54 protein-coding genes, 1 tRNA gene and 1 pseudogene (1 of these 56 running past the window's edge) are annotated in these 56716 nt (G+C 56.0%); 24 read left to right on the top strand and 32 right to left on the bottom strand.

The features are described from left to right. The 6 genes from HPC62_RS03775 to HPC62_RS03750 form a co-directional block, all read right to left on the bottom strand. On the bottom strand, positions 1 to 38 hold the beginning of the coding sequence (locus tag HPC62_RS03775; RefSeq protein WP_172353814.1) for an ABC transporter permease. It extends 1027 nt beyond the left edge of the window; 38 of the gene's 1065 nt are visible here — the first part of the coding sequence; its start codon is at positions 36 to 38; the stop codon falls past the left edge of the window. Positions 39 to 69: 31 nt separating this feature from the next. Beyond that, entirely contained in the window at positions 70 to 582 is a 513-nt protein-coding gene (locus HPC62_RS03770; protein WP_172353813.1) for an adenine phosphoribosyltransferase, read from the bottom strand. 157 nt (positions 583 to 739) lie between these two features. After that, positions 740 to 1981 carry a magnesium/cobalt transporter CorA gene (gene corA, locus HPC62_RS03765; protein ID WP_172353812.1) on the bottom strand — a complete coding sequence of 414 codons (1242 nt, stop codon included), beginning with the start codon at positions 1979 to 1981 and terminating at the stop codon, positions 740 to 742. 247 nt (positions 1982 to 2228) lie between these two features. After that, positions 2229 to 3497: a DHH family phosphoesterase gene (locus HPC62_RS03760; RefSeq protein WP_172353811.1), complete on the bottom strand. Its 1269-nt coding sequence runs from the start codon at positions 3495 to 3497 to the stop codon at positions 2229 to 2231. 257 nt (positions 3498 to 3754) lie between these two features. After that, positions 3755 to 3997 (bottom strand): hypothetical protein, encoded by a 243-nt coding sequence (locus HPC62_RS03755; RefSeq protein WP_172353810.1) that lies wholly within the window; start codon positions 3995 to 3997, stop codon positions 3755 to 3757. Next, positions 3994 to 4491, bottom strand: a complete 498-nt coding sequence (locus HPC62_RS03750) for an HNH endonuclease (protein WP_172353809.1) — start codon at positions 4489 to 4491, stop codon at positions 3994 to 3996. Before HPC62_RS03750 ends, HPC62_RS03755 begins: the two co-directional genes overlap by 4 nt. A gap of 91 nt (positions 4492 to 4582) precedes the next feature. On the opposite strand from HPC62_RS03750, the gene alr reads away from it, so the two are divergent. After that, complete coding sequence (alr, locus tag HPC62_RS03745; protein ID WP_172353808.1) at positions 4583 to 5797, top strand: alanine racemase; 1215 nt, start codon at positions 4583 to 4585, stop codon at positions 5795 to 5797. On the opposite strand, the gene hisB is transcribed toward alr, so the two are convergent. Together hisB and lipA (HPC62_RS03735) are read right to left on the bottom strand one after the other, a co-directional pair. Further along, positions 5775 to 6416, bottom strand: a complete 642-nt coding sequence (gene hisB, locus HPC62_RS03740; RefSeq protein ID WP_172353807.1) for an imidazoleglycerol-phosphate dehydratase HisB — start codon at positions 6414 to 6416, stop codon at positions 5775 to 5777. The two genes, alr and hisB, sit on opposite strands and share 23 nt — an antisense overlap. Before the next feature lie 108 nt (positions 6417 to 6524). Beyond that, positions 6525 to 7403 carry a lipoyl synthase gene (gene lipA / locus HPC62_RS03735; RefSeq protein ID WP_172353806.1) on the bottom strand — a complete coding sequence of 293 codons (879 nt, stop codon included), beginning with the start codon at positions 7401 to 7403 and terminating at the stop codon, positions 6525 to 6527. A gap of 107 nt (positions 7404 to 7510) precedes the next feature. On the opposite strand from lipA (HPC62_RS03735), the gene HPC62_RS03730 reads away from it, so the two are divergent. Further along, positions 7511 to 7584 (top strand) — tRNA-Pro (locus tag HPC62_RS03730). Between the two features lie 178 nt (positions 7585 to 7762). Here HPC62_RS03730 and psb29 read toward each other — a convergent pair. From psb29 to HPC62_RS03710, 4 genes are all read right to left on the bottom strand, one after another. Then, positions 7763 to 8491: a photosystem II biogenesis protein Psp29 gene (gene psb29 / locus HPC62_RS03725; protein ID WP_172353805.1), complete on the bottom strand. Its 729-nt coding sequence runs from the start codon at positions 8489 to 8491 to the stop codon at positions 7763 to 7765. Between the two features lie 122 nt (positions 8492 to 8613). Continuing rightward, positions 8614 to 8976, bottom strand: a complete 363-nt coding sequence (locus tag HPC62_RS03720; RefSeq protein WP_172353804.1) for an STAS domain-containing protein — start codon at positions 8974 to 8976, stop codon at positions 8614 to 8616. 386 nt (positions 8977 to 9362) lie between these two features. After that, on the bottom strand, positions 9363 to 10766 hold the full coding sequence (locus tag HPC62_RS03715; protein ID WP_172353803.1) for an IctB family putative bicarbonate transporter: 1404 nt from the start codon (positions 10764 to 10766) through the stop codon (positions 9363 to 9365). Positions 10767 to 11243: 477 nt separating this feature from the next. Next, positions 11244 to 11480: a DUF3134 domain-containing protein gene (locus HPC62_RS03710; RefSeq protein WP_068509204.1), complete on the bottom strand. Its 237-nt coding sequence runs from the start codon at positions 11478 to 11480 to the stop codon at positions 11244 to 11246. Positions 11481 to 11641: 161 nt separating this feature from the next. Here HPC62_RS03710 and HPC62_RS03705 point away from each other — a divergent pair, with 161 nt between their 5' ends. The 3 genes from HPC62_RS03705 (at position 11642) to HPC62_RS03695 (ending at position 13691) form a co-directional block, all read left to right on the top strand. Continuing rightward, on the top strand, positions 11642 to 12229 hold the full coding sequence (locus HPC62_RS03705; protein WP_172353802.1) for a PAP/fibrillin family protein: 588 nt from the start codon (positions 11642 to 11644) through the stop codon (positions 12227 to 12229). 45 nt (positions 12230 to 12274) lie between these two features. Next, entirely contained in the window at positions 12275 to 13087 is an 813-nt protein-coding gene (locus HPC62_RS03700) for a PD-(D/E)XK nuclease family protein (RefSeq protein ID WP_172353801.1), read from the top strand. Between the two features lie 229 nt (positions 13088 to 13316). Continuing rightward, positions 13317 to 13691 carry a rhodanese-like domain-containing protein gene (locus HPC62_RS03695; RefSeq protein ID WP_172353800.1) on the top strand — a complete coding sequence of 125 codons (375 nt, stop codon included), beginning with the start codon at positions 13317 to 13319 and terminating at the stop codon, positions 13689 to 13691. On the opposite strand, the gene HPC62_RS03690 is transcribed toward HPC62_RS03695, so the two are convergent. Next, positions 13672 to 16113 carry a GH116 family glycosyl hydrolase gene (locus HPC62_RS03690; RefSeq protein WP_172353799.1) on the bottom strand — a complete coding sequence of 814 codons (2442 nt, stop codon included), beginning with the start codon at positions 16111 to 16113 and terminating at the stop codon, positions 13672 to 13674. The genes HPC62_RS03695 and HPC62_RS03690 overlap by 20 nt on opposite strands. Beyond that, positions 16110 to 16280, bottom strand: coding sequence for a hypothetical protein (locus HPC62_RS03685; RefSeq protein ID WP_172353798.1), 171 nt, complete (start codon positions 16278 to 16280; stop codon positions 16110 to 16112). Before HPC62_RS03685 ends, HPC62_RS03690 begins: the two co-directional genes overlap by 4 nt. Here HPC62_RS03685 and HPC62_RS03680 point away from each other — a divergent pair. The 3 genes from HPC62_RS03680 to HPC62_RS03670 all read left to right on the top strand — a co-directional run bounded on the left by HPC62_RS03680 (position 16279) and on the right by HPC62_RS03670 (position 19510). Further along, positions 16279 to 17151 (top strand): lipid kinase, encoded by an 873-nt coding sequence (locus tag HPC62_RS03680; protein WP_172353797.1) that lies wholly within the window; start codon positions 16279 to 16281, stop codon positions 17149 to 17151. The genes HPC62_RS03685 and HPC62_RS03680 overlap by 2 nt on opposite strands. Before the next feature lie 212 nt (positions 17152 to 17363). After that, positions 17364 to 18053 carry a Uma2 family endonuclease gene (locus HPC62_RS03675; RefSeq protein WP_172353796.1) on the top strand — a complete coding sequence of 230 codons (690 nt, stop codon included), beginning with the start codon at positions 17364 to 17366 and terminating at the stop codon, positions 18051 to 18053. Between the two features lie 911 nt (positions 18054 to 18964). Then, on the top strand, positions 18965 to 19510 hold the full coding sequence (locus tag HPC62_RS03670) for a hypothetical protein (protein WP_172353795.1): 546 nt from the start codon (positions 18965 to 18967) through the stop codon (positions 19508 to 19510). A gap of 332 nt (positions 19511 to 19842) precedes the next feature. On the opposite strand, the gene HPC62_RS03665 is transcribed toward HPC62_RS03670, so the two are convergent. Beyond that, positions 19843 to 20903, bottom strand: a protein-coding gene (locus HPC62_RS03665) for an ISKra4 family transposase (RefSeq protein WP_172353248.1) whose coding sequence is annotated in 2 segments (ribosomal slippage) — positions 19843 to 20747 and positions 20747 to 20903 — 1062 coding nt in all. Because the reading frame shifts where the segments join, the coding sequence is not laid out codon by codon here. Positions 20904 to 20992: 89 nt separating this feature from the next. Between HPC62_RS03665 and HPC62_RS03660 the strand changes: the two genes are divergently transcribed. Further along, a complete protein-coding gene (locus HPC62_RS03660; protein WP_172353794.1) occupies positions 20993 to 21811 on the top strand; it encodes an HNH endonuclease in 819 nt (272 codons plus the stop codon). Here HPC62_RS03660 and HPC62_RS03655 read toward each other — a convergent pair. Then, positions 21808 to 22038, bottom strand: coding sequence for a helix-turn-helix domain-containing protein (locus HPC62_RS03655; protein WP_058882655.1), 231 nt, complete (start codon positions 22036 to 22038; stop codon positions 21808 to 21810). The two genes, HPC62_RS03660 and HPC62_RS03655, sit on opposite strands and share 4 nt — an antisense overlap. A 221-nt stretch (positions 22039 to 22259) precedes the next feature. Then, positions 22260 to 22508, bottom strand: a pseudogene (locus HPC62_RS03650) (NF041680 family putative transposase); the annotation flags it as partial. A 95-nt stretch (positions 22509 to 22603) separates the two neighbouring features. Between HPC62_RS03650 and HPC62_RS23650 the strand changes: the two are divergent. Beyond that, positions 22604 to 24844, top strand: a complete 2241-nt coding sequence (locus HPC62_RS23650; protein WP_228721698.1) for an MBL fold metallo-hydrolase — start codon at positions 22604 to 22606, stop codon at positions 24842 to 24844. A 120-nt stretch (positions 24845 to 24964) separates the two neighbouring features. Next, positions 24965 to 25201: a 50S ribosomal protein L28 gene (gene rpmB, locus HPC62_RS03640; RefSeq protein ID WP_068508289.1), complete on the top strand. Its 237-nt coding sequence runs from the start codon at positions 24965 to 24967 to the stop codon at positions 25199 to 25201. Between the two features lie 318 nt (positions 25202 to 25519). On the opposite strand, the gene HPC62_RS03635 is transcribed toward rpmB, so the two are convergent. Continuing rightward, positions 25520 to 26068, bottom strand: a complete 549-nt coding sequence (locus HPC62_RS03635) for a response regulator (RefSeq protein ID WP_172353793.1) — start codon at positions 26066 to 26068, stop codon at positions 25520 to 25522. Positions 26069 to 26482: 414 nt separating this feature from the next. On the opposite strand from HPC62_RS03635, the gene lipA (HPC62_RS03630) reads away from it, so the two are divergent. Beyond that, positions 26483 to 27439, top strand: a complete 957-nt coding sequence (gene lipA / locus HPC62_RS03630; protein ID WP_172353792.1) for a lipoyl synthase — start codon at positions 26483 to 26485, stop codon at positions 27437 to 27439. A 30-nt stretch (positions 27440 to 27469) separates the two neighbouring features. Here the strand turns inward: lipA (HPC62_RS03630) and HPC62_RS03625 are convergent, their stop codons facing one another. After that, the gene (locus HPC62_RS03625) at positions 27470 to 28222 is read right to left on the bottom strand and encodes a PspA/IM30 family protein (protein WP_172353791.1); all 753 of its coding nucleotides are present in this window, start codon (positions 28220 to 28222) and stop codon (positions 27470 to 27472) included. Positions 28223 to 28488: 266 nt separating this feature from the next. Between HPC62_RS03625 and HPC62_RS03620 the strand changes: the two genes are divergently transcribed. Continuing rightward, on the top strand, positions 28489 to 29232 hold the full coding sequence (locus tag HPC62_RS03620; protein WP_172353790.1) for an MOSC domain-containing protein: 744 nt from the start codon (positions 28489 to 28491) through the stop codon (positions 29230 to 29232). A gap of 183 nt (positions 29233 to 29415) precedes the next feature. Further along, positions 29416 to 31386 carry a molecular chaperone HtpG gene (gene htpG, locus HPC62_RS03615; RefSeq protein ID WP_172353789.1) on the top strand — a complete coding sequence of 657 codons (1971 nt, stop codon included), beginning with the start codon at positions 29416 to 29418 and terminating at the stop codon, positions 31384 to 31386. 115 nt (positions 31387 to 31501) lie between these two features. Here the strand turns inward: htpG and ffh are convergent, their stop codons facing one another. The 4 genes from ffh to HPC62_RS03595 all read right to left on the bottom strand — a co-directional run bounded on the left by ffh (position 31502) and on the right by HPC62_RS03595 (position 36228). Then, positions 31502 to 32974: a signal recognition particle protein gene (gene ffh / locus HPC62_RS03610; protein ID WP_172353788.1), complete on the bottom strand. Its 1473-nt coding sequence runs from the start codon at positions 32972 to 32974 to the stop codon at positions 31502 to 31504. Positions 32975 to 33284: 310 nt separating this feature from the next. After that, positions 33285 to 34451, bottom strand: a complete 1167-nt coding sequence (locus HPC62_RS03605; RefSeq protein WP_172353787.1) for a sugar phosphate nucleotidyltransferase — start codon at positions 34449 to 34451, stop codon at positions 33285 to 33287. 396 nt (positions 34452 to 34847) lie between these two features. After that, positions 34848 to 35693, bottom strand: a complete 846-nt coding sequence (locus HPC62_RS03600; protein WP_172353786.1) for a segregation/condensation protein A — start codon at positions 35691 to 35693, stop codon at positions 34848 to 34850. A 169-nt stretch (positions 35694 to 35862) separates the two neighbouring features. Then, positions 35863 to 36228, bottom strand: a complete 366-nt coding sequence (locus HPC62_RS03595; protein ID WP_172353785.1) for a lipopolysaccharide assembly protein LapA domain-containing protein — start codon at positions 36226 to 36228, stop codon at positions 35863 to 35865. A 1215-nt stretch (positions 36229 to 37443) separates the two neighbouring features. Here HPC62_RS03595 and HPC62_RS03590 point away from each other — a divergent pair. Beyond that, entirely contained in the window at positions 37444 to 38109 is a 666-nt protein-coding gene (locus HPC62_RS03590) for a sugar transferase (protein ID WP_172353784.1), read from the top strand. Between the two features lie 145 nt (positions 38110 to 38254). Here the strand turns inward: HPC62_RS03590 and HPC62_RS03585 are convergent, their stop codons facing one another. After that, on the bottom strand, positions 38255 to 38551 hold the full coding sequence (locus tag HPC62_RS03585) for a hypothetical protein (protein ID WP_172353783.1): 297 nt from the start codon (positions 38549 to 38551) through the stop codon (positions 38255 to 38257). Positions 38552 to 38597: 46 nt separating this feature from the next. Then, complete coding sequence (locus HPC62_RS03580) at positions 38598 to 39962, bottom strand: FAD-binding oxidoreductase (protein WP_172353782.1); 1365 nt, start codon at positions 39960 to 39962, stop codon at positions 38598 to 38600. 323 nt (positions 39963 to 40285) lie between these two features. On the opposite strand from HPC62_RS03580, the gene HPC62_RS03575 reads away from it, so the two are divergent. The 4 genes from HPC62_RS03575 (at position 40286) to psb32 (ending at position 44326) form a co-directional block, all read left to right on the top strand. After that, a complete protein-coding gene (locus HPC62_RS03575) occupies positions 40286 to 41761 on the top strand; it encodes a DUF2157 domain-containing protein (RefSeq protein ID WP_172353781.1) in 1476 nt (491 codons plus the stop codon). Between the two features lie 141 nt (positions 41762 to 41902). Next, positions 41903 to 42610 (top strand): GDYXXLXY domain-containing protein, encoded by a 708-nt coding sequence (locus HPC62_RS03570; RefSeq protein ID WP_172353780.1) that lies wholly within the window; start codon positions 41903 to 41905, stop codon positions 42608 to 42610. 208 nt (positions 42611 to 42818) lie between these two features. After that, the gene (locus HPC62_RS03565) at positions 42819 to 43454 is read left to right on the top strand and encodes a helix-turn-helix transcriptional regulator (RefSeq protein WP_172353779.1); all 636 of its coding nucleotides are present in this window, start codon (positions 42819 to 42821) and stop codon (positions 43452 to 43454) included. 173 nt (positions 43455 to 43627) lie between these two features. Further along, entirely contained in the window at positions 43628 to 44326 is a 699-nt protein-coding gene (psb32, locus tag HPC62_RS03560) for a photosystem II repair protein Psb32 (RefSeq protein ID WP_228721697.1), read from the top strand. Between the two features lie 498 nt (positions 44327 to 44824). Here the strand turns inward: psb32 and sbcD are convergent, their stop codons facing one another. After that, positions 44825 to 46144 carry an exonuclease subunit SbcD gene (sbcD, locus tag HPC62_RS03555; protein ID WP_172353778.1) on the bottom strand — a complete coding sequence of 440 codons (1320 nt, stop codon included), beginning with the start codon at positions 46142 to 46144 and terminating at the stop codon, positions 44825 to 44827. 51 nt (positions 46145 to 46195) lie between these two features. Next, positions 46196 to 46450, bottom strand: coding sequence for a hypothetical protein (locus HPC62_RS03550; protein ID WP_172353777.1), 255 nt, complete (start codon positions 46448 to 46450; stop codon positions 46196 to 46198). Between HPC62_RS03550 and HPC62_RS03545 the strand changes: the two genes are divergently transcribed. Then, complete coding sequence (locus HPC62_RS03545; protein WP_172353776.1) at positions 46449 to 47060, top strand: DUF3318 domain-containing protein; 612 nt, start codon at positions 46449 to 46451, stop codon at positions 47058 to 47060. The genes HPC62_RS03550 and HPC62_RS03545 overlap by 2 nt on opposite strands. Here HPC62_RS03545 and HPC62_RS03540 read toward each other — a convergent pair. After that, positions 46991 to 47194, bottom strand: coding sequence for a hypothetical protein (locus tag HPC62_RS03540; RefSeq protein ID WP_172353775.1), 204 nt, complete (start codon positions 47192 to 47194; stop codon positions 46991 to 46993). The genes HPC62_RS03545 and HPC62_RS03540 overlap by 70 nt on opposite strands. A gap of 920 nt (positions 47195 to 48114) precedes the next feature. Between HPC62_RS03540 and HPC62_RS23330 the strand changes: the two genes are divergently transcribed. Together HPC62_RS23330 and HPC62_RS23325 are read left to right on the top strand one after the other, a co-directional pair. Next, complete coding sequence (locus HPC62_RS23330; protein WP_225906731.1) at positions 48115 to 49479, top strand: hypothetical protein; 1365 nt, start codon at positions 48115 to 48117, stop codon at positions 49477 to 49479. Positions 49480 to 49852: 373 nt separating this feature from the next. Further along, entirely contained in the window at positions 49853 to 51019 is a 1167-nt protein-coding gene (locus HPC62_RS23325) for a S1C family serine protease (protein WP_225906907.1), read from the top strand. Positions 51020 to 51240: 221 nt separating this feature from the next. On the opposite strand, the gene HPC62_RS03530 is transcribed toward HPC62_RS23325, so the two are convergent. After that, complete coding sequence (locus HPC62_RS03530; protein WP_172353773.1) at positions 51241 to 52482, bottom strand: chromate transporter; 1242 nt, start codon at positions 52480 to 52482, stop codon at positions 51241 to 51243. Between the two features lie 281 nt (positions 52483 to 52763). Between HPC62_RS03530 and HPC62_RS03525 the strand changes: the two genes are divergently transcribed. Next, positions 52764 to 54059, top strand: coding sequence for a carbamoylphosphate synthase large subunit (locus HPC62_RS03525; RefSeq protein WP_172353772.1), 1296 nt, complete (start codon positions 52764 to 52766; stop codon positions 54057 to 54059). A gap of 122 nt (positions 54060 to 54181) precedes the next feature. On the opposite strand, the gene HPC62_RS03520 is transcribed toward HPC62_RS03525, so the two are convergent. The 3 genes from HPC62_RS03520 to HPC62_RS03510 all read right to left on the bottom strand — a co-directional run bounded on the left by HPC62_RS03520 (position 54182) and on the right by HPC62_RS03510 (position 55805). Further along, positions 54182 to 54436 (bottom strand): gas vesicle protein GvpG, encoded by a 255-nt coding sequence (locus HPC62_RS03520; RefSeq protein WP_172353771.1) that lies wholly within the window; start codon positions 54434 to 54436, stop codon positions 54182 to 54184. 42 nt (positions 54437 to 54478) lie between these two features. Then, positions 54479 to 55225: a gas vesicle protein GvpF gene (gene gvpF / locus HPC62_RS03515; protein ID WP_172353770.1), complete on the bottom strand. Its 747-nt coding sequence runs from the start codon at positions 55223 to 55225 to the stop codon at positions 54479 to 54481. Between the two features lie 157 nt (positions 55226 to 55382). Further along, a complete protein-coding gene (locus tag HPC62_RS03510; protein ID WP_172358762.1) occupies positions 55383 to 55805 on the bottom strand; it encodes a gas vesicle protein K in 423 nt (140 codons plus the stop codon). 335 nt (positions 55806 to 56140) lie between these two features. Here HPC62_RS03510 and HPC62_RS03505 point away from each other — a divergent pair, with 335 nt between their 5' ends. Then, a complete protein-coding gene (locus tag HPC62_RS03505; RefSeq protein WP_172353769.1) occupies positions 56141 to 56350 on the top strand; it encodes a hypothetical protein in 210 nt (69 codons plus the stop codon). Positions 56351 to 56716: the final 366 nt, after the last annotated feature.

The following is a 56716-nucleotide window of genomic DNA, read 5'->3' as shown; positions in this document are numbered from 1 at the left end:
AATCGCTGCTGTGCTGAAGCTGTCTCACGAGAAGTCATAGCCGCCCTACCCAATCTGAGCTGAAACCGCCTAGTATTCCACCAGGGTAACAACTGGAACGTCCGGCAGCTTCTTGCGCCCCTCTAGTCCTGTCAGTTCAATAATGAACCCAAACCCCGCCAGTTCACAGCCCGTTTGCTCCACCAGCTTAGCCGTTGCAGCGGCCGTGCCCCCCGTCGCAATCACGTCATCCACAATCAAGATCCGGGCAGGCGGTTCCGCTGCGTCGCGGTGAATCTCCAGCTTGTCAGTGCCATACTCCAGCTCATATTCAACACTGTGAACCGGAGCAGGTAGCTTTCCTGGCTTGCGAACGGGGATAAATCCTGCATCCAGCTTGTAGGCCAGCGGCGCACCAAAGATAAACCCGCGAGACTCCATGCCGATGATGTAATCTACCGACAGATCGGTGCAACGTTCGGCCATGCTGTCAATCGTATAGCGCAGTCCTTCAGGATCGCGCAGCAGGGTTGTAATATCTCGAAACAAGATCCCCGGCTGAGGGAAATCGGGAATGTCGCGAATCAGCGATTTCAAATCCATATTTTCAATCTACAAGGCAAATCTACGTTTCCAATCTACAAAGCAAATCTACAAAGTCTGTGGAGAGCCTCTAGCTCGAAGAACTGGACACGCAGAGATTGTAAACCGTTTGCCCAGCAGTTCAACCAGACGGATAAACGCATGAACCAATTCAGCGCTAGTCTTCCCGAATTCCCGAATAATTTTCAAACCAGCCGCGCTTCCAAAAATAAAACAGCAGCCCTGCCGAAGTCAGCAGCATCACTGCCCAACACAATGGATAGCCCCAATACCAGTTCAGTTCAGGCATATTCCAGGGGGATGCATCGGGGTTGAAGTTCATGCCATAGACTCCGGCAATAAACGTCAGCGGGATGAAGATGGAGGAAATCAGCGTGAGCTGCTTCATCAACTCGTTCATGCGGTTGCCCACAGAGGAGACATAGACATCCATCAGGCTAGAAGCCACCTCCCGGTAGGTTTCTACCATGTCCAGCACCTGCACCGCGTGGTCGTAGCAGTCCCGCAGATACATCCGCGCTTCGTCCTGAAGCAGGTCTTCGCCATCGCGGATGAGGGCGCTGATGGCATCCCGCATTGGCCAGATCGATCGCCGCAGGTTGAGCAGTTCTCGCTTGATGGTGTGGATTTTTTCGAGAGTGGTGCGGACAGGCTTCGCTACCACTTCATCTTCCAGTTCCTCTAGCTCCTCGCCGTAGGTTTCTAGTACCGGAAAGAAGCCGTCCACAATCGAGTCGAGCAAACAGTAGGCCAAATAGTCGGCTCCACGGCTGCGAATTGTGCCTTTGCCCAAGCGAATGCGCTCGCGCACGGGCCCAAAGGAGTCGTATTCGGGTTCTTCTTGCACCGTCAGCAGATAGTTTTTTCCCAGAATAAAGCTTACCTGCTCGGTGAAAAAGCCGCGGCCGCTGTCCTTCAGCGTCACCATGCGGGTGATGAGCAGCAGTTGGTCGCCGTATTCTTCGACTTTTGGGCGCTGGGGCACGTTGACGATATCTTCTAGAACCAGTGGATGCAGGTTAAAAATATTGCCCAAGCGCTTGAGTACGTCTTCGCTGCCGAGGCCTTTGACATCTACCCAGGAAACCGACTCGGCATCCAGGTAGGGAATGGCTTCTTCCGGCTCGTTGATAGGAATCCGAGTTGCACTGTCTTCGCAATAGTCAATCAGGGTAATGACGGGGGGCGGCGCGTCGTCCTCAATGGTGAGCGTTCCTGGCAGGGCACCCGGCTCATGGTAGGAATATTCTAGGTAGGGGTTATCGTCTTCTTCTTCGTCGGTTAACCCGTCTATGAAAAAGGCTTTGGAGAGCGCCTCGGAGGTGAACTGCTCTATTTTGTTATGAACCTGTTTGTTTTGGGCCTGCTTGGCGTTAGAACTGGAGGGTTTAGCTGCCATAGTCTAGTCCTGAGCGTTGAGATCTGGCGGGTATGGCTGAACGCGGGCGGAAACGAGACCCAGACCCAGTACCGCAAAGATTTGGGAGAAGGATGAGTCAAGCATACTCCAGGTCTGCCCTGGTGCCTAATTCAGGGCAGTTCCAGAATCTGTTGGTGCATAGGGGCCGGAGGCGATCGCCCTCGCCAGCCCTCTGCATGAAAACTTAAGCTCTCAGGGACAGACCCATAGCTAAGCTATGGGGTACCTATGAGGTGCGAATCACTTCGTCTTCGGGGTTGACCAGCCGCAGCAGTTTTTGCTTGAGTTGAGAGTCAAACACTTCCCATTTGAGGCGGGTGTAGTCGCTATTTTCGTTGAAACCAGAGAGAAAGCCCATCGGAATCTCGAAGCCACCTGCCATCGATCGCCCGCCGCCAAAGTATCGTCCCTGAGCATCTTGCCCGAAGGCTTCTTTGATGAATTCATCGGGGTCGAGGGTCAGCTTGTTGGTTCGCAGGGAGCCGATGACGATTTCCAAGTCTTCGTCTTCATCGTGGACGATGCCATAGACTACGGCCGTGTGGACGTTTTCTTCTGTAACCAGAAAATCGGCTGCTTGGGGAATGGCATCCCGGTCGTCGTAGCGCAGATAGCCGACCCCGGCGATAGAGAAGTTGTTGCGAATAATGCGGTTGCGGAGCGATCGCTCGATTACATCCATCACCCGCTTTGAGCGAGAGGATTGCAGCACTGCGTTGAGCAGTTGTGCGTCGGCGTAGCGGCTGAGGTAGGCGGCCGCCAGAAAGTCTTCTTCTTGAGCCTGCATCAGCCGATTGGTATCGCAGCGTAGCCCGTGCATCAGCGCCGTGGCACACTTCACATGCTCATTGTTGCTGCTGTCTAGCCGCACCATGCCTGCCTGGATATATTGCGTCAGGATGGTGGCTGTGGCGCGGCTTTGGGGGCGAATGTCGGAAAATTCGGCGTGCAGATCGCCCTGCAAGCTGTGGTGGTCAATGACAACCGCCACGGGAATCTTGAGTTGCTCGATCAGCGACAGCAGCTGGGTGGTCGTGCCTTGGTTATCGACAAACACCGCGCCACCATAGACGGACAGGTCTTTTTCCTTAGCGGCTTGATAGCTCCAGCGCTGCACCGGCAGCCCCGTCAGCCGCACCAAGGCAATGTTTTCCTGGTGGCTGAGGGTGCCTGCGTAGACAATATCGCAGCGAATGTTGAATTGGTCAGCGATTAGCTTGTAGACCCAGGCGCTAGAGAGGGCATCGGGGTCGGGAAAGTCTTGCAGAATGATCAGTTGGCGATCGCCCCGATGCTGTTCCAACAACTGTCGCAAAGCGGCAGTCTTTTGCTCCGTTAGCCGTCGTCCTTGGGGGGTCGAAAGCGTCCAGTCGGCTCGCCGTTGAAAGGGGTCGTCGCCGTCTGCGGGGGGGCGATCGCCCGCACCAAGGGCAACCGAACCAGACCCTATATCCGTCGGCAGTACATCTAGAGAAGGAACTGAATTCAATTGCATAGCGTTGGAAATTGATGTCAAAAACGGATACTAAGTTACGCTTGCACGTTGCGCTTACAGGCTGCTTCTAGGTTGCTTATAGGCTGCTTCTACTGCGTTGCGTTCACGGGTTGCGTTTACGAGTTGCATTCACGGGGTGCAACGATCACTTGCAAAGCTTAAATCCACCGTAGGGGAGGGCAGCATCCCCAGTCAACCGAGTGGGCGATCGCTCATCAATCCTTTTTCTTTTTACAGTCCCCGTTCCACACAGCCCTCTAAACTGTGCGCTCTGCCAAACCCGCTTTGTCTAGCAATTTCAAGGCGTTTTGCGTCCAAGTCGAGGTTCGCTGCATTCCCCTACTGCGATCATGACAAAAAAACAGCGCTTCGCAGTCCACCCAGGGGCCAGTTTCCCGACCCTTCGCCAGACGTAGCCCCAGAACCGAAAACCCTTGTGGAAAGGGAGTTGGGCGATCGCCCAAGCAAAAACCCCCGTGCGATCGCCGCACAGGGGTCATATGCCGATGACATACTTCTGCCACTCTTGATGCACACCGCTTTTTATGTGCTTGGTGACTTCAAAATATAGCCCGCTATGGGGGCGATGGGGTGGACGGCGTAAAATCATGTTGGCTTCTTTGGGCGTGCGGCTTCCTTTTTTAACGTTGCAGCGGACGCAGGCGGTCACAATGTTTTCCCAGGTGTCTTCGCCCCCGCGCGATCGGGGCAAGACGTGATCCAGCGTTAGCTCGTCGCCCGTATAGCCGCAGTATTGGCAGGAATGGCTGTCTCGGTGGAGGATATTGCGGCGAGTCAGCGGAATTTCTTTGTAGGGAACGCGGACGTAGTGGCGCAACCGAATCACCGTCGGCAGGGGAAATTTGTCATACACAAGCTTGCCGTTATGCTCGACTTGCTCCGCCTTTCCCTTAATCAGCAGGATCACTGCCCGTCGCCAACTAGTAATGTTGAGCGGTTCATACGAGGCGTTGAGAACCAGAACCTTGCCCATTGATGGCTGGATTTATAAAAAGGTTTAAAGGATGTTAACACGCATACTAGCATAGTTAGCACTTGACCAGAGAGTGTGTGAGGAGTGGGGTATGTTGAGCTGGGAACACACGCCAAGCCTGATCCCGATGCAGCGGGAGCGGGCCTGGGTGGAGATTGACCTATCGGCGCTGGCCCACAATGTCCAGCAGTTGCAGATGCGGCTGGCAGCAGGGACGGAACTGATGGCGGTGGTAAAGGCGGATGCCTATGGGCATGGGGCCGTGGCGATCGCCCAGTCTGCTTTACAAGCTGGGGCGACTTGGCTGGGCGTGGCGACGATTCCCGAAGGCATTGAGCTACGCGAGGCCGGCATTCAGGCTCCGATTCTGCTGCTGGGCGCGACGAATACAGCAGAGCAGGTGCAGGCGATCGCCCGCTGGCGGCTCCAGCCGACGCTCTGCACCCCCCGGCAAGCGCTGGTTTTTTCGGAAACGGCAGGCAAGCTAACCCTGCGGCAGCCGCTTCCGGTTCATCTGAAGCTGGATACGGGGATGTCTCGGCTGGGTGCGCCCTGGCAAGACGCGGCGGCGTTTGGGCAACTAGTGCAGGGGTTGCCGCACTTGCACATTGCCAGCGCCTATTCTCATCTGGCGACGGCGGATGAACCCGATGAAACCGTGATGCGGCTCCAGCAGCGACGGTTTGAAGCGGCGATCGCCCAAATGCGGCAGGCAGGGGTGAATCCACCGAAGCTGCACCTAGCAAATTCGGCGGCAACGCTGGCAGACTCGGCACTGCACTACGACCGGGTGCGTGTGGGGCTGGCAATGTACGGGCTATACCCTGCGCCCCACCTGGCCCAGGGAATTGACCTGCGCCCAGTGATGCAGATCAAGGCGCGAGTGACCCAGGTCAAGGCGATCGCCCCTGGTACGGGGGTCAGCTACGGCTATCGCTTCATCGCCGACCGAGACATGACCATTGCCACCGTGGCGATCGGCTACGCCGACGGCGTGCCGCGCAACCTGTCGAACCGGATGACGGGGCTGGTGCGGGGGCAGCATGTTCCCCAAATCGGCGCAATCACGATGGATCAAATGATGCTAGATGTCAGCACCATTCCCAACCTGCAAGAGGGCGAAGTGGTGACGCTATTGGGGCAAGACGGACAGGCGCGGATCTCCGCCGACGACTGGGCCGAGACGCTGGGCACGATTTCCTGGGAAATCCTGTGTAGCTTCAAGCATCGCCTGCCCCGGCTGACCATCAACCAACCGCAGCCCGCCCGCAGCGCCCAGCAGCCTACAGCACGCCCTTCGAGCTAGGAATCGCCCCGCCCCGGCGCGGGTCCACTTCCACCGCCATCCGCAGGGCACGGGCAAAAGCTTTGAACGTCGCCTCAATAATATGGTGAGAGTTGATGCCGTCAAGCTGGCGGATGTGCAGCGTGATCTGGGCGTGGTTCACCACGGCGACAAAAAACTCGCGCACCAGTTGGGTGTCGTAGGTGCCGACGCGCTGGGTGGGAATTTGCAGCCCATAGCTGAGGTGCGGCCGACCCGAAAAGTCCAGTGCTACCTGCACCAGCGCCTCATCCAGCGGCGCGACGAAGTGCCCAAAGCGATGAATCCCTTTGCGATCGCCCAGCGCTTTGGCCAGCGCCATGCCCAGCGTAATGCCCACGTCTTCATTCGTGTGGTGGTCGTCGATCTGCACATCGCCCGTCGCCCGCACGTCCAGGTCGATCAGCCCGTGAGAGGCAATCTGATCCAGCATGTGGTCGAGGAACGGCACGCCCGTTTGCGCCACGCAGCGCCCCTGCCCGTCTAGGTTCAGACTCACCTGCACGTCGGTTTCTTTGGTGGTGCGGCTGATGGCGGCAGTGCGATCGCTCGTGACACTGGAGGAATTCGGAGTAACCGTTACGGGTTCGCGGGTCTGCATGGGGAATCCTGTAAGACGAGACATCTGGCCATTATCCCAAATGCTGTGGCGCTGAATAAGCCTTGTCCAACCGTCTGCCTCAAGCCTCGCCCCACCCCTAACCCCCAATCAACGCGGATTCTGCTGCATCAACGCCCGCACCTGCTCGGCGTGATAAGAACTGCGCGTCAGCGGCGAAGACACGACCTGCAAAAAGCCCATCGCCTCGCCCGCCACGCGCCACGCATCGAACTGCTCCGGCGTGACAAATGCCTGCAATGGCAAGTGTTTGGGGCTGGGCTGGAGATATTGCCCGATGGTGAGGATGTCGCAATCCACCGAGCGCAAGTCCTGCATCACTTGGCGCACTTCCTCATCCGTCTCGCCCAGACCCACCATAATGCCCGACTTGGTGTAGACCGAGGGAGCGAGTTTGCGCGATCGCCTTAATAACTCCAGCGTGCGGGCATAATCGCCCTGCGGACGCACCCGCCGATACAGCCGGGGAACCGTTTCCGTATTGTGATTCAGCACTTCAGGACGAGCGTCGAGAATTTGCGCCAGCGCGTCCCAGTTGCCGCAGAGGTCAGGAATCAGCACCTCAATAGTCGTCTGAGGCGATACCCGCCGCACGGCTTCGATGCAGCGCACAAACTGGGCCGCGCCGCCATCGGGCAGGTCATCCCGGTTCACCGAGGTAATCACCACATGGTTCAGCGTCATGCGGCGCACAGCCTCTGCCAGGTTCTCTGGCTCTTGCGGGTCGAGCGCTTTTGGCTTTTTCTCGAAGTCGATATCGCAATAGGGACAGGCGCGGGTGCAGGCGGGGCCCATGATCAGAAACGTCGCTGTGCCCGCATTAAAACACTCGCCAATATTGGGGCAGGAGGCCTCCTCGCAGACCGTGTTTAGCCCCAAATCCCGCAGGATTTCTTTGACTGTTCCGACTCGCTCCCACTGCGGCGCTTTTACCCGCAGCCAGTCTGGTTTCGTTGGCTTGACCGTCACGCGCTGTTGCCCAAATCACACTGTTTGAATTATAAAGGCTAGGCTGATTGCAACGTGTGATAGGCTAGAATATCTGAGGTAGACTTCTAAGTCTTAGATTTCACCACCGGGATGTAGCGCAGCTTGGTAGCGCACCTCGTTCGGGACGAGGGGGCCGAAGGTTCAAATCCTTTCATCCCGATTTTTAGATTGATCCTAAGCATGTTGGCTGGATTAAGCCAAGATAGCGCCCAACTTGTCCCATTTAGGAGTGATGATCGAGCGCGATCGCCCCTTGGCATCAAGCCTCCAACTAAAAAGCGGCACTGGATTTGCAGGCCAGCACCGCCTTTCCAAAAATTTTACGACAACCCTCGGACTCAGCTAGGCTCAGACGGAGAACTGGGTGGAGTGGCGATCGCCCCATCTTCCACCTTTCCCTTTTTCGCCTTAGCGCGTTCCTCTTTTTTCTTGCGGTCTGCCTTCAGGATGTCCTCCAATACAGCCCGCGCTTGGGTCATCTTGTCCAAGTTGCTGCAATAGAGTTCTAGGTCTTTCTGCATTTTGTCGGCAGATAGGTTCAGCGCATCTCCGAGGGACTGGAGCGCTGCCGCTCGGCGAGCCTCGTCCTTCATCATGTCGCTGTCCATGTGCTCCAGCAGGGTATACAGCCCAATGGCAAACAGGCGGCTGTACTTAAAGTTTGGATTGCTCGCCACGCCGCGCAGCACGCCGACCAACCCATCCGTCGGTTCCGTTGATTCTCGCACCTTGGACACCACATCCTCTGGTGAGAGATGCGCCGCCTCTGCCAACAATCGTTCTGCATCCTGCCGATAGGCTTGGGGATCGCCGCCAACCGCCTGACACAGAGCGTTAAAAATCGACTCCTGATCTTTTTCAGGACGATACCCCTGCATAAAGCGATCGTAGGTCGTCACCACGCCCAAGGCATATACCGGGTCATAGCGAAAGTTAGCGTTGACCAGGAGCAAATGCGTTTCTACCATCAACTCCTCCACTACGCGCCGATAGATCGAGTTAATCGGGCGCGTGTGGAGGCTGTAGAAGGCACGCTTAGTATCTGAAACAGTGCGAACGTCGCTCACGGGAAGTCTTAAATTATTGTGATCCCATTATCCCACATCACGGAGGAATGGGGCGCGATGGGACATGAGGCGGCGGAATTCTTGGGGCGATCGCCCAGTTCCTGGCCGCGTTTCCCGGCTCATCAGCCCGTGGCCACACTCCGGGGCACGCCTTCTAGCGCCTCTTCCTCGGTCTCAAAAATTTCAAATACTGAATCCATCATTGTCACCTCAAACACCAGCTTGGCTTCGGGGTGGACATTGCAAATGCGGAAGCTGCCCTTTACTTTGTCGGCATCGCGCATCCCAGCCACCAACGACGTGAGGCCAGAACTGTCGATAAAGTTCACCTGCGACAAATTCACGACAATGTGGGGGCTGAGTCGGGAAATCGACTCTTGCAGCTTCAGGCGAAACTGCCAGGCCGTTGTGATATCCAAGCGTCCGGTGGGCATCAGGACGATGACCGTTTTCCCGTCTGGAGTGGTGTGTGTCCGCTGCTCCATAGTGTTGCTTCAGTCTCCCCTTTGTCCGAAAGGTTTGTAAAAGTTTCTACCAGTGTTCCCAAGAAGCGCCCCCCGCCAAACAATCTACGAGAAAACTCGACTCGGCCAGGAAACGCCACCAGGTTAACAATAGCCGACAGCGGATTTAGATTTCAGCAGAGTTTATTGCGCTGGAGCGGGAGGCTGGGTTGATTTTGGATTTTCGACCTTGGATTACTAAGGAGATAACCCAGATTAAAAAACAGATCCTGAACCCTGCGCGGGCGGCGCAGGATCTTTGAGTTTTATGTTTATTAATGTCCACCTACTCAGTCAAGCATCTGCGAAGCTTGCAGCAATTCCTTAAATCCCTCCCTTGCCTACCCTGACATTTCCCCCTTACTCCATTACTCCGTTATTTCGGTTGCTTGATAGCTATCTATTGGCTTCCAGCCCCAAGCGGGTACGTAGTAACTTGCAACGATCGCCAGCATGAGCCACCAGAGCGTGCTGACCTGGGGGCGATACCATACTGTGTCTACGAGTCCGTGGAAGAGCATTCCGACCACGGTGGCGATCGCCCCCATTAGCCAGAATCCATCCGGGTTTGCGGCGGCGCGGAGGCGCTGGAGTTGCGTCCAGGCTTGGTGAAACGTGACCAACAGGAGCCAGAGAAACACGGTTAACCCAATGACTCCCGTTTCCACCAAAATTTCCAGCAGGATAGAGTAGGCGCTGAGCGCCGAAAAGCCCGCCCGCTGATAGCGTGGATAGACCTGGTTAAAGGCATCGTTGCCGGGGCCAATGCCCAAAATGGGGCGATCGCGAATCATGTCTTGCACCGCAGCCCACACATTGAGCCGGAAATTGTTGCTGCTGTCTTGCCGCCCCATGAACATACTCAGGACGCGATCGCGCAGTGGGGCAACCGCCGCCACAGCCAGCACGACGAACGCCGCCGACACTCCCAACACCAACGGGATAGCCCAGCGTCGCCAAAACTGCGGCAAATAGCGGCTAAACCAGTGCGCCAGCAGCAGCACCAGCGCAAACCCTGCCATCACAAAGCCAATCCAGCCGCCCCGGCTAAAGGTCAGCACTAGGCAGGCAGCATTCAGTCCCGTCATCAGCAGCGCCAGCACCTTGGGGAGCCAGCGCCGCCACGCAAACACCGCCGCCGCGCTCAGCATTACCGCTGGCAAAATGTAGGCCGCCAGCAGGTTGGGGTTGCCCAAGTAGCTATAGACGCGGGTCGTTTTTGCCAGGGTGGACCCCGCATCCACCCAGGTGGCCAGGGCAGGAGCGCCAAAGAACCACTGTCGGATACCCTCGACGCTCACTGCCAGCGCCGTGAGCAAATACACTGCGATGACTCCAGCCCGAATGCGGGGCGATCGCAGCACTCGCGCCAGCAGCGCAAACAGCAGCATATACAGCGTCAGCTTGATCAGCCCTGAAATGGCCGCTGTCCGCACGGGCGAAAGCGCCGTCGCCGCCACCGACACCAGCCAATACAGCAGCACCAGCAGATGAATCGGCGTTAAACCCAGTCCTTTATCATCCGACAGCGTGAGCAGCAGCCAGTAGCCGCCACAGGCAATCAGCAGCACGCCAATCAGCGCCGTAGACACAAACGGAGCCAACCCAAACACAATCGCCGCCAGCACTGCCCCGATTGGGTCTGCCCACTGCATGAGCCAGCTTCCTCTACGCCAGCCCCGCAGCGCCCCGACCCAACTGTGCAGCAGGCTAGAGCGAATCCAAGTCGGCAGGGGCGTGGTCGTCAGCGTGAGTTGGTTCCAAACGTTCATGGGAAGTGGGGGCGGAGTTATTTAAGGAACGGACGATTCTGCAAACTCTACAGCATTTCTTGCAGGGCGAGATCGCGCTGTCCTGCAAAGACGAAAGTTTCCCAGCTTTCTGCGAACCTCAACAGTTTCAAAAGCTTCAAAAATGCTGCATCAGGTCTATGGTGCCACCTGAGGAAAAGTTTTGATCGCAAGAAATTTTTCTCGCTTGGGCCCACCAAAACGAGCGCACAAGCTGAATCCTGCACGCTCGACAAGCTGTAAGATACTGAGCCGCTAGTTCATTGCAGAACGAGACAAGCTGCGACGAGTCTGGTTAATGCTAGGGCCGACCCTGCTAGGGCCGACCCTCGGGCTGGCGCAAAACGCCGTCCTAGTGCTGCGTCAACGTTATAAATCAGGGTTTGTAGTGAGCGCTCTAGCGCTAAAGCGCCGACTACGAACTAAGGATCAACCCTAAAATCAGGCTTTGACAAAGCACTAGTCGTCCAGATCTAGCACGTCGTCGTCATCATCATCCAGGTCGTAGCTGTTGTCTTCGCCCGCCATCAGCTCGTTAATTTCTTCTTCGTCGTCTGAGAAGTCGAAGTCGCCGCTTTCGCGAGCCAGCAGCCGCCCTGTTCCTTCCAGCCAGTCCAAAATAGACGCATCGCGCTGGAGGGGAATCACTTCGGCCGGTTGGTTGCGGGGAATTTCACGCAGAGCAGGGTTACGCATTGTCCTTTTCAAATCTCTATATACTCTTTAGTGTAATCCGTCACGGATGAGACGGATGGAACTTGGCTAAAACGATGAGTTCTGGATAGCTTAGGCGATCGCCCTCGTCCCTTTCTCCATCAGCCTTTCAGCATCAAAGCGTTTACTCAGCAGGCGCACCCATGACCCTCGGCAAAGCGGAACTCTTGCAGGCGATCGCTGGAAAAAATCGGGGCTTGTTGGCCTCCGAAGCCGACAACCTGGCGATCCTGGCGGCAGTGGCTCGACTGGAAGAATTTAACCCCACGCCGCGACCGCTCGAAGCCGCAGAAAAGCTCGACGGCAACTGGCGCTTGCTTTACACTACCAGCACTGAACTGTTGGGCATTGGGCGCTTCCCCGTCCTAACGCTGGGGCAAATTTATCAGTGCATCCGCGTCAAGACGCAGCAGGTGTTTAACATTGCCGAAGTCACCAGTCTGCCGCTGCTGGAGGGCTTGGTCAGTGTTGCGGCGCGGTTTGAGCCTGTGAGCGATCGCCGCGTGGATGTGGGCTTTGAGCGGGGCATCTTTGGGCTACAGCGGCTAATCGGCTATCGCAACCCCAGCCAGTTCATTCAGGACATCCAGAGCGGCAAACGCTTCGCCGCCGCCGATTTTCGGATAGACCCCGGCAATCGCAAAGGCTGGTTGGACATTACCTACCTAGACGACGACCTGCGGATTGGGCGGGGCAACGAGGGCAGTGTGTTTGTGCTGACCCGAGTTTAGAGGTTTGTCAGGTTAGCGGGTCGCCAGGGATTGGAGGGAGGCACTATGGGGCGATCGCCCGTCATGCGGATTTCTCAGGGACAGCTTAACCTGCTTGATCTGTGTCCACGCCAGTTTCAGCACGTCTATCTCGATCAGCTTGCCGCGCCACCCAACCCCGACCAGCAGGAAAACCTCGACTGGGGTAGCCAGTTTCACCTGCTGATGCAGCAGCGAGAGTTGGGGCTGCCCATCGCCGCGCTGACTCCGGCCGATCCGGACTTGCAGCGGTGCGTGTGGGAATTTGTGGAAGCTGCGCCAGACGTGTTTGCGCCCAATTCCGACCAGCAGCGTCAGAGCGAACACCGCCGCAGCCTGCTGTTTCAGGGCTATCTGCTGACGGTGGTGTATGACCTGCTAGTGCAGCAGCCGGACAAGGCTGAAATCCTAGACTGGAAGACCTACGGCAAACCCAAGCAGCCGCAATGGCTGGCACAACACTGGCAAACGCGGCTCTATCCCTTTGTGCTGGCGGAAACGAGCGACTATGAGCCAGAGCAAATCACGATGACCTACTGGTTTGTGCGGGCAACGCCACCGGGCGCATCGACCCCACAGCCGCAGCGGTTGGCGTTTCCCTATAGTCAGGCGGCCCATGAGCAAACTCGTCAAGACCTGAGCGAACGACTGCAACGCCTGTCCCTCTGGCTAGAGCGCTACGACCAAGGCGAGCCATTCCCCCGCCAGCAGGATTTGCGAAACGACTGCGCCCTCTGTGGGCCGGGCATCCGCTGTTGGGGCGATTCCCAATCCACCGCCAGCCCGTCGCTGCCGCTGCCAGACCTAAGCGCGATCGCCGAAATCCCCCTGGATTCGTGAGTAGGCGTGCCACGCTGCGGATCGTTCGTCAAGGTTCGGATACAAAAGTTTGTAAATCCTGGGCAATGTTGCTACAGTGCAGGTATAGAAGGGGTCGGGGGTTAGGAATTAGGGTTTTGGGGGGAATCCGCATGACAGCGGGTTTGTCGCCTGACTCCGGTTCCTCTTGGTTCTTCCTGATGACTGCCTTTCTGTTCCTCCTGCTCACCTCACACACCTGCACTGCGCCATGCGACTTTTTGGACTGATTCCCACACCGCCGCCGCTCCGTCCGAAGTCCAACGTGTATGACCTAAAGGCCCGACTGGACTGGGGCGAACCCGCGCTGACGATTATCGACGTGCGCGATCGCCCAGAGTTCAACGCTGCCCATATCGAGGGCGCAGTCTCGATGCCAACGGCTGAGCTAGTGGACACGGCGCTGATTTATCTGGAGTTGGAGCGCGATCTCTACGTCTATGGCTATACAGACGAGGAAACGGCGATCGCCGCTGCCCAACTCCGCACCGCTGGGTTCCTCAACGTGTCGGAACTGCGCGGCGGGATGCCAGCATGGAAGGCGGTTGGTTTTCCGGTAGAAACCGCTAGGGCGATCGCAGCGTAGCAAAATCTGTCATTACGCCGTAGATTCCCCAAATCGCCATTGCCCGCAGATAGTGGCTGGCGCGAAACGTGCCCACTGCCGTAATCGCCTCTGGCGTGCGAAACTGCAAGCCGTTGCTGTAGATCTGACACACCACGGCTTCCGCCAGCCGCAGGGCTTCATCTGGCAACCCCATCTGCCACAGAAACGCCGCCAGCCCAAAGTTGATGCCCGTCCACACCTCTAGCGGGTGCGTATCCTTCGGGTTCGCGGGCGATCCATCCGGCCGCAACCCGTTGGCCGCGCCAAACTGACCACCGTGAAACTGGAGGAAGCACGCTTCATACACCGTCTTCAGCGCCGACCGGGCACAGTCCTCCGGCACTACATCCGGCAGCCCCAGCAGCCGCGCATAAAACTGCCCACACAACTGATCTGCCATTACCACGTCCGAACCGCTGCCGCTGTCGAGCCGATAGTATTGCCCGTTCCACAGCGTCGGGTGGAAGATGGCGCGAGATTGGGTGAGCCATTCTTGCCATCGGGTTTCGGGGGAATCTGTGGGAGGGGGGGCGTTTGGGTTGGAGTGCTGACCTCTGGACTTTGCAAGGGCGATCGCCCCTTCCAGCGCCGCAATCCACAGCCCGCCGCAGTAGGCGCTGATGCCCTGCAAGCGCCAATCGTCGAAGGTCTGGTCGGGTGCGCCGGAGTTTTCGGGAATGCCGTCGTGGTCTAGGTCGAAGGTTTTCAGGTAGGCGAGGGTGGACACGACGGCGGGCCAGCAGTCTTCAAGAAACTGCGTATCGGTGCTGCCCGTCAGCACAAAATCTCGATAAACTTGGAGGACAAAATCGGCTCCCAGGTCTTTCCAGAGGTTGCAATCCTGATAGCTGGTGTAGTTGGTCTTTTCCCAGGGGTGTTCGTTGGGTGCGCCAAGGTCGTGGGGCGTGGCTCCGGCCAGCTTGCGGGGAACCAGCGGACTTTCCGTTCCCTGAGTGGCGTAGTAGCCGATTTTGCGAAGCGTGGGGTCTGCGGCCGGAATAGCGCGGGCAAAGGCTCGCAGCACGGCCTTATCCAGTTCTGGAAACAGCATCAGCAGCGCAAAGGAGCCGTATAGCCGCACGTCCAGGCTCTCGTACCAGCGGTAGTCCAGGCATTCCACCACGGCAAACTGACCGACCGGATCGCGCTCCGTCGCCGCACTCCACAGCGTTGCCCCGTCCGTCAGGGCGTAGAGTTCGTTAAACAGGGCCATCTTGAACCAGTCGGGCAGGTCGCCCCGGTCGAGAATCGGCTGCTGCCACTGCTGAATCTGCGCTTGCCAGGTGCGATACTGCGCCAGCGCAGTGCGGGCGATCGCCCAGGCGTTTTGCCCTGTTGCGCCAAAAAAGTCGGTGTAGCGTCGCAGGTAAGTTACGCCTTCGGCAAACTCCGTCACTGGAAAATCCCACGCCAGCGCCATCGGCATCTCCCGCGTTTCGCCCGGAGCCAGGGTAACCCGGAGGGCGATCGCCGCCGCAATTCTTTCTCCTGCTATGGCGGGGGTTTCGTCGCACACATTGGGCAGCGAGCCATCTTTTGAAAAAGTCGCCCACAGGTCGCCGCCGTCACCCGTCGGATTCCAACGGGTGTGATAGAAGACTTCCGTCTGGGAGGTCTGGTCAGCAATATCACTCCGCAACAGCGCGATCGCCCACTGCCCATCCCCCTCGGCGGGTGGTGCTTCCAGCCTTCGCCCCAGCACGCAGCCTGCGGCATCTCCCTCGATGCGCCACTGGTTAAAGTTCCCCTCGCTTTCGCCAATGCGGGGCTGATATTCGTAAACCGGGCTGCCATCATCCCGCACCTTCACATCCGGCGACTTCAGCGTGTTGGTAAACCAGCCCGTCATGTTTTCCCAACTCAGCATCAGGCTCAGCGTGATCGGCGCGTCTGTTGGGTTGTGCGCCGTCCACACAAACACCGCCACCGGATAGCTCGGTTCCTGGTAGTTGTGGGCCCAGATTGGCGAAAACTGTTCGCAGACCAAATTTGCCTGAAGCCCGCCATCGTAGGCAAACCAACTGCGCGGATATAGCGCGTGATACGTGCCAGGATTTTCGGGCAGCGGCGCGACGAACGGAGGGCATAGCCCGCGCTCATCTGCTTCCTTTACGAGCGCATAGGCCCGGGTGCCCTGGGCCGACTGCTCGAACACGCTGAACTGGCAGGCGGGCATGGATTGAAACCAGTGTTCGCCGCCGTCGATATGCCACAGGTTAAAGTCGCCTCGGTGCGATCGCCCAATGCAACCCGCCCCAAAGCCCCCCAACGGCATCCCGTGCCACGGGCCGTCGTCTAGGTTGCTGGCATAGCGGACGGTGTAGGGCTTGTCCCAGCCTTGCCCAATGGGGCGCGTCCAGGCAGCAGCAGGGATGTTGGGGGAACCGGGGAAATTTTTCATTTCCCGATTCTACACCTGCGGTCGGGACGATCGGGGTCAGGGCGATCGGGGGCAGGGCGATCGGGGTCAGGGCGATCGCCCTGATTCTGCAAGTCCCTGCACCTTTGGGCGATCGCTCCGACTTCGCTATCCTGCAAGCAGCATCGCGCATCTTCCAGTCCTACCATGAGCAAACGTGCCCTCATCTTTGTGAATCGCAATGCCCGCAGCGGGAAGAAGCGCCTGGCTCAAGCGGTTGACATCTTGGATGAACTAGAGTTTGAGTTGGTGCTGGTGCCCTCCAAACGATCGGGCGAACTCGCAGATCTGATCCGCAAGCACCGAGATGAGCTGGACTTGGTGATTATCGGCGGCGGCGATGGCACCCTTAATCGAGTGGTTGATGTGTTAGTGGAGACTCAGTTGCCGCTGGGAATTTTGCCCCTGGGTACGGCCAATGACCTGGCGCGTACCCTTGGACTACCGCAAAGTATCCCAGATGCCTGTCGCGCGATCGCCCAGGGCAAGCGTCGCTCTATCGATCTGGGTTGGGTCAATGGCAAGTATTTCTTCAATGTGGCCAGCCTTGGCCTCAGCGTCAAAATTACCCGTCGCCTCTCCCAGGGCATGAAGCAGCGCTGGGGCCTATTGGCCTATGCCATTTCCGCTGTTCAAGCCCTCACCCAACTGCACCCCTTCCGAGCCGAGATCCGGGTAGATGGGGAGACAATCGCCGTCAAAACGCTCCAAATCGCAGTCGGCAATGGTCGCTACTATGGCGGAGGGATGGCGATCGCTGAGGATGCGGCGATCGATGATCAGCGGCTCGACCTCTACAGCCTAGAGGTGAAGCACCTGTGGCAGTTCATTCCCCTGCTCTGGAAGATGCGCCGGGGCCAGCAGGCCAGCCTTCCCTGGGTGCGCGGTCTGCATGGTCAGGAAATTGAAATTTACACCCGCGAACCCCACGCGATTAACACCGATGGCGAGATCACCACGGCAACCCCCGCCACCTTTCGTGTCATCCCCCAAGCACTCACCGTTCTGGTGGCAGATTAGGGCCTGCTTCAAGCGTGAGAGGCAGATTAACTGACAAATCCCTTCTGATTGCGATCAAGCCTTTGCAAGAGTAGTGCCCAGATTCGCAATGAATTCACCACCAGCATCCTAATCTCCCTGCCGCAGCCCCAACGAGTTTGAGTACACTGAGATCATCGCAGTCAAAGGGTAGACTGGCGGGTCAGAGTCGCCCTGCAAAGGAGCCTTAGCCAATGGTGAATACCTTACCCGCACCGCAAAATCTGGTCACCGATGCGTGGGTCAAAGCGAGTTGGGAGACCTTTCTGGCACTGGGCGATCGCCCTGAACTAGAACAAGCCCGGTTCTACTACGACACTGACTCGATGAGGATTGAGACGATGCCGATTGGATCTGGGCATAGCCAGGATAATACGATTCTTGCCCAAACGGTCAGTCTCTACGGCACGGTCAAAAATATTCGCCTCAAAGGCTTTACCAACGGCAGTTTTCGCAAACCAGGCGTGCGCGAGTGTCAGCCTGACCTGGCATATTACATTGGTGCCGCGTTCCGCATTCCACCCAAGTCTTCTCAGCCCATTGATGTAAACGAGTTTGGTGCGCCGCAGTTGGTCATCGAAGTTGCCTCTACAATCCTCAGCGATGACCTTGGACGCAAGCGCCTGCTCTACGAGCGGTTGGGGGTGCAGGAATACTGGGTGGTGGATGTGGAGCAGGGTGAGGTGATTGCCTTTGCGGTGGCGGATGGGGGCAGTCGGCAAATCCGCGAGTCGGAGGTGCTGCCAGGACTGGCGATCGCCCTTGTGGAAGAAGCCCTCAAGCGCAGCCAGACGCAGGAAGACGGTGAGATTAGCCGCTGGTTGCTCCAGATGTTTCATAGCCAACCGCAAAATGCAGGACAAGAGCGTGAAGGACAAGACTGATGGCTGACGTACAAGAGGGGCGGATGGGGTGGGGGCAACTAAACTACACCCGGAGGCAAGGTTAACCATGACGACACCACCCACGACCCCAATCAGCGGCTTGAGTCTGCCCTGTTGCCGGGGCTAGACTTGACGGTGGCAGAGATTCTGCGGGCAGGCAACTCAACGTGAAGCAAGTCTGGTCAAGTATCGCCCGTTTCTTTGTGGATAATATTGTGTAAACTCCCTACCTAACCTGGGAACCCTAAAATCAACCGATTTTCTGACTCACCAGTATGGCGCTCGCTAGAATTCAAATCGCAGCAGATAAGGACGAGTTCGTTAGATCACTTCACGCCAAAGAAGGAGATGAAGGCGTGTTCCTCACCTACGGGGATATCTTATCTTTCGCAGCCGCGCTAGGATTTCATTACAAAAAACGAGTTCCCTTTGAGAGCTAATTTGTAAAGGAGCCTGAAAGCCTTGTTAATCAAGGATTTCCGAGAAACCGCTTTTCCTGGGCAAACATGACCTCAAAGCCACACATGCCAAGAGTTTCAGGCTTCTTAAGATTTGCTTCATAAATTAGCTCTGAAAAAGCATCTCGGAAAGATCCTGATCCTGTCCTTCAGGAGCAGATTAGAGATAAATCGATAATCGGACTACTTGCTTTTGCCGAAACCCAAAACGCTCGAATCTTATCTCAGGATGAAGAAAGTGATCAACAAAAAGCTAGAATTTTTTAGGAATATGCAAATGGTGGACTTGAGATTCTTCAAGAGCAACTTCGTGGCAGTTTAAGTTACGGAGAGCAGATACTCTTATTTTTAGAATCCTTGAGAGAAACCAAAGATTCAAATTTTGAAGAATTTGATTTAACAAAGTTTTTATAGAAACGAGAATTATAAATTTATTGGGATCTAAATAGTCCTTTGAAGATTGAAGCACTTGACTATTATGCTAAGAAGTTTCAGCGATTGAGGGTCGATCGCGCTCATGGAGTTGCACCACACAAACCCATTTTGCTCCTGTCAGTGATCGAGCACATCCAGCGTAGAATTATTACAAAAAATCAGATCTACTTAGAGTCTAAACTAATTCAAACATTTCTAAAGTATTGGAGCTATCTAGGATCACTGAATCATCGCCCAGATATTTCTCGACCATTCTTTCACATGAGAAGTGGTAAGTTCTGGCATTTTTGGGCAAACTCTAGTTATGAACACCTCATTTCATCAGGTGTGAAGCTTAAGACCTTTGCCGAAGTGAACCGCGCAATCAGGTATGCCTATCTTGACGAGGATCTATTTGAATTTTTATGTCAACCAGATATCAGAGGTAGCCTAACCGCAGTTTTGATCTCTCGATGGTTTCCAGGTCAGTACGCACTGATTGAAGAGATTTCACAAACAGACCGATTCAGAGAACCTCCTGCTTACCTTCCCGAAGACTTTTCAGAGTTCTACAGACCTCAATGAGTAAGCCATTCAGCGATTACGTCCAAAAAATTGCCAAGCTCCGGAGAGATAAGGATGCTCCACACAAGCCAATCCTATTAATCGCTGTACTTGAGTTGATTGATCGTGGACAAATTCAGCACAATCAGATCTATTGGCAGAAGTGTTGAACGCAATGTTAGCAGGGCAAGTTCATAGCTGAATCCAGTACAAAAGATCTATAATTCTGCCTGTAATGACCTACTTATTGCTTCCATTCTCAATAATCCGCCTCTTGAGAGTGCTTTTTGTAAAGTTTTACCATCAAGATTCAACACTTCTGATCTATTGGGTGCATCCCAGTCTTACAAGACTCAGGATGAGAATTGACCATTGAGATAAGCGCAGCGATGGCGAAGGACTTGTGGAACGTTGTCTTCCTTCCACTGAGCGCCTGAAATTTTCACCCGCCTACCAATTTGCTTGATAGTCGACTCCACGGCACCCGAGCCAATTGAAATCCCCTCAGCTTGGTAGTAGCTGTAGTTAACGATACGGAGCCGATGCTTAGCCAGATAGCCGATAAACTGGTCTACCCGCTCATGGGACCAGTCGTCGAATAGCCTAACCGCCCCATCCACATCCCCTTGCCACAAGCAGGCTTCGACGGCATCAAGACGCTGTTGAGACCCACCCACGTTACCCAAATTCTCCATCAGGTGGTACCAGTCCAAGATCTCAAGGCGCTCGCTGCGATGCCCGATCTGTGAAAACAGGTTCCAGATGCCGTCGTGACCATCCCCAAGACAAACGAGGGGATGCGCTAAGGGCTGCTGGTTGAGCCAGTTGACCAAGCTGTCGTTGTCTTTGTAGAAGGCGCTAATGCTGCACTGATGCAGGTTTACCCCCTTGTAATCGCGCCACTGGCAGGGCTGCCCCTGAGGAGTCCGCAGACGGACTTTGCCCCCGTCTAAGCTCATTTCCTTAACCCCGCTGTCCACCGCTGGTGGCTCTAGGTCTTGACGATGCACCAGCCGTTGCTGGGTACTCCCTGACACGCACACCCCGGTGAGCACAGCGATATCGTCGGCAGCTCGCGCATAGGCTTCGTTGGCACTCAGCAGCAAGCAGCACGTCTCAACCTGAGGACTCCACTGGGTGCGGGCCTTGACCTTAAGCCGCTGGCTCTGGCGCTGACTCAGACTTAAGCGTCCGACGATACTCTGGATGTGCCGCTTTCGCCCAGAGCTTGTGCCGCTGCTTGTGCAGATAAAAAATTTCCGATCTCAGGCCCCACATACTCCAGTAGGTGGTCACGAACGGCGACTTCGATCCCGGCCAATGTTTTGACTTGTTCAGGGTCTGTCTCGTCGTAAAGCAACTCCGCTAACGCCAGTGCATGGGCTTTGATTTGGGCTTCCTTGGTGGCATCCATCGCTTCAACTATCCTTAGAGCAACTGCTCTGAGCCTACGGCGTCTGCCCTTAATCTGCACTAAGCACTTCTACTCATTGCATAACTGGGATGCACCCGATCTATTTGTCTCCAGAGTTGGTAGCAGCATTTCTTAAATATTGGGGAAGCTTGGTAAAGAATCCCAAATATCACTCCGATATTTCTCTCCCTTTCTTTCATCTAAAGGGAGACGAATTCTGGCGTCTAATGGCGAATCCTGGATTTGAAGCAACTATTGCTAGAAAGGTAAAAATTAAAGGTTTGACTGCTCTGAGAGATGTTGTCAAATATGCTTATTTAGACGAAGAATTATTTGAATATCTTCAGGAACCAGCCAATCGGCTAAGATTGAGTGAGGTATTGATTCAGACTTACTTTCCAAATGAGGCTCAGCAGTTTGAGGGCATTCAAGAAAAGGACGAGTTAGAAGATATTCAGCTTCGACTCCTTGAAAAGGGCGGTGAGATTTATGATGTTTCAGAATTAAAAGATCAAGATAGAGTTTTTGTTAGGGATGCTGCTTTTCGGCGAATTGTGGTTCGTCTTTATCAACATCAATGTGCCTTATGTCGATTGAAAATCGTCGGCTCTAACAATCAGACGATTGTAGATGGGGCGCACATCAAACCGTTTGCCGAGTTTCGAGATGACAGGTTTGATAATGGTCTATCGCTTTGCAAAAACCACCATTGGGCCTTCGATCGCGGCTGGTTTAGCATTGATGATAATTATCGGGTGATTGTTTGCTCAGACCGATTTGAAGAAGAATCACCCCCAGGATTGCGATCGCTCAAAGACTTCCATCAAGAGCTAATCTTACTTCCGGAGCAACATCAGCCCAGAGTCGAAGCGCTTCAATGGCATCGCTCCTTTTGGAAAGTCTCCTAATCGACCTCATCCATCAAATACAGCTTCGCAAACGCTTTTGCTGCTTCTGGATTGAGTGTTTTCAGTGCCCGCACAATTTCAATTACGGTTTCTGCGGTTGGATCGCGCTTCTCATTGACCCATCGGTAAATGTTGTTGCGCTCCACATTCATTTCAACCGACAGGCTGTATTGGCTAATGTTGTAAGTTTCTAGCACCTGCTTGAGTGCTTGTCCAGCTTTTCCCATGCGCCCATACTGTCAGAGAACAGTAACGCATCAAACAACCTAATGGTTGATTGTCATCCAAAAGGTCGTTTATGATTGCTAAAACGTCCTAATGGTTGACATTATGAGCTTTAGTTTGGACTAACTGGCATCACAATAATGCTCAACAGGATGCCATAAAGAATCTGCTCAACCGTTCATAACAGTTGAACTTAAGGAATTGGATACAATCCTGCTCGCAGTTAAGCTGCTGTTGCAACCGGACTGTTCAGGGATTGTTCGGATGTCTTGCGTTTCGAGGCTCGTTTTTTGACCATCGGATAGCAGGGACGAGGAGTTGGCTTGTGCCCCTTGCCTCGTCCTGGCGATTTACCACGAGGTTTAGGCGCAGGAGCAGGGGTGCCAATCGCTGCCAAAATGCCTGCAAACGCTTGTGCGACCCGACCCGGAGTCAACGTTTCTTGCGGTGCCTGCCAGGGCAAGGGGTGGTCAGTACCTTTAGTTTGGACTAATGGTGAAGAGGAAGGCAGTCAATGAGAAGCACCGACTGCCGTAAGGTCAATGAAGTACAACCAACATTGACCCCATGATTTTCAACGAACTTCAGCAATTTCGCCAAACGTTGTATGCCAGCTTGGGAAACGCCAGAGATGCCCTGTTTGATCTGATGGATGCCGTGTTAGTGAGTGCGTGCATCGTGTCGTTTGTGAGGCTATCGCAGAGTCCTGTCTTTCGTCGCCAGTGGTCGAGCACCTATGAAGCGTTGCGCGATAGCCGCCTACCCCGATCAAAGGTGCTGAAGCTGTTGGTGCAGCAGATACCGACTCAGCAGCAACCGTTGTTGGCAGGTGATGCGAGTCGGTGGAACCGTCCTGCTGCCAGGCGTTTGAAAGACCGCACCTTATCAGGCAGAACAGGACATGCCCCGATAGCCGGACAAAACTACAGTACCTTAGCCTGGATTGCTGAAGACAGGGGCAGTTGGGCATTACCATTGCGGCATGAGCGCATCACCAGCTTTGAAACACCCGCCAGTAAAGCGGCATTCCAACTCAAACAAGTGACTCGGCAGTTAGCGGTGCGTCCGTTGGCGATCTACGACCGAGGGTACGGCAATGCCAGTTTTGTCAACCAAACGGCAGGGATTGAGGCAGACTTGCTGCTGCGGGTTACATCCAATCGATGTGTCTATGGCGCGCCCCCAGCGTATCGAGGGCGAGGCGCACCTGCCAAGCATGGACATAAGATGAAACTCAATGACCCTGACACTTGGAGTGTCCCGGTCGAAACCGTTGAAGTCGATGATCCCAACTGGGGACGAGTGCGGGTCAGTCGTTGGAGTGCATACCATTTCCGCAAATCCCCCAAACGGGCAATGGAAGTGTTGCGCGTGGAGGTGCTGGAGACACAGAGCAGCACGCGACGCTTGGCTCCTTTGTGGTTAGTTTGGCTGGGTGAGCAGATGCCTCCGTTAGAAACCCTGTGGTTGCACTACCTCCGTCGCTTTGCCATTGAACACTGGTATCGCTTTGCCAAGCAGAGGCTATATTGGACACATCCCCAGTTCAGTTCTGTATCGGCAACCGAACAGTGGAGCAGCCTGATGCCGTTGCTCAGTTGGCAGTTGTGGTTAGCGCGAAAGGACTGTACTGACTTCACCTGCGTCTACGATAAACACTTTCCATTCCCATCCAGGCTGGTACCACTGCCGTTGGCTGGGCAAGCGAAACTTGCCGCACTTGATCAAGATGTCTTCCACTTTCCTGATGATGCGGTTGACACCGCAGAATCGCTTAAACTCTCCAGCAGACAGGCTTTGCAAGGCTTGATAAGGCATGGCATTTCCTCCTTGGATTTAGCTCTGCCATGCGCCTACCCATCTTTGCAAGCTTTTATCCCTAACTGGCACATTCCCTCCCATTCATGCAGGAGGTCTAAGGTAAAGCCTTACCGCTCCGGCAAGGGAGCGATAAGATCAAGATGTCGAAATGTTAAGCATCTGGATTCTATAGGGACAGTTGCCATGTATCTCACCTGGCTAGACAATAACTCTTGGCTCATCGACCTAGACGAGGTGCGGATTTTGCTCGATCCGTGGCTGGTGGGGCCGCTGACGGTGGGCAACCAGGAGTGGCTATTGAAGGTGACGCATCGCACGCCGCCCGCCATCCCCGATAGGGTGGATCTGATCCTGCTGTCGCAGGGGCTAGAGGATCATGCCCATGTGGAGACGCTGAAGGCGCTGGACAAGGCGATTCCGGTGGTGTGTTCGCCAAATGCGGTCAGCCTTGTGACGGGGCTGGGCTATGGCTCGGTGACGGCGCTGGCGCACGGCGAAACGTATACCCACGAAACGTATACCCACAAGGGCGTTTCGATTCAAGCGTTTCCGGGGTCACCCATTGGCCCGTTTTTGACGGAAAATGCCTATGTGCTGACGGGGCAAACCGAGGGGACACGGCTCTACTACGAGCCACACGGCTTTCATGCGCCCGCGCTGGCAGACCTCGCGCCAGTAGATGTCGCGATCGCCCCGCTGATGACGGTGAAACTGCCGCTGGTGGGCGCGATTATCCAAGGTCAGGAGAGCGCGGTGGATTTGGCGCGATCGCTCTGTCTGCGATACCTGCTGCCGACGGGGGCGGGCCAGGCGGTGGACTATGCTGGGCTGCTGCCGTCGCTGCTGAAGGGGGAGGGTGGCCCGGCGGAGTGTCGAGCGCTGTTGGCGCAGGCGGGCTTGGCGACGGAAGTACTGGAACCCAAACCGGGCGATTGCCTTTCGATTGCCCCAGCCTCCTCTCCGGAAACTCCCTCCGTGGCGGCGTAGGATTGCTGTTCGCGCTGTTCTCAAGAGACAGAGTTTTTTTGACCCCTGCTACCTCCTCAATGGCTTCAGAAACACTGTATAATGATTGCTTATGCCAATTAATGACTTGAGAAAACCGCTATGAGCCGCACTTGTGAACTCACGGGCAAGAAGGCCAACAATGGCTACGCCGTTTCCCACTCGCACCGCCGCACGAAAAAGCTGCAACAGGTGAACCTGCAAGAAAAGCGAGTTTGGTGGCCGCAGGGCAAGCGGTTTGTGACGCTGCGCCTGTCTACCAAGGCGATCAAGACCCTCGAAAAGAAGGGGATTGACGCAATGGCTAAAGCTGCGGGCATTGACCTGAACAAGATGTAATGAAGCTGATGAGCATGAAACTGTGAGAATGAAGCGGTCAGCTTGAAACGCTGGGCGGCTTCCTAGCAGTTTTAGAGCCTCACGCCCCTTCGTGACTTCAGGGTTTCAATCAAAGTTTCAAAATTAAACCCAGGCGTGAGATACTGCTCTTGCGCCTGAATTTGTGTTGTCAGGGCGATCGCACGACACCTTGTTGAGCGACCGGCTGTTGGGGACTGGCTGTTGGGCGACTGGCTGTTGGGCGATTAGCCGTGGGCAATTGGCTTGTGGGGCGATTCAGTGCGGCCACAATGCACCACCCCACAAGGCTTCGAGCCGTTACTTCAGCTTTTGCTTGATAAACGTAAGCAGTTGGGCCATCTGCTTTTTGAGCGTGTCGATTTCGGCCTGCATTTTGTCAATCTTCTGGTTCAGCGCGGCTACCTCTGCGCTGCTGGAGGCGGTGCTTGCTGGGGCTGCCGCAGCCGCGCCTACGCCCACAGGCTGGGGCCATTTCTTGAACTTGGCCATGGCGGATTTGATCGCTTCGACCAGATCCTTTTGCTCGAAGGGCTTTTCAATGAACTCGAAATACTCGAACGGTTCCGGAAGTTTTTCCGTCACCTCTTCGCGGCGGCCCGACATCAGCACCAGTGGCGCACGCAGTTCGGGTTTTGCCTGAATTTCCTGAAACACCTCCCAGCCGCTCATGCGGGGCAGCAAGAAGTCCAGCATGATCAGGTTGGGATGCTCTTGGTGAATCAGGTTGATGCCCTCCACCCCATCTTTGGCTTCCAACACCTCAAAATTTCCCTTGGGCAGCATGTCGCGCACCATGTTGCGGATGACTCGGCTGTCGTCGATAACCAGGATTTTGTGACTTGCCACGGTGGACTCCTGCGGTAGTGACTGGAAGGTAGTAGCGAGCGGGAAAAGCAGCGAATCTAGAATTCTAAATCAAGCGGGGAGCAGGCGGGGACTAGGAAGAGCAGCGTATTAAAGCAAAGAAAAGCAGCGTATTAAAAACGCGCTTGCTTCAGAATAACGGATACAGCTTTTTGGGACTGACTTTTTGATACTAATACTCAATACTATTCAATGGTAATACGATTCAGTTTAGCGGCTCATGCTTGAAATCGCGCGATCCCCCGTCAAGATTCGCCCGAAACCGTCATCCTCCCTGCGCTTTGCTCCGAAACTGTGTTTCCTCAACTCAATTCGCGTCTGCGGCGAGTTCTTCTAGAAATCCCTCTAGAATCAAGGGAAGGGCGATCGCCCCCTCTTCTTCGTTATTGTGCCCCCATGAGCCAACCTGTCGAACAGTTGCCTCTAGAATTTACGCAGGAATTTTCTCTGCCACAGCCCGAAAGGGTGCCCCCTGCGGCCATCCCTCGACCCAGCCTGCCCGACTGGCTGCGGCGACCGATTGGCAACGCCCGCGACCTGTCCACAGTTCAGCAAATCATCAAAAAGCGGCAGATCCACACGATTTGCGAAGAGGGGCGCTGTCCTAACCGGGGCGAGTGCTATGGCCAGAAGACCGCGACGTTTTTGCTGATGGGGCCGACCTGCACGCGCAGTTGTGCCTTTTGCCAGGTGGATAAGGGGCACGCCCCGATGCCGCTCGATCCAGAAGAGCCGCAAAAAGTGGCGGAAGCGGTGCAGCTTTTGGGCTTGCGCTACGTGGTGCTGACTGCGGTAGCACGGGACGACCTGCCCGACGGCGGCGCGGGCAGGTTTGCCGAGACGATGGCGGCAATTCGGCTGCGAAACCCCGATACCCAGATCGAAGTGCTGACTCCAGATTTTTGGGGTGGCCCTGGGGGCGAAGCCGCCCAGATCGAGCGCATCCAGACCGTGGTGAATGCCCAACCTGCCTGCTACAACCACAATGTGGAAACGGTGCGGCGGCTGCAAGGGCCCGTGCGGCGAGGCGCAAAGTATGAGCGATCGCTCTTTGTGTTGCAGCAGGTCAAGGTCTTGAACCCCCAGATTCCCACCAAGTCGGGGCTGATGCTGGGGCATGGCGAAACCGAGGCAGAGGTGCTGGAAACCCTGCGGGATCTACGTGCTGTGGGCTGCGATCGCCTCACGCTGGGTCAATATATGCAGCCGTCGCTCGACCATCTGCCCGTGCAGCGGTATTGGACTCCCGAAGCGTTTGAGCAGCTAGGGGCGATCGCCCGCGAGATGGGCTTTAGCCATGTGCGGTCGGGCCCGCTGGTGCGGAGTTCGTACCACGCAGGCGAAGAGGCATAGCGGCTGATGCAACCACAAAGCGGCGCTCGGCTAGCTCTCTTCAAGCTGCGATCGCAGGCGGGCCAAGTCATCGGCTTCGGGTAGTGATCTGGCAGACTCACCAGACGCTAGCTCATGGGCGGGCTTCCCGATTAGTTCTGCCTTCATCGCAGCCAGTTCACTGTCGATGTCGCCGCCGCTTTCGATCTGGGCAAAGCGTTCTTCGAGCTTGTCGGCATTCAGTTCGGCGATCGCCTCCGACCGCGCTTCCAGATCCAGCACCTTTTGCTCCATTCGCTCGAAGGCAGCCAGTGCGCCCTCAGGGTTATACTTGCCAATCATTTCGTTCAGCCGCTCAGAAGCCTTGGCAGAGCGGGCGCGGGCGATATAGAGATCTTTCTTCGTCTTTGCCTCCGCCAGCTTGCTTTCCAGCATGATCATGTTTTTCTTCATCTGGGCGACGATGCCAGCCTGCTGCTCGATTTGCCCCTTCAGCGCCTCTGCGGTGTCTTGATAGGTCTTGCGGCGGGTGAGCGCCTCCCGTGCCAAGACTTCTTCGCCCTTTTGCAGCGCCAGTCGCGCCCGCTGATACCACTCGCGGGATTGGGCCTCTGCCTGGGCCTGCTGCCGCTCGGTGCGCTTTTGGGTGGCGATCGCCTGGGCCACCGCCTGCCTCAGCCGGATCAGGTCTTCCTGCATATCAATGACGGTCTGTTCCAGAATTTTCTCTGGATCTTCGGCCTGGCTGATCAGGCTGTTCAGGTTGGCTCGAATCACGCGCCAGATTCGGTCAAGCAGTCCCATGATGGCTCCGGTTTTTGCACGGCGAGTTGTCTTACATCGTAACGTAGTCGGCGTTTGGGGGGCAGGCAAGCAAGCTATAGAAAATTGCTCTGGCAGCCTCTTCACAAAGACGTTAGGACTGACGCAGTTGGACAATTTCTCGCGGGCTGCGCCCGCGAGAAATTGTCCAAAATTCAAAGAGCCAATCGCAATTGCGTAAGTCCTGGACGTAAAATCTTGAAATTCCCAGAGTCCTCGATTTTGCCCTCTCTTTTTGGCGTTCGACTTTGCAGATTCTCCACCTGTTTACCAAAACCGCGTCTGGCAAACCGCCCACGTCGTGCGATCGCCTCTGGTTGCGGCGGGGGCTGGGCATTGAGGGCGATGCCCATGCGCGGGCGGGCAGTCCCCGACAGGTGTTGCTGGCCAGCGCTCCGGTGCTGATGGAACACGGGCTGCGGCCGGGCGACTTGCGAGAAAACATCCTGCTGGACGGCGTGGTGGAAGCATTGGTATCGGGTCAGGTGTTGCAGCTTGGCAAGGCGGCGCAGGTGCGGATCATGGGCGACTGCGAACCCTGCGCCTATCTGAACACACTCCAGCCGGGGCTGGCAAAGCGGATTAACGGACGGCGGGGAATGCTGGCGATAGTGATTCGGGATGGGGCGGTGCAGGTGGGCGATCGCACAACCACTCTCCCCCAGACCTTTCCCGCCGTGCCCAACGACACGCGGGGCAAACTGCACGAGTTTGTAGCGCGAATTCCGCCGGGGCGCGTGGTGCGGACGACGGAATTGCTGGTGGCGCTGGGGCTAACGGCCAGCCACTATCGCACCATTCCCGTAATGTTGAAAAAGGCAGATGCAGGGCTGCCCGTGCATCGCGTCGTGGGTGCAGGCGGACGGCTGCTGACTCAGCACTTGCCCGACCAAGCGGAACGGCTGGCAGCCGAGCAAGTGGAAATTGAACAGGGCGAAGTGCGGGCAGAATTCTGCTGGGAGCCGCAGCAGTTTCACGCGCTGGAGGTGTGATGGGAACCGGATGGGGCTGCAAATTCGCGCTGGTAGGGAAATCCGAACTCGCGCAACCGAAACCCCGGCCGACTAAAATTAGAAGGCGATCGCAGGATTGATCACCTGCTCGAAGGATTGCACCGAAATTCATCCTTCTGCTGCCTCCATTCCATTAACCTTTCCCCCTCTCTTCCAAGACCTATGACGACGATTCTGGAACAGGGCAATATTTCCATTCATACCGAGAATATTTTCCCGATTATCAAGAAGTGGCTCTATTCCGACCACGAAATCTTCTTGCGGGAGCTGATATCCAACGCCGTAGACGCGATCCAAAAGCTGCGAATGGTGTCGCACTCCGGCGAATATTCCGGCGATTTGGGCGATCCGCTAATTGAAATCAAAATCGACAAGGACGCAAAAACGCTGTCGGTGTCCGACAACGGCATCGGCATGACCGCCGACGAAGTAAAAAAGTACATCAATCAGGTGGCGTTTTCTAGCGCCGAAGAGTTTGTCGAAAAGTACAAAGCCAGCAGCGATCAGCAGATTATTGGCCACTTTGGGCTGGGTTTTTATTCGTCCTTTATGGTGGCGAAGCATGTCCGCATCGATACGCTGTCCTACAAAGATGGCGCTCAGCCCGTCCGGTGGGATTGTGACGGGTCTACGGAGTTTCAGTTGTCCGAGTCCGATCGCACGACGCGGGGCACCACAATTACGCTGACGTTGCAGGACGAAGAAGAGGAATACCTGGAAACCGCCCGCATTCAGCAGTTGGTGCGGAAGTATTGCGACTTTATGCCCGTGCCGATCTACCTAGACGGCGAGCAAATCAACCGCCAGAAAGCACCCTGGAAAGAATCGCCCAGTTCGCTGACCAAGGATGACTACCTGGAGTTTTATCGCTATCTCTATCCGTTCCAGGAAGACCCGCTGCTGTGGGTGCATTTGAATACCGATTATCCCTTTGTCGTAAACGGCATTCTCTACTTTCCCAAGCTGCGCCCCGATGTGGACGTGACCAAGGGGCAAATCAAGCTGTTCTGCAATCAGGTCTTCGTCAGCGACAACTGCGAAGAGGTGATTCCCCGATTCCTGATGCCGCTGCGGGGCGTGATTGATAGCTCCGACATTCCGCTGAACGTGTCGCGCAGCTTCTTGCAGAACGATCGCACAGTGCGCCGCATTGCGGACTATATTGCGAAAAAGGTGGGCGATCGCCTCAAGGAACTCTACCGCGACGACCGCGAAGCCTACATCCGCAGTTGGCAAGACCTGGGCACCTTTGTCAAATTCGGCTCGATGAACGACGACAAGTTCAAAAAGCAGGTCGAAGATATCCTGATTTTCCGCACGACTTATCAGGAGCCACCCGCCGAGAAACCGGCTGTAGAAGTGCAGACTGCCGAGGGCGACGTGTGGGAGTCGGGTGCTGCCGCTCCATCCAACACGGTCGATGGCAAAACCTACACCACGCTCAAGGATTATCTAGAGCGGGTGAAAGAGCGCCACGAAAACCGCGTCTTCTATTGCAACGATGAGTCGGGTCAGGCGACCTATGTGGAGTTGCACAAGAGCCAGGGGCTAGAGGTGCTGTTCCTAGATTCCTTCATCGATTCGCACTTTGTCAGCTTCTTGGAGCGAGAATATCCCGAAGTGCGCTTCTCGCGGGTGGATTCGGAACTTGACGATACGCTGATTGATAAAGACCAGGCAAACGACATCATTGACCCGACCACCAACAAGACCCGCAGCGAACAGATTAAAGAACTGTTTGAAAAGGCGCTGAACAAGCCCAAGCTGACGATTCGCACTGAAGCGCTCAAATCCGACAATGCCGAAGCCGCGCCGCCCGCGATGGTGCTGCTGCCCGAAAGCCTGCGCCGCCTCCAGGAAATGACCGCGCTGCTACAACAGCAGGAAATGGCGTTCCCAGAGGAACACATTCTGCTAGTCAACACGGCCCATCCGCTGGTGCAAAACTTGCTGTCCCGCAGCCAGGGCACGATTCTCCAGCCCGATGGTTCGGCCGCCTCAGACGATCTCTCAACGCTGCTCTGCCAGCACATCTACGACCTAGCGCTGATGAGCCAGAAGGGGTTTGATGCAGAGGGCATGAAGGCCTTCGTAGAGCGCTCGAACCAGGTGCTAACCCGCCTGACTCGTTAGGCATTGGGTGCTGGAATGGCAGATGCACAAGCAAAAAAGGGGGAGCTTCTAGAAAGAGTCAAGAAGAGTCCCCCTTTTCATAGCGAGTTAAAAATCTGTGCGAAAGATAACGAGTCTAGAGGGTTCCAAACCCCTTCTTTTTCTTGTCCTTTTTCTTTTTCTTAGAGGGTGGCCCACCAGGATAGCCGCGCCAGCCGGGAGGTGAGGCGTTGCGCGGGCCGCCCATCGCAGGAGCGCCCCCACCAAAGAGGCCGCCACCGCCCATCCCCGGCAGCCCCATCCCCGGCATCTGTCCCTGGCCCATTTGCTGCATGAGCGATCGCATCTTTTGGAAGTCGCTGACCAGCTTGCTCACGTCGTCTAGTCCATAGCCTGCACCCTTAGCAATGCGGCGGCGGCGGCTAGGGGAACTAGAGAGCAAATCCGGGTTTTTGCGCTCCTCGCGGGTCATAGAGTTGATCATTGCCTCTGCCCGCTTGAGCTGCACCTCGCCCTGCTCTAGCTGTTCGCTCGAAATCTTGTTCAAGCCGGGGATCATTTTCATGATGCCGCCCAGCGACCCCATCGCTTTCAGCAAGCGAGTCTGCTTCAAAAAGTCGTCAAAGTCAAACTGGGCATTGAGGATTTTCTCTTGCAGCTTTTCGGCTTCGGCGATACCGACTTCTTCCTGGGCTTTTTCGACCAGCGTCAGCACGTCGCCCATACCCAAAATGCGGGATGCCATCCGGTCGGGATAGAACGGCTGGAGCGCCTCCACCTTTTCGCCCACGCCCACAAACTTAATCGGCTGCCCCGAGATCTGCCGTACCGACAGGGCCGCGCCGCCCCGCGTGTCGCCATCTAGCTTGGTCAAAATTGCGCCCGTAATGCCGATGCGGTCGTGAAACGTGCGGGTGAGGCTTGCCGCCTCTTGCCCTGTCATCGCGTCCACCACCAGCAGCACTTCGTGGGGCTGCACGGTGTCTTTGATCTGTGCTAGCTCGTCCATCATGTCCTCATCGATTTGCAGGCGACCTGCCGTGTCGATGATGACTGTGTTAATGCCGTCTTCTCTGGCTTTGGCAACGCCCTGTCGAGCAATTTCTACCGGGTTAGCATCCGTGCCTAGCTCAAACACGGGCACGTTGATCTGTTTACCCAGCGTAATGAGCTGGTCGATCGCAGCGGGGCGATACACGTCCGTCGCCACCAGCAGCGTGCTGCGATTCTGCTTGCGGAGATGCAGCGCTAGCTTTGCTGTAGCCGTCGTTTTACCCGTACCCTGAAGACCCGCCATCAGCACGATGGTCGGCGCAGACTCCGCCTCGGCGAGGGGAACGTTGGTTTCTCCCATAACCTCTACAAGCTGGTCATGGACGATTTTGATGAACTGCTGGTCGGGACGAACGCCAGAAATAACCTCAGCCCCCAGCGCCTTTTCCTGCACCTCTGCGACGAAATCTTTCACCACCTGGAGGTTTACGTCCGCCTCCAGCAGGGCCCGCCGCACTTCGCGCAAGGCCTCTTGGATATTAGCTTCGGAGATTTTATCTTGGCCGCGAAGTTTTTTCCAGGCTCCTTCAAGGCGATCGGCTAGGGCTTCAAACATAGTGAATCGTATGAGTCGTAAGTGAAATCAGGGGTGAATTGGAGGTGGATTTGTGACTGGCGATGTGAAGTCTTTTGGATCTCTATCCTAGCGTTATTGGGCGTGTACACAAAAAGCGGGATACCGAAAGCGGAATAGAGCAAGCGGGACGCTCCGTACCAGAACGTCCCGCCTAATTCGTTTGATTTCGTTCGATTTACAGATTATTTACAGATTATGTGAGCCTGTGTGAGCTGTATGGGAGCCGTGTCAGCGCGATCGCCCTTTTGGGTTGCCGAAGACGCGCGATCGCCCCCTCAAGTCTGCTGATCTATCGAGTCTCAGCGCTCAGCAGTTCCGTAATCGCCTGATGCTCGATTGGCGTTTCGGCAGGAATGTCGCCCCGTGTGTCAGCGATCAGCCAGTCGAGCGCGGCCGCCTGCACATCAATGGATGCGCCTGTCTTGTCCACGCAATAGCGACCAAACACGAGCTTATCGACCAAGCGCACGCCCGGCCCCAGGCGCGAATATTCAAAAATCACGCTGTTATCAACCGTTGCGCCGCTGCAAATGTGGCAGTTTGGGCCAATCATCGACGGGCCGACAATGCGTGCGCCGTCCTCGATCTTGGTCATGCCGCCAATGTATACCGGGCCCTGGATGTCTACCTTGTCCCAATTCACTGCGACATTGATGCCCGTATAGATGCCGGGGCGCACTTCTCGTCCAGGAATTTCGACATTCTTGACTTCGCCCCGCAACACGCTGCGAATAGCGTGCCAGTAGTCAGGCACTTTGCCAATATCCACCCACTCAAAATCCATCGAAATGCCGTAGAAGGGTGCGCCCTTTTCAACCAGCTTGGGGAATAGCTCACTGCCAATGTCATATTCCACACCGGAAGGAATGTAGTCGAAAATTTCTGGCTCAAAGATATAAATCCCGGTGTTGATTGTGGTGCTGAGGGCTTCTTCGACCGAGGGCTTTTCTTGGAAGGTTTGGATGCGGCCCGACTCGTCCGTCACCACGACCCCATAGCTCGACACCTCTTCGCGGGGCACGTCTTTCATAATAATGGTGGCGATCGCCCCCTTTTCTCGATGCCAGCGCACCGCCTCGGTCAAATTCAGGTCGATCAGCGCGTCACCACACAGCACCACGAACGTATCGTCAAAAAACGGCGCAAAGTCCTGAATCTTCCGCATTCCGCCCGCAGAACCGATAGCCTGACCTTCGAGTTGACCATCCACAATCCGCCCTTCAAAGGAATAGGCAATTTGCACGCCAAAGCGCTGTCCATCACGGAAATAGCTCTCGATTTCGTAAGCCAGGTGACTCACGTTCACCATGATTTCATCGAAGCCGTGCTGCCGCAGCAGCTCTAGCAGGAACTCCATCACGGGCTTTTGCAGAATGGGAATCATCGGCTTGGGAATCGTGTAGGTGATGGGACGCACACGAGTTCCCTTACCAGCAGCGAGGATCATGGCTTTCATAGCGTTTGCTCTAACCTTTGGGGCAATTTGCTTGGGTTGGCGTGGAATAATTTACTACAGACAGAAGAAAGTTAACTCTACGTAATCTAACTTAGTGTTCCCTGATTTTAGGAATCGGCCCGAGCAGCGGCTACGGAATTCACAGAATCTTTGCCAGCAAAACAGGTTGGAAGAAACTCTAGTTAAGCCTTGAGTATCCCTTCACAGAAACCGGTTCTAGCCGCGCTCATCCTGAAATGACTCCTCCTGAGACTATGCGTGATCTAAACCAATTTCCAAACCCACTAGACCAATTCAGAAATTGATTCAGTCGTGACGGAACGAAACCGTAACGGGACGAAACCCCTTCCATACCCTAGCCTCCCTCTATCTAATCCAGCAAGTTGGACACAGCAGCTAATCCAGCAAGTTGGACACAGCAGAGTTTTCCAGGGAATCCGTCTCAGATTCCGCCAGACTCCGCACCCGCAAATCCTGATAGAACTCTTCCTGGAGCAGTTCTACCTTAGATTGGGCAGAGAGATAAAGGAGCGCCCAAAAAACCCCCACCCGATCGCCCTGAGGCGTTGCATGGTGTCCCTCTTGTCGGGTCTCTGCTGCTGCGTCCGACGCGACCCACAGTTCTAGCAACTGCTCAAACTCCATCCACTCATCGCCCTGGCTCATCGCGTCCCAATGCTCTTGCAAAAACTGCTCCAGCGCAGCGGCAATCTCAGACAGGTTTTCCTGGTGAGCCAGTTGGGTAATGACGCGCACCGCCTGACTACGCGACTGAGGACGGGGACGACGAACGCGCTGTCGAGGGCGGGGGTCGGACACCGCCGCCGCCATCATCTCTAGCTGAGAAATGAGCTCTTGCAGCGTCACTTGGCGACTTTGCATCGGTCGGGCCACCGCTCTCCGCCGCAACCGCCGCTCCAGGCTGAGGGGCAAGGGCGCACCCGCAGTCCCGTCAGATTCTTCCAGAAACTCGTCTTCTAACGGCGCTTCGTCTTGAGTGGTGCGGGCGAGTGTGTCAGCCTTGAGCAGCACCAGCATAGAGGCATAGAGAAATGCCTGACCCGACTCGGACAAGTCAGCCTCATAGGGGGCACGGCCGGCCTCCACCGCTTGCAAGGGTTTAAGCTGGCTGAGAAATCGGTCAATAACGTCGATAACCTTGACATCCCAGGGGTCAATTTCGCCCCGTTCAGACAGGTCGATCAGCAGGGCGATCGCATTTTGCGCTAGCGAAAGAGACATTTGCCAGGCAGCCCCAGTTTCCCTAAGGACTAATCTCTATTGGGTACTAATGTAGACGAAATAACCAGCCATCAACCCAATCAGACCCAGCAATAATAGCGGCACCCACAGACTGGCAATGTTGACCATGCGATTGACCCTGCGGCTATTCCTGCGCCAGGGAGGACACCTACTTGGCAAAGACCTCGGTCACTTCCACGTCTTGAGGGGCAGGCTGCGAAGCGGGCAGCAGGCGCTGCTGTTCTTCCAACTCCACCTTGTAGCGCTGGATGTCTTGTTCCAATTCCTGAATCCGCACATCTCGCTGCCGCAACTCGCGCCCGGACTCCAGCAAATTTTGAATTTGATTCCACACGCTAAAGACCCAAGCCAAGACTGCGCCAATGCCCATTGCCAGCAAAAGCTCGATCGACAGCGGAGCCTGAAGATCTAGCCCCTCCACCACATGAATGACCGCAGGCTCAGTATTTTCGATGCCAAACAGCACTAGGGCCAGACAAATCACAAAGATGACGACAAAGTTGATTTGGCGCATGGATGTTGTCCCTCAATCTTTCACTCACACAGCAGACACCCAACAATCTTACAAACTTTCTTGCGACAGATGGAGTTCGGAGCCTGGCTGATCTGTCCTGCCAGAGGTCACCTGTTGTCTGGGATGCCCATCTTAAAGGACGTTTAGAGCAAGGCTTAGAGCAAGATTTGATTACAGGTTGCCAGCAAACGGGGCTGTGTCTGCGAACGCCTTGAGGTTTATCAGGCAAACGAATACCAGGTCGCCTTGGCACTTGATGCTGCTGGCGCTTGAGGGCGCTGGCAATCTATACCTGCTTTGGCGATCGCCCCTACTGATTGGGCTAAAGCTTGGGCTAAAGCGCCTGGGTCGGAGAACAAATTGTTCCGACCCAGGTAGGGGCAAGGTAGGGGCAAGCAAGAACCGCTCTCAGAATTTCTACCGAGAAAAGGAGAACTTTAAGTGTAAAAGATTAGCCACCCTCCGGATCACAACGTCGTTTCACGAATACTGAGATAGCGTGTTTGGATATCACTTATCCACGTAAGGGTGTACCGATCGAGGATCTACGAGAAGCGCTACAAACAGCCACAGGGTGACAGACTGGTCTTTTTTCCCTGAACCGCTTGAGTCGGGGTCAGCGAGTCGAGCGTCTCTCTTTGTGATGTCTCCCTAATAATGTCTCCCTGATATAGACTGGCAGACCTGCATCATCTAGACCTGCATCACATTGACTGGGCGATCGCGCTGACTAGGGCTGCTCTTGCAATTGTTCATTTAATCTGCGATTTCAAGACCACAAAATGCCCCAGAAGATAGCTTCAGAAAATCCACGGTTGTCCTGATCGAATCACTGAGGACAGGAATATCCTCCTCAGTATTAAGGAGTTTGTTCGAGTAGCAAGAAAAAGTCACATCTGTTCAGTATTTACTGAGCAAACCCTGAAACAAATGGCATTTCGGGGACTGTTTCCTATGTCAAAACGTTCCGATCTTTGTGAGCAGAACCTGATACGTTGCTTCCCTACCGGAACTTTAAAAAAGCCTCGAACAAATTAAAGCTTCGGGCAACCTTGGCATACGGTTCTATCCAGGCTTGGGGGCGACTTCATAGCATAGATACCAGGAGCTAACCAGAACTGATGAATTCTCAAATCATTCTCCTTGTCCAGTCCACTCACCGTGAAGGAGCGCAAGCAAACCGTGATAGTCACCTCCAGCCAACCTTCTTCCGTCATGAACTACTCCTCAAGACTGATGCAAATCGCTGAGCGACGAGCCGAATTGAAGGAAGTGCATCCCTCGGTGACCAGTAAGGCAAAGCGCTTGATTGATGTTCTGGGCGCACTGGTGGGGCTGGCGATTACAGGCGTAATCCTGATTCCAGTGGCGATCGCCATCTGGGTAGACGACCCCGGGCCCATCTTCTACAGCCAAATCCGCTGCGGACTTAACGGTCAGTTTTTCCGCATCTGGAAGTTCCGCTCAATGGTCGTCGATGCCGATAAGGTCAAGCACCTAGTTAAAAACGAAGCTCAAGGACTCATTTTCAAGAACGAAAAAGACCCCAGAATCACTCGCGTCGGGCGATTTCTCCGCCGAACCAGCCTCGACGAACTGCCCCAGTTTTGGAACGTCTTGATGGGCCAGATGAGCCTGGTTGGAACCCGTCCCCCCACCCAGGATGAAGTGTCGAAATACAGCCCCCACCACTTCCAGCGCCTCGCCGTAAAACCCGGAATCACCGGAGAATGGCAAGCAAACGGGCGCTCCACGGTCAAAGACTTTGAAGAAATCGTCAAAATGGATCTGGCCTATCAGAAGAAGTGGTCCGTTGGCTACGACATCCAGCTCATTCTCAAGACGATTCAAGCTGTGCTGAACAAGAGTGGCGCTTGCTAAGCAGCCCTTCTGCATACCCAGACCAAATACTCATAGCCAGAGATACTCATACGAAACTAGCGTCTCCTGAAGCGGCGGGCTATCCTGCAACTCCGGGGGACGTTCTGCTGTGAAGAGTAAGCTGGGGAGGGGTCTTTCAGGACTTTCAGTAATAGACCGAGCCATCTCGTCGCTTGAAAAAGCGATAGGGCGGCTTAATTCCAAACCACGTCAGCAGCTTGCTTTTCGCGTTGATACAAATGCACAGGTTTTGATTTTGGAGGCGATCGCAGCGGTCAACTTGCAATACCACTGGTACTGCTTCGACCTGTCGTTCAATCGGGGGCTGATCTTCCGCATCCCGGTCAAGTTGCTCATACGACCATTGCTCTACCTCAGCGCCAACGCGATTGATTTCTGCTCGCAGCAGCCTCCAGTGCAACCGGTAGCGATCCAGAAACATCAGGTTTTAGTCAAAGAAAGCTCAAAAGACGGCTCAAAAAGACGGCTCAAATTGAACCGCGCTCCAGCCAGGCCCGCATCTTACCTGGATTCAGCAGTCCGTAGGGATCTATCTCTTCCTTAAACGCAAGCTGTACCGGGTCAATGGTTTTGCGACCGCCGTCCTCCAGGATGTAGGTGTGGGGATTGGCAATAAACGCGCCCTGCTCTTCGTGATACTGGATAATCTCCCTCAGCCGCTCTGGGGTAGAATAGCGTACCAACTGGAGCGCTGCTGGAACTGCCGTGCCGCCCGTCCGCAGAAACTCCAAGTGCATCATCACCTCATCACCAAAATGATGATACATATGCTCGACGAGCGTGAGATGTTTGTCAGCCGGAAACAGCGTTTGCAAGTAGGTCAAAGTTGGATCAACGCTGCGGGCATGGAGCGTCGTGTGGTTCCAGGTGAATTCCATCAGCAGTGTGCCCTTGCCGGCTTCCTGGGCAGATTTTTGATAGCACACTGCGCCGCCAAACTCCTTTACTAAATCGGCAAATGGCTCCAGGCTGGGTTCTGCCACCATTACAAAGGCGCAGTGCTTGCCGTCGGGAATACTGTTTCGCAGGGCGGCGAAGTAGGTCGGGACTGGATGGGCAAAGACGGTGACAAGCTTTTTGGTGATGCCGTCGGAGTCGCTGAGCGCCTGACCAAAGCGGGCAGCGGTCATAAAGTCATCAAAGGCAATAATTAGCTCGGCCCAGGGATAGGCGGGGGCTAGAGGAATTTCGAGTTCGGTGATGATGCCGTTGGTGCCGTAGGCATGGTTCACCTTTTGCACCTCATCCCCCCGCAGTTCGATGATGCGGGGCGTATCTTCCATCGTGACGACGCGCACGGCGTGGAGATTGCCGCGATCGCGCAATTGTCCATAGGTAACCGAGCCAATGCCGCCGCTGCCGCCGCCAATAAAGCCGCCAATCGTCGCCGTGCGGTAGGTGGAGGGAGCCATACGAATCTCCCAGCCCAGTTCTCGCGTTTGCTTGTCGATATTAACCAGCTTTGCGCCCGGTTCTACGCAGGCTAGCCCTGGCTTGACCCATTTCACGGCCTGCATCTGGGTCAGATCCAGAATGACACCCCCTTCAAGCGGTACACACTGACCGTAGTTGCCAGTGCCAGCACCGCGCACGGTCAGCGGAATGCGATGCCGAACGCAGACCTGAGCTACCTGCAAGACCTCTGCTTCGCTGACGGACCGCACCACTAGATCCGCTACTTTGTCATCCAGCAGCGGCCGCAGGATAGGACTGTAGGTGTAATAGTCCTTTGACAGCTTGGCGACTTGCGCGGCATCGCGAATCACCTCTATCCCCGCTAGTTCTGAGGCAATGGCATCCCAATCAATGGTGCGCGGTGCGGTCAGCGTCATTCAAAATCCTCCTTGAGATTTGCCCGCTTAGATTTACCCAGTGGGGCGATCGCCCAGTTAATTAAAAATTCTTTACTTACTGTGGTCTTAATCTAGCCAGATTGCAACCTGCGGTTGGGTGAAGTGGGCTACGGATTTGTGCGGATTAACTTCTGCGGATCAGTTTGCGCTAACTGCGGATCAGTTTGCGCTAATTAGAGAATGTCGCTTTCTTTCAGTACGCTTTAGGTTCTGGCATAGCGGTCTAGACCTTTCCGGGGGATTTATGCGACACCGATGGTATGAATGCAAACGTTGCATCAACCCACAGCAGGATAATTCCTATGGCAAGCGAACAATTTCGGCGGCAACTCCGGCGCGAAGCCGAGCAGTGGCGGATTGACGGGCTAATTGAGCCGGGCCAGTATGAGCAACTGGCCGCACAGTATGACTTTGATGCGTTAGAGACAGGCGCACGCGATCGCTTCGTGGTCATTTTGCTGGGGCTGGGCTGCATTTTGCTGGGGCTGGGGGTGATTACCTTCGTCGCGGCAAACTGGCAGGCGATTCCCCGCATGGGCAAAATGGCGCTGTTGTTTAGCCTGTTCGTTGCCGCCAATGCAGCGGGCTTTTACCTGTGGCGGCGACCCAAGCTACACGGACGCGAACGCTGGCAGCACCGCCTGGGACACGGACTGCTGCTGCTGGGGGCGCTGGTGCTGGGGGCAAACCTGGCGCTGGCGGGGCAATTGTTTCACCGCAGCGGCGCGTTTTATGAACTGTGCCTGGTGTGGGGCTTGGGCGTGCTGGCGATGGCGTTTGGGCTGCGGCTGCGATCGCTCGCGCTGCTATCCATTTTGCTGATGGGCGTGGGCTATTGGTCGGGGATGTGGGAAGCCACCCAGATGCAGGCGCTCTCAGGCTTGAATGGCCTGATGAACCTGATGCCGCTGGTGGCGGGTGGACTGTTTACGCTGCTGGCCTATCAGTGTCGCTCGAAGGTGATTTTTGCGCTGGGGGCGATCGCCACGATTTCGGCGCTGCTCGTCACCCTGGCGGATGTGGGGAACCAGTTTAGCGGCCCTGCGACTCCTGGCTTTTTGGTGGCGATCGCCTGCACCCTGCCCCCAGCCCTACTATGGAGCTATGACGACGCGCTATGGTGGCGACTGAGAAACGCGCCGCTGCCGTTAACTCGTCCATTTCGTCCCGTTGCCCAGGCGATCGCCCTGATTTTTCTCACGGCAACCTGCTACGGATTTTCGTTTCGCAGCATTTGGACTCCTATTTCCGACCAGCCCAGCTTTTCCCAGCAGCTTCGGATTTTGCTCAGCCACAGCGGCGATTTGCTGCTGAACCCCAACCTGTTTGTCTACACTGCGCTGATGCTCATCGGCTGGTTCTACCTGGCCTATCCACGCCACCGGGGGCAGCGCTGGAGACTGTCACAGCACGACGCAGTGATTCTGGTTTTCTTGCTGGCTGTGGGGCTGATTCCGCTCTGGCACTGGGGCGTTGCGCCCATTCAGGCGATCGCCACCTATCTGTTTAATGTGCTGCTGTTCCTCCTGTCGGCCGCCTTTATCCGGCAGGGACTCGCCCAGGGCAGCCGCAGCCTGTTTTGGTACGGCATGGTGATGCTGGTCCTGCAAATCATCAGCCGCATGTTGGAATACGAAACCGGACTGCTGCTGAAGTCTGCCGTCTTCGTCCTCTGCGGGCTGGCTGTGCTATTTGTCGGACTCTGGTTCGAGCGCTACGTCCGCACCCTCGCCCCCGCCGCCACGCTCACCCCCGCCTCTCAGGAAGAAACGGTTTAGCGGGGTTTAGGCGTACCTCTCGCTTCCAATCCAGCCAGGGCAGGATTCGTGCAGTATTTGCCTGATTTCGTTGCCTGATTTCACTGCTTGATTTCGCGGCCTGATTTCGATGTCCTCTAGCTTTTCCTTGTCGAGCGTCCTATGAATTCCGAATCTCGTCCCTCCAACCGCTACCCCCTCGTCCCCGCTCCTCCAGACGCACCCACTCCGCAGCATCCCCTCCCGCCTGCTCCCCCGCCCCCCCTCGCCCCTGTCTCGGCTGCCCGCTGGCGCTTCTGGTTGCCCTTGGCGATTCAGGCAGCGCTGATTTTGGTGATTCCCCTGCAAGCCACCTATACTCAGGCAACGGGACAGACCGTGATTTTGCAGACGGGGCCCGTTGACCCGTATCATCCCCTGCGCGGCTATTATGTGACGCTGGGCTACGACATTTCCCAGCCGGGCGAACTGGAGAAACTGCCGGGCTGGAGGGCGTTTGAGGCAGCGGCACAGCAGCGGCGATCGCGCTTTGCGGCTCGTCCAATCTACGTCATTCTGGAAGCACCGGAAGACATGGGCAGCCAGCCGCCCAAGCCCTGGAAGCCTGTTGCTGTGTCGGGCGATCGCCCCACCAACCTGCCCACTAATCAGGTTGCGCTGAAGGGCATCTATCGCAACGGCTGGGTGAACTATGGGTTGGAGCGATACTACATGCCCGAAGCCGAGCGACTCCACATCAACAACCGCATCGCTGAACTGCAACAGGCCAATCCACAGTCTCCCAATTTTGTTATGGAAGCCAAGGTCGGGGGCAATGGCGAAGCCGTGCTGACCCGAATGTGGCTCGCCGACCAGCCCTATCAGTTTTGAGGACGGTCAAGGCTGTGAGCAATTGCGCCTGGGTAAAAACGTCGTAACAACCGTCGCCAGTCCAAAAATTCCCAAAATTAAAGACAAGCGCCCTCCGCACACGGCACACTGAAGTATGGGGTTTGCCTTTGCCCATTGCGCTCACCCAGCATTAGGGGCAATCCAAGATCGAAAAGCAAAAATCCAAAAGCGAAAATCCACCCCCTCAATGGAGGACACCAAGCCCAGAGCCAAAGATCAGATCCTGCACCTGCTGAAAATGCGGGGGGCACAGACGGCTGCGGCCTTGGCAGAGCAGCTTGCGATTTCCCCGATGGCAGTGCGGCAGCATCTCCAAACGCTGAAGGCAGAGCAGTGGGTGACCTATCGCCAAGAGCGCCGCCCCACGGGTCGCCCGGTGAAGCTGTGGCAGTTGACCGAGCATTCCATCAGTCGCTTTCCCGATAGCCACGCTGACCTGATGCTGGACGTGTTGCGGGGGGTGGAGACGGTGTTTGGTGCGGAGGGGCTGGAGCGGGTGATTTCGGAACGCAGCCGCCGCCAGGTTCAGACCTATCGGGCGCAACTGGCTGGGGTGGAGTCCTGGCAGGCGCAGGTCAGGGCGATCGCCCACTTCCGCAGCCAGGAAGGATACATGGCCGAGGTTTTGGAACAACCCGACGGGCTATTGCTGGTGGAAAACCACTGCCCCATCTGCGCCGCCGCCCAGACCTGTCCGGGGCTTTGCACCGCAGAACTGGAGGTTTTTCGTTCTGTTTTGGGAACGAGCGTGGTGGTCGAACGGGTGGAGCATCTGATGCAGGGCGATCGCCGCTGTGCTTACCGCATCCAGCCAACTCGCTAAACTTTCTCTAGGCTTGCCCTATCCTTCCATATCCAGCCAACTCGCTAAACTTTTTCTAGGCTTGCCCTATCCCTCCATCTCTCCCCGCGCCCTCCAACCTGGTGTATTTTTGTAATGAGGGTTAGGAATTTTCAGAAATGACACATTTCTTTAAGCAAACAGATCGGAAACGAGTGGGTCAACTGTTGCGATCGCTCCATAGCCGGATGGGTGCGATCGCCCTAGCCTTGGGAGTCTTGCTGTGGCTGGGCGGCGCGGCCCCTGCCCTGGCGACTGGCGTGTATGAGATGCCCGCCGTCAGTCCGACGGAGTGGGTGGTGGACGAGGGCGACGTGCTGAGCCGCTTGAATGAAAGCAATATCAATGGCAAGCTGAGCAGCTTATCCAAGAAGACGGGCAACGACGTGCGCTTGGTGACGATTCATCGATTGGACTATGGCGAAACCGTCCAAAGCTTTGCTGACCAGTTGTTTGAGCAGTGGTTTCCCGAACCAGCCGATCAGGCTAATGAGGTGCTGCTGGTGCTAGATACGGTGACGAATAACGCCGCCATTCGCGTGGGCGAAGCCGCAAAGGAACTGCTGAGCGACGACATTGCCACCAGTGTTGTGGATGAAACGCTGGCTGTGCCTCTGCGCCAGGGCGATCGCTACAACCAGGCATTTCTCGACGTGGCCACGCGCCTGTCGGAAGTGCTAGCAGGCAATCCTGACCCCGGCCCGCCTGTCGTGGTCGAAGTCGATCAGAGCGAGGGAACTTTCGCCACACCCGAAGAGACGGCTGAGAGCAATGCCACCGTTTGGGTCATCGGGCTGCTCTTTGCCGCGACGGTGATTCCTATGGCGACCTATTATTGGTATCAGATGCGATAGTCGCAGCAGCCTGACCATTCAACCTAAGAGGGTGTTTGAAAAGGTATCGCCTGTAATGTTAAGCACTCAGAGATCCCCCCTAGCTCTCCTTAAAAGGGGGAAACCGCCTTAAAGTCCCCCTTTTTAAGGGAGATTTAGGGGAATCATGTACACTTTGCTACAAACAGTAGGACTTTTCAAACATCCTCTAAGCATTTGAGAAACAATTTGAGAAGCATGGAACAAGATGCCATGCTTCTTTTTTGTTCTTACTTAACCTGGCAATATTTGAGCTTGCATTCCGAACCGCCCTCATCCCCCGGCCCCTTCTCCCAGAACAGGAGAAGGGGAGCCGGATCGGAAGTCCCTCGCTCTCTGGGAAAGGAGAAGGGGAGCCGGATCGGAAGTCCCTCGCCCTCTGGGAGAGGGATTCAGGGTGAGGGCAGATGTAGTGACAGATGTAGTAACAAAAGTTGCTGGGTCAATAGTTTTCTAACTTTAGTCAGAGCAAGCCTTTGGTCAGAGCAAGCGCAACTGGGCGTTTGCAGGCTCTTCTAATGCGGTGGCAGTGGCATCACTTGAATCGATTTCCAGCGGCGCGTCGCTGAGCGCAAGATCCTCAGGACAGTCCCCTGCCAGCAAGTTTTTCGCAGCAGCCAGCATGTCGTCTGCTAGCCCGCTCAGGTGGGGGTGATGCTCCAGGTAAGTTTTCAGGGCTTCAATTGGGTCTAGCTCGTTGCCTGCACCCAACTCTGGCAGGCGCGGTCGGGCAAGCTGGCTCTGCACTTCGGGATAGATGCTGTAGGTATGGGCAGATTTCAGGTCTGCGTGCAAGGCGGCCTGGTCAATTTCTTCAGCCTGCTCTGGCAGAATTTTGTAGACTAGGCGCACCACCGCATCGGCCATCAGGGTTTGCTGGAGATGGCTCAGGAGCGTTGCCTGTGGGTCTGCTGCATCCGTCAGATCCACGCTGATGGTCTGAAAAGGGCGCACAGGCAGCGGGCAAAATTCCACTACTGCTCTGCCGCGCTCTAGGGAGACCAGCACATAGCCCTTGTCTTCGGCTTCTTCGCTAAAGTCTACCCGCTCGATGCTGCCCGGATAGACCACGGGCGGCTGGTCGCAGAGAATCTGGTGGCGATGAACGTGACCCAGCGCCACGTAGTCAAAGCAGGGACGGGTCAGCAGCGCCATCGGCACGGTGAATCCCTTGCTGGCGGCGAGGAAGCGCTCTGCGCCAAAGCGGGCGGTGTCGGTCATCAGGTGCGCCAGCAGGATGGTGGGCAAATCTGGGTCGAGCCGCCGAATTTCGCCCTCCAGCGCTACCCGCAGCCGCTCTAAGAGTAAGTTATCGACCTCTGCCAGCGATCGCCCTTCGGTGTCGGGGCGGCTGAGCAGGGTAGAGCGGGTTAGCCAGGGCAGCGTGATGACCTGAACCTCGCCGCTGCGGGTGGCAATGCGATGCGTTTCCAGGCGATCGCCCACCACAAACCCCGGCACGCCCAGCGTCCGGTAAATGCACAAACTCGCGCCGCCCTGACCCTGCGTATGCTGGTCGTGGTTGCCCACCAGCAGCACCGTGGGAATGTCGGCATCCACCAGGCGGCGAAACTGCTGAGCAAAGACTTCTTGCACCTTGGGCGGCGGCGTGGCATCGGGAAAGGCATCCCCGCCAAACAGCACTAGGTCAACAGATTCGGCGATCGCCCGATCGATACACCGCTCCAGCGATCGCCCAAAGTCTTCCAGCCGCGTGTTTGCGCCCGTCTCTGGGTTCACGCGCCCGTGCAGCAGGCCACTGCCGAGGTGAATGTCTGACAGGTGCAGCAGTCGAATCATGGCGATCGCCCCAGGGGTTGCAGTACAAGTGTATAGAGCATTTATACTATATCAGCGGGGCATTTGGATTTTGGATTTTAGGTCAGGACCGATGCACTTGCGATAAGCGCTTTGGGTTTTGGACAATTTCTTGCGGGCACAGCCCGCGAGAAATTGTCCAACTGCGCCAGTCCTATAGGTTTTGGGTTTTTGGACGGCTTGGGGCGTTTTGGCGGGCTGTGATCGGGCGGCATCGGCCGCGTGCTTGTAAACCTGATAGGCTGGAAGCCAGACTTCTGCATTGGTTGCAAAAGGCACGGTTTTCATGAATCCCGATGACGAAATTAGCCGCCTGGTTGAAATCATGCCTGCCTCTGGGCGGATGTATGTGAAGCTGATTGACCGCCCTGCCCAGCCGCAGGTAATTACGGCAAACCTGCCCTTGCCCTGGCAGCAGAGCCGCCCAATTTACCTGAACTTTGACCTGTGGGAGGAACTGAGTCGTTCTCAGCGGGATTTGCTGCTGCTGCGAACCGTGGCATGGGTGAACGCGACGCGATGGTTTCAGCCCGGTTGGCCGCAGTTGCTCTTGGCAGCGGGCACGCTGGGAACCGTCGTGGAACTGGCACAGGGCGATGCAATGGGAACCGTTGCCGCCGCAGGGCTGACGGCCTTTTCGGGCTATCGCATCTGGAAAAATAGCCGCAGTTCACAAATCGAGCTAGAAGCGGACGAGCGAGCCATTAATTTTGCCCGACAGCGGGGCTATACGGAACAAGAGGCTGCCCGCAGTCTGCTGAGCGCAATCGAGGCGGTGGCGCAAATTGAAGGACGGTTTTCGCTGGATTTTACCGAACTGCTGCGCTGTCAGAACTTGCGGGCGATCGCCGGACTCTCCAACACGCCCGTCCCCGAACGCCTGCGCGACCAGCGGTGATCGTGCAAATCGTGACCTTGCAAATCGTGACCTTGCAAATCGTGACCTTGCAAATCAAGGACAGTGCAAATCAAGCTGGGATCAAGCCAGAAGTTGAACCGATCCGGGAACAAGCCGCTGGCGTTGCTCGTCATAGGCGTTCTTGATTCGTGTGAAGAATTTATAAAGTTTTACCTTCCTGAACGGATTGTTTTCAGCGGGGCTGTTTAAGGGAGTAACAGACAGGTTGGTTCACGTTTTGCCTCGTCTGTCAAAGCCAGGGTTGCATAACCAGACTTTCAGCGACTCTGATGAACGCTAAGCAGGCTTTTTGCCAAAGATTGCCTAAGAGGATGTTTGAAAAGTCCCACTGTTTGTAGAAAAGCGTGCAAGATCCCCCTAAATCCCCCTTAAAAAGGGGGACTTTAAGGCGGTTTCCCCCCCTTTTTAAGGGGGGCTTAAGGGGGGATCTCTGAGTGCTTAACATTACAGGCGATACCTTTTCAAACACCCTCTAAAACCTGCTCTACTCTGGTTCAGGTTAAAACTTCAGGTTTGATGACGAGGTTTGATGACGAACCAGAAATTTCAGCCCTACAGGTTCAGATGTTTTCCAGGAAACTCTCTTGCGTTGAGACATTGACCGTTCAAGGTTTCTAAGCATTGACCGTTCAAGGTTTCTAAGCATCGCAGCGTTGGCGATCGCCCCTCTCTGGGCACGGCACATGCCCAAAGCTCTGCCGAGGGATGCGATAGTCAACGGCTGCCATCACGCAGGGTTGGAAAAACCCGGCGCACCCATTTCGCTTGCCTTATATCAATTCTCGATTTTGGATTTGCGATTTTGGATTGCCAGTCAAGCGCTTGCAAGGCTTCTAGCAATTTCATTCATAGCTCCACTTAAAAGAATTGATATTAGTCCGAGCATTTCGGACAGTCGAGCGATGTTCTGGGCTGTGCTGGTTTGGGCTGGACATGGGCAGGCATCGATTCTCGCTTGCGGAGTCTGGTTTCGAGATCCGAAAGACGAACGACGGTTTATTCAATTCATACTCATCACAACTCACGAACCATTATGCGTTTAGCTCCCATCGCTCTTTCTGCGCTGGCGATGCTTGGCTTTTTGGAAGCAAATCGCCGGGCCGAGGCCAACTCCTTTTCTGAAGAAGAATCCGTAGAACCGATTGCGCCAGTGGAAACCGCTGCTCCGGCTGTGCCCCAGCCAAAAGCAGCGATCGCTCCACCAGAACCAATCCAGACCGCTCCTCAAGCCCGTTCCACTGCCCCTCGTCCAATCGAAAAGGCCGCGCAAAAGGCTGAAAAAGTTGCTGCATCGGCTCTTAGTTCACAGGTTACGCCGCCGCCTGCGCCCGCTCCGGAGAGAATTGCCGTTTCTGCACCTGCGGCGACCCCGGCTCCCATTGCCAAGGCCCCGGCTCCCGCGGCTCCTGCGACCGCAGCCCCCGATCTGGCCGCGCCGCCTGTGTCTCGTCCGGTGGCCATTGCTCAGCCTGAAAATGCTTCTGGTGCAGTCGCGCAGCCTGTGGCACAGCGGGTCGAGCGCGAGGCTCTGGTGGTCGCAGTGGCGGCAGTGGCCGAGTCGAAGCCTGCGGCATTGTCCAGCCAGGAGTCAACCCCGCCTGTGCGGGCGATCGCCCCTCGGCTTGCAGAAAAGCAGACGGTTCCAACAGCCGCCATGACCTCTGACGCTACGGCTGGCCGCTCCGCCCCGTTGCCTGTCGCAGCGGTCGTGGCAGATGCAACCGTCGAGCGGTCTGCCCCTTTGCCCTCTACGCCAGTCGAAGTGAGCGCTCCGGCTGAGGTCACGAACGTCATCGTGGCTCCGGCGGTTCCTGTTACCTTTGTGGAGCCGACCACACCCCGCATTTCCTACAGTGGTCTGATTCCGCTGCTCAAGGATGATCCGCTGAACGATCCGCGAGAGTTCCGCCCCGGCTCGATGCACATGGAAACGCTGCCCGTGGTCGAGTCTCCGTCCACTGGCCCCAGCCTCGTGACCGAGTCCAGCCTGACTGCTGATGCGACTACGCCTAGCCTGCCAGATACTCGCCTAGCGGCAGAGTCTCGGAGCGATCGCGCGGTCGTGCCTGAGCGAAAATCCCAACCTGTTCCGTTTGGTAGAGCGGGAGGAAGGGCGCTTTCTTCAGCAGGTGCTTTACAACGGACAGCCCGGTCGCATTGCTCGCGGCACAGATGGACGGCTGGTATGCCCCGGCGCGGCACCTGTGGCGCAGACGGTAGAAACGACTCCCGGTGTGCAGGCTGCCGTTTCGCCCGCAGAGGCTCCCGTGGCGATCGCCCCCGTCGAGGCAGAAGTCGTGACGGAAGGCACTTCGCACCGCCGCCACCGCTACTACTATGGCTATACCCCCTACTATCCGCCAGTGGTGGTGTCTTATCCACGCCCGGTGGTGGTTGAGCGTCCTGTAACTGTCGTCGTAGAACGTCCCCGTCCAGTGGTAATCGAGCGCCCAGTGCCCGTGGTGGTCGAGCGTCCAGTGCCCATCGTGGTCGAGCGTCCCGCTCCCATTCTGCTGCCCCATTTACCCGTGCTAGAAATCCGCTATGACCGGCACACCCGCCGAGCGCTGCGTCGCCATCCCTATCGCCTGGTGCATTATCACTATCCCTACTACTATCCACATCTGGCTTATGGCGGCTGGCCCTACTCCATTGGGCTGCGGGAGGAGAATGCAGACCCCTCCCTGAGCCAGCCTGGACTGGAAACCGAGGGACTTGGCGGAACCACCCATCGGTTTGAAGAGACGGTAGAGGCGGCAGCACCCGCAGAGATGCCCACGCTCTCCGTTTCGACGGGTACTGCGGCCGTGGCGATCGCCCCCAGCAGCAGCCGCACCGCCGCCCCCGTTTATGCCAGAGCCAACGAGAGCGTGGTGACGATTCGCAATCGCTTTTCGGGCAGCGGTTTTTTCGTTGAACCCGCCAGCGGCCCTGGCGGGAACCCCAACACCCTGATTGTGACCAATGCCCATGTGGTGGAAAACCTCCAGCAAGGGCAAGTTTCTACAGTCACCCTGGCAGACAACAGCAACCGTCGCGCTCGTCTAGTGGGCTTTGACCCCAGCGGCACAGACCTAGCGCTGCTGACCCTGGAGCCGTCTCGCTATCCCAACCTAGATCGGCTTAGCAGGCAAAAGCCGACCTCCACGGGGCAGCCGTTGCGCCTGGCCGATGCTCGCTCGGTGCAGCCGGGTGACCCGGCCTATGTCATTGGCACGCCCTTTGGGCAAGAGCGGTTTCGCAATGCGCTGACCAGCGGCGTGGTGAGTAAGATCAACCCCGATGAAGTGCTGACCGATGCCCAGATTAACCCTGGCAATTCGGGCGGGCCGGTGCTTGACCAGCACGGCAACGTGATTGGCGTTGTGGCCTTGTCCTTTTCGCGGGGCGGCAATCGCGGCCTCAGCAGCGCCATCAGCAGCGATCGCGTGCGTCACCTCCTGGCCAGCGCCCATACGGGCCACCTCGCCTCGACTGCGCCGCTGTCGCGGGTCACCAATGCCACGCCGCTGTCCTTTGGGCAAGATTCCCACGGCTTTGTTGCCAGAGCCGAAGGACGGATTGACGAGGGCGATCGCCTGTCTGACAACGGGCGTCGGTTTGAGACGTTTTCCTTCCAGCTTCCCACGCCTGCCCAGGTGTCGATTCAGATGCGGAGTGCGTTCATCGACTCGTTCCTCGCCCTGAGACGAGACGTGTCGCGCTTCAATGATCAGACGGCGCTAGAACCGGTCACAGAGAATGACGATGCCAATGCCAACACGCGGGATGCTGCCATTCGCGCTAACCTTCCGGCGGGAACCTATGTGGTGTTCGCAGGCAGCTATGGCGCAGGAGAAGCAGGGCCCTATGACCTGAGCGTGCGCGTCACTTCTCAGGGCACCCGCATCGCCACTCCGGCGCGTGGGCTTGCGGAAGAAAACACCGTGATGGTGTAGTCAGCCAAAGCGAGATTCGATTCGGCTAGAGTTTCATTCCATAAAGTTCCATTCCAGATGAATCGTTGTGTGGTGAATCTGCACAACGATTCATTTTGTTTGGAATATCTTACTTGAATCTCAATTCTTCTGAGTGGCGCACGAATAGGATTACTGGAAGTCCCGCAGGTGCTTGACTGGCAATCCAAAATCGCCAATCCAAAATCGACATGATTCGGACATCAGGTCAAGCTCTTAGCCAGCAGACCCACGATTGCCCCGCCTAGCACTAGCCAGGCCGAGTTTACCTTGAGCCGAAACACGGCAATCAGCGACAGCACCGCGAGAAAGGCCGTCACCCAGTCCACCACGGCGGCGCGGGTCAGCGTCCAGGTGACGACAGCCATGAGTCCGAGGGAGGCTGCGTTGACCCCATCCAGAAAGCCGCTGACCCAGCGCGACTGGCGCAGCTTGGGCAAAAACGGGTTGATGATGAGCACCAGGGCAAAGGCGGGTAGGAAAATAGCGATGGTGGCGGCTACGGCTCCGGCATTGCCCGCCAGCAGGTAGCCGATAAAGGTGGCGGTAGTGAACACGGGCCCTGGTGTGACCTGCCCCACAGCCACCGCATCCAGAATTTGCTGCGACGAAAGCCAGCCCGTGCGCTGCACAAACTCGCGCTCCATAAACGCCAGCAGCACATAGCCGCTGCCGTAAAGGACTGCGCCAATTTTTAGAAAAATAAGAAACACGCTGCCCCAGGTCGGTGCATTGGCGGGTGGAGGGGCTGGAGCCACGCCCGTTTGCGCCAGACTGGTTTGCGCGAGAACTGATAGAGGAAACAATAGCAGCGGTGAACCAGGTTCTCGCTGTCCCAGGTTTTTGATCAGCATTACCGCAGCGCCGCCCAAGAGCAGCAGCGCAATTTCGTTTAGCCCGGTGGCAAAGAGCGCAATGACGGCGATCGCCACTGCCCAGGTTGGCCAATCCTTGAGCGCCTTTTTCCCTAGCTTCCACAGCGCTTGCACCACAATGGCAATCACCACTGCCTTGATGCCGTAGAGCAGCCATTCTACTTGGGGAATGGTTCGATAGCGGACGTAAACTGCCGCCAGCGCCCACACAATCAGCATTGCAGGCAAGATAAAGCAGGTGCCCGCCAAAACCAGCCCGCGCCAGCCTGCTCGGTCGTAGCCCAGGTAGATCGCTAGTTCCGTCGAGTTTGGCCCAGGAATCAGGTTGGTGATGCCGAGGAAATCAAGCAGCTTTTCGCGGCTGAGCCAGCGGCGACGGGTAACGATTTCGTCGTCCATCATGGCAATGTGAGCAGCGGGCCCGCCAAAGGCGATCGCCCCCAGTTTCAGAAACACGCCCGCCAGTTCCCCCAGGCGTTGTCGCTGGGCCGCCGAACTCAATGTGTCGTAGGGAAGGGTTTCGTCGCTGAGGTTGTCTAAAGGCTGAGAGGGCTGAGAGGGCTGGGACATAGCGCTGAGAGTCTGACGTGGCTAAAGTTGAATCCTTTTGAATGCCAGGCTCCTGGCATCATCGCGTCTTTAACATATCAATCAAATTCGATTTAACGCTAGCCCAACGAGTTACATTCTGCTCAGCCCAAAGACGGTTTTGCGCTAGGTAGACTTGGTATCACGGAGTGCAATTTGAGCGCATCCCCTCCGCTTACCATCCAGCGTAAACTACGATTTGGCAAAAGACTTTGGCAAAAGACTTTTGAAATCTCCGAACTCCACCCTGGTTTAATGCGGCTATGGCCTTAGATTCCGATGTTCAGACCAACCTGCAAACCGACTTGCAATACACTCAGGCGACCAGCCTTTCTGACCTGTTTTCAGCAGATACCGCCGACGCGCCCCACGCCTTTATCCTCAACTATCCGGCCACCGCAAGCTGGGCCGCCTATCCCAATACCGAGAAGTATTTTCTGCAAGACGGCAGCGACGAAGCTACCAAAGTCAGCTATGACAAGATCGTGCAGCAGGAGCCGTGGAAAAACCTGGCGGTGCTGGGCGATCGCCTCGCGGGTATTGTCATCCGCCCACCACGCAATATTTTGATTGACTACTGGCGGGAGCATTTTGGCTTTCGCTACGAGAATCTGGAGGTGCTGCAACGGTCGGTGTATCTGGACTACCTAAGCCAGAGCGATCGCTTTGCCAAAGTGCTGACGCTGTTTCCCTTTGACCACCTCGCGCCCGAAAAGCACGCCGTCCCACCCGACACCCACTATCGCCTGCTGAGCAAAGAAACTCTGTCCGAACTGGGCGTGCCCTGCCCACACTACGTCACCTATCACCTAGACGAAACGCCCCTAGAGGACGTGCCGCTGCCCGCCGAGTTTCCTTACCTAATTAAGACCACCCACGGGCTATCGGGTGAGGGAACCTATATTATTCAGAACTCCAGCGACCTGGACTATTGCCTGCGGGAAATCCGCAAATATCGAGAAATCAATTTGCTTCGCAGCATTGTGGTGTCGGATTTTGTGAAAAATGCAGTGCAAAACTACTGTATGCAGTTCTACGTGAGTAAGACGGGCGCGGTGGAACTGATCGGCGTGACGGGGCAGTTGGTCACAGAGGAAGGCGGCTACCTGGGCGGGCTGATTGACTACCAAAATACGCCCGTGGAACGGTTCGCGCCGCATATTCTGGCGATCGCCCGCTATGCCCACCAGCAGGGCTATTTCGGCATCATCGGCTGCGACGTGCTGGAAGACAACGACGGACAACTCCACGCCATCGATGCCAACTTTCGGGTCAATGGCTCTACTCCGCTGTGCTTGCAACGGCAACCCTTGCTGAAGGAAGGAAAGGCGATCGCCAAATATTCCACCGATTACCGCATGGACGGCACGCTCGATTCGATCTTGGTGGAACTTAGGCCCGAGCTGGCGCGTAAGGATTTCCTGATCCTCTCCGCCCTAGAAAAAGTAAAGTACGGCAAGATCTACACCGAACTTTACGGCATCGTCGCGGGCGAAACCCTGGAGGAGATGCAGCAAATTGAGCAAAAACTCCAGTCCAAGGGGCTAATGCTGGGCTGATTTTGGATTTGCGATTTTAGATTGCCAGTCAAGCACCTGCGGAGCGTCTCAAAATTTCATTCGCAGCAGCCCTCAGGAGAATTGCCACTAGGGGCGTTGATTAATCGTTGATTAATCAACGACTAATCTTCGTCTTCTGTGTCCAGATCCTCGTCTTCGAGCGCCTGAATCGCCAGCAGCAGCGCCTCTTCCCGCTCCTCAAACTCGTCTTCGGACAGTTCGCCCATATCAAAGGCGAGTTGCAGCGCCAGCAGTTCCTTTTTCAGATTTTCTTTTTCATCCAGCAGCGGCTCTGCCTGCTCCAAGATCTTGCTGGCAATCCAGTTCATGCCGTTGATGGGCGCGGTGACGGGGGCGAGGAGGAGGTCAAAGATCATAGCGGGGTTGGGAGTGAAAAGGTAATAAAGGCGGGTGCTATCTTACTCTGCTTCTAGCTGGGCAAAGTTGTAGGGTGCGGTGAAGTTGTTGTAGCGGATGGTCAGGCGGCCGCTGAACTGCGTGTCCAGTTGATCGACCTGCTGCCCGAAGGCGGGTTCGGCATCCCAGGGAATCAGGTAAGCGGCGTTGTAGATCATGCCGGGAACGCTGGGCAGGGGATCGTTTTCGGCAATTTCAACGGCATGGGTGTTGAGGCGATCGCGGCAGGTTTGAATAATCGCGTCTTTGCGGACGGTCATAGCATGTTCGATGGATTGCCCAATGCGAACGATTTCGTCCATGCTGAGGGTTTTTCCTTCGAGGCGATCGCGCTCTGCTCTTAACAGATCGTTTTCCTGCATCAGCGCCTCTAGCTCCGCCTCCTGGTTCCACACCAGCTTGATGCCTACCTCCCGGCGACCGTCTAGCCGCTGAAACAACTGCCGCAGCGCCTCTCCCTTGGGCACGATGAGTTGCTCCTCGACGCTGGTCCAGTTCTTAATCACCAGGCCAAACTGAAGTGGCAGCAGGGTACGATAGCCCTTCTCCATCGCTTGCTCCAGCACGCGCTCATGGCCCAGCAGGTTTTTGCGGCTAGAGAGATAGCGCTTTTGCTGCGCCTCGGAATAGAGAAATACGAAATCGCCAATGGCGTGGGAATGAACGGGCTGCGCGTCCAGACCTTCGAGGGCCAGCCCGACAGGGCCGGGGGTGGGGAAGATGCCGTAGAGATAAAAACCGTATGCCATGATGCGCGGGGAAACAGGGCCACTGGAAGCGAATGGGCGCAAATCGTCGGGGGTTTTGCTGGCCCAACTTGCCTACTCGCTGAGAGTGCCCAGTTTGGCAGGGGCGATCGCCAATTTTGCGAAATTGCGACACAGCGTTACAAACCCCCTGCAAAAACTACAGCGGCTTGGATGTAAGCACCAGGCGAAGCTTGGCATGGATCAGGCTCAGTTGCGCCAGCCCCAAATCCACATCGCCCTCGATCACTACGCCCGTATTCAACAGGCGATCCAGCAGTTCCAGAATTGACGGATTGGCAGACTGTTCGCCGGGATAGTAGCCGCCCGCCTTGGGCAGCAACGTGCCAATTTCGCCCAGGTCGATATTGAGATCTGCCGGATCGATCTCAAAAATTTCACAAAGCTGCACAACCTGTTCTTCCAGCTTCCGCAGGCTTTCGGCAGCGCGATCTAGGTCGCCGTCGCTCAGCAGCCCCTCTTCCATGCGGCGGATTACCTGCGCCTCCATCAACTGTCGCACTAGCTCAACAACCGTCAGCAGCAGCGGAGCCAGTCCCGCGTCCGACTTGCCCGCAGGCATCAGGGAAACCTCCGCAGGCAGCGCCGCCAAATCCCCAGATAGAGCATCCCCAGATAGGGCATCCTCAGATAGAGCATCTGATGGAGGAGAATCCGTCGCAGCATCAGGAGATGCCGAGTCGGACATCGAACCCGTAGAGGTGGATGCCGAAGCAGATGCAGAATTAGGCACAAAATTGACAGATTCCATGCCTTCATCATGCCCAAAATTTATCAAGTTTCTCCGTCAATTGTTACGGCATCCGTCACAATCTGTGTCGTCTTGTGTTCACAATGCACCAGCGACAAACCGGGTGGGTATGGTATAGAAAATGAAGAAAACCTTAAGGAGGCGGTATGAGTCCTCTAATGCTCCGGCATCTCTGGATGGTTGTAGACGAAGCGCAGTCGAGCGTATTGCTTAGCTTGGATGACCACAGCCTCACCAAGTGGTTAATCGGGCAGTTTTATCAGGGGCGATCGCTCAGCCCCAGCGAATCTGACCTCCTCAGCGAATACATTCGCACACGCATTCCGCTCATTCGTGAGATGGCGCAAGGACGCTAGGCGACCCGTCATTGACCTACTGCTTAACGACCTACTGCTTAACCCATCTCGCGCTCATGGGTTGTTAACCTCGGTCGTTAATCTCAGCGATCTAATCGAAATCGCCCCTAAACTGACCAAACGCTGCCAGATGCAGACCATCTGCCCCAAGGCTCTTCTGCCCCAAGGCTCTATAGAGAAGTAGTTTACAGCCATCCCAACATCGCTCTGTAGGACTCTGTAGGACTGAGTTAAGTGTGTTAGCCCTAGCCTGAAGCTTTCAGTCGCAGGTGGGCTTAGTTTCAGGTACCAAATACCCGATTCTGTCAGCAAGTTGTCTCCCGTTTTACGAACCCATGACAACCCCACTAAACGTATAGTAGTATA

The organism is Thermoleptolyngbya sichuanensis A183 (genome assembly GCF_013177315.1).
GTDB classification, from domain to species: Bacteria; Cyanobacteriota; Cyanobacteriia; order Elainellales; family Elainellaceae; genus Thermoleptolyngbya; species Thermoleptolyngbya sichuanensis.
The sequence above is the reverse complement of the archived record's forward strand: the minus strand, read 5'-3'. Positions and strand labels throughout refer to the sequence as shown.

Coding starts and splice junctions, on each gene's coding strand:
- HPC62_RS03770 (WP_172353813.1), bottom strand. CDS start 582: ATGGATTTGAAATCGCTGATTCGCGACATTCCCGATTTCCCTCAGCCG.
- HPC62_RS03705 (WP_172353802.1), top strand. CDS start 11,642: ATGACCCTCGGCAAAGCGGAACTCTTGCAGGCGATCGCTGGAAAAAAT.
- ffh (WP_172353788.1), bottom strand. CDS start 32,974: ATGTTTGAAGCCCTAGCCGATCGCCTTGAAGGAGCCTGGAAAAAACTT.
- HPC62_RS03695 (WP_172353800.1), top strand. CDS start 13,317: ATGCGACTTTTTGGACTGATTCCCACACCGCCGCCGCTCCGTCCGAAG.
- HPC62_RS03575 (WP_172353781.1), top strand. CDS start 40,286: ATGGCAAGCGAACAATTTCGGCGGCAACTCCGGCGCGAAGCCGAGCAG.
- HPC62_RS03675 (WP_172353796.1), top strand. CDS start 17,364: ATGGTGAATACCTTACCCGCACCGCAAAATCTGGTCACCGATGCGTGG.
- HPC62_RS03590 (WP_172353784.1), top strand. CDS start 37,444: ATGAACTACTCCTCAAGACTGATGCAAATCGCTGAGCGACGAGCCGAA.
- HPC62_RS03530 (WP_172353773.1), bottom strand. CDS start 52,482: ATGTCCCAGCCCTCTCAGCCCTCTCAGCCTTTAGACAACCTCAGCGAC.
- HPC62_RS03580 (WP_172353782.1), bottom strand. CDS start 39,962: ATGACGCTGACCGCACCGCGCACCATTGATTGGGATGCCATTGCCTCA.
- HPC62_RS03760 (WP_172353811.1), bottom strand. CDS start 3,497: ATGCAATTGAATTCAGTTCCTTCTCTAGATGTACTGCCGACGGATATA.
- HPC62_RS03710 (WP_068509204.1), bottom strand. CDS start 11,480: ATGCGTAACCCTGCTCTGCGTGAAATTCCCCGCAACCAACCGGCCGAA.
- HPC62_RS03655 (WP_058882655.1), bottom strand. CDS start 22,038: ATGGGAAAAGCTGGACAAGCACTCAAGCAGGTGCTAGAAACTTACAAC.
- HPC62_RS03545 (WP_172353776.1), top strand. CDS start 46,449: ATGAATCCCGATGACGAAATTAGCCGCCTGGTTGAAATCATGCCTGCC.
- htpG (WP_172353789.1), top strand. CDS start 29,416: ATGACGACGATTCTGGAACAGGGCAATATTTCCATTCATACCGAGAAT.
- HPC62_RS03540 (WP_172353775.1), bottom strand. CDS start 47,194: ATGACGAGCAACGCCAGCGGCTTGTTCCCGGATCGGTTCAACTTCTGG.
- HPC62_RS03605 (WP_172353787.1), bottom strand. CDS start 34,451: ATGAAAGCCATGATCCTCGCTGCTGGTAAGGGAACTCGTGTGCGTCCC.
- HPC62_RS03510 (WP_172358762.1), bottom strand. CDS start 55,805: ATGCCTGCGGGCAAGTCGGACGCGGGACTGGCTCCGCTGCTGCTGACG.
- hisB (WP_172353807.1), bottom strand. CDS start 6,416: ATGCAGACCCGCGAACCCGTAACGGTTACTCCGAATTCCTCCAGTGTC.
- HPC62_RS03570 (WP_172353780.1), top strand. CDS start 41,903: ATGAATTCCGAATCTCGTCCCTCCAACCGCTACCCCCTCGTCCCCGCT.
- HPC62_RS23650 (WP_228721698.1), top strand. CDS start 22,604: ATGATTTTCAACGAACTTCAGCAATTTCGCCAAACGTTGTATGCCAGC.
- HPC62_RS03550 (WP_172353777.1), bottom strand. CDS start 46,450: ATGAAAACCGTGCCTTTTGCAACCAATGCAGAAGTCTGGCTTCCAGCC.
- HPC62_RS03700 (WP_172353801.1), top strand. CDS start 12,275: ATGGGGCGATCGCCCGTCATGCGGATTTCTCAGGGACAGCTTAACCTG.
- HPC62_RS23325 (WP_225906907.1), top strand. CDS start 49,853: ATGCCCACGCTCTCCGTTTCGACGGGTACTGCGGCCGTGGCGATCGCC.
- rpmB (WP_068508289.1), top strand. CDS start 24,965: ATGAGCCGCACTTGTGAACTCACGGGCAAGAAGGCCAACAATGGCTAC.
- HPC62_RS03600 (WP_172353786.1), bottom strand. CDS start 35,693: ATGTCTCTTTCGCTAGCGCAAAATGCGATCGCCCTGCTGATCGACCTG.
- HPC62_RS03660 (WP_172353794.1), top strand. CDS start 20,993: ATGCACCCGATCTATTTGTCTCCAGAGTTGGTAGCAGCATTTCTTAAA.
- HPC62_RS03625 (WP_172353791.1), bottom strand. CDS start 28,222: ATGGGACTGCTTGACCGAATCTGGCGCGTGATTCGAGCCAACCTGAAC.
- HPC62_RS03720 (WP_172353804.1), bottom strand. CDS start 8,976: ATGGAGCAGCGGACACACACCACTCCAGACGGGAAAACGGTCATCGTC.
- HPC62_RS03680 (WP_172353797.1), top strand. CDS start 16,279: ATGAGCAAACGTGCCCTCATCTTTGTGAATCGCAATGCCCGCAGCGGG.
- HPC62_RS03505 (WP_172353769.1), top strand. CDS start 56,141: ATGAGTCCTCTAATGCTCCGGCATCTCTGGATGGTTGTAGACGAAGCG.
- sbcD (WP_172353778.1), bottom strand. CDS start 46,144: ATGATTCGACTGCTGCACCTGTCAGACATTCACCTCGGCAGTGGCCTG.
- HPC62_RS03690 (WP_172353799.1), bottom strand. CDS start 16,113: ATGAAAAATTTCCCCGGTTCCCCCAACATCCCTGCTGCTGCCTGGACG.
- HPC62_RS03715 (WP_172353803.1), bottom strand. CDS start 10,766: ATGAACGTTTGGAACCAACTCACGCTGACGACCACGCCCCTGCCGACT.
- lipA (WP_172353792.1), top strand. CDS start 26,483: ATGAGCCAACCTGTCGAACAGTTGCCTCTAGAATTTACGCAGGAATTT.
- HPC62_RS03755 (WP_172353810.1), bottom strand. CDS start 3,997: ATGACCCCTGTGCGGCGATCGCACGGGGGTTTTTGCTTGGGCGATCGC.
- HPC62_RS03595 (WP_172353785.1), bottom strand. CDS start 36,228: ATGCGCCAAATCAACTTTGTCGTCATCTTTGTGATTTGTCTGGCCCTA.
- HPC62_RS03585 (WP_172353783.1), bottom strand. CDS start 38,551: ATGTTTCTGGATCGCTACCGGTTGCACTGGAGGCTGCTGCGAGCAGAA.
- alr (WP_172353808.1), top strand. CDS start 4,583: ATGTTGAGCTGGGAACACACGCCAAGCCTGATCCCGATGCAGCGGGAG.
- HPC62_RS03685 (WP_172353798.1), bottom strand. CDS start 16,280: ATGGTAGGACTGGAAGATGCGCGATGCTGCTTGCAGGATAGCGAAGTC.
- HPC62_RS23330 (WP_225906731.1), top strand. CDS start 48,115: ATGCGTTTAGCTCCCATCGCTCTTTCTGCGCTGGCGATGCTTGGCTTT.
- HPC62_RS03565 (WP_172353779.1), top strand. CDS start 42,819: ATGGAGGACACCAAGCCCAGAGCCAAAGATCAGATCCTGCACCTGCTG.
- HPC62_RS03520 (WP_172353771.1), bottom strand. CDS start 54,436: ATGATCTTTGACCTCCTCCTCGCCCCCGTCACCGCGCCCATCAACGGC.
- gvpF (WP_172353770.1), bottom strand. CDS start 55,225: ATGGCATACGGTTTTTATCTCTACGGCATCTTCCCCACCCCCGGCCCT.
- HPC62_RS03525 (WP_172353772.1), top strand. CDS start 52,764: ATGGCCTTAGATTCCGATGTTCAGACCAACCTGCAAACCGACTTGCAA.
- corA (WP_172353812.1), bottom strand. CDS start 1,981: ATGGCAGCTAAACCCTCCAGTTCTAACGCCAAGCAGGCCCAAAACAAA.
- HPC62_RS03750 (WP_172353809.1), bottom strand. CDS start 4,491: ATGGGCAAGGTTCTGGTTCTCAACGCCTCGTATGAACCGCTCAACATT.